The 54,142-nt window shown below is 67.0% G+C and carries 61 protein-coding genes and 1 pseudogene (2 of these 62 cut by a window edge); 43 read left to right on the top strand and 19 right to left on the bottom strand.

Features of this window, described 5'->3' with window-relative positions; genetic code table 11:
• Both sufD and ACX9OW_RS20015 read left to right on the top strand, forming a co-directional pair.
• On the top strand, nucleotides 1-818 hold the 3' portion of the coding sequence (gene sufD / locus ACX9OW_RS20020) for a Fe-S cluster assembly protein SufD (protein ID WP_065182414.1). Its footprint begins 445 nt before the window's first position; the window shows 818 of its 1,263 coding nt (coding positions 446-1,263); its start codon lies off the left edge, out of view; it ends in the stop codon at nucleotides 816-818.
• A complete protein-coding gene (locus ACX9OW_RS20015; protein ID WP_459062737.1) occupies nucleotides 815-2,071 on the top strand; it encodes a cysteine desulfurase in 1,257 nt (418 codons plus the stop codon). The genes sufD and ACX9OW_RS20015 overlap by 4 nt, the downstream gene beginning before the upstream one ends.
• Nucleotides 2,072-2,248: 177 nt before the next feature.
• Here ACX9OW_RS20015 and ACX9OW_RS20010 read toward each other — a convergent pair whose 3' ends face one another.
• Together ACX9OW_RS20010 and ACX9OW_RS20005 are read right to left on the bottom strand one after the other, a co-directional pair.
• Nucleotides 2,249-2,551, bottom strand: a complete 303-nt coding sequence (locus tag ACX9OW_RS20010; protein ID WP_459062736.1) for a hypothetical protein — start codon at nucleotides 2,549-2,551, stop codon at nucleotides 2,249-2,251.
• A 58-nt stretch (nucleotides 2,552-2,609) separates the two neighbouring features.
• Nucleotides 2,610-2,894, bottom strand: coding sequence for a hypothetical protein (locus tag ACX9OW_RS20005; RefSeq protein ID WP_459062735.1), 285 nt, complete (start codon nucleotides 2,892-2,894; stop codon nucleotides 2,610-2,612).
• Between the two features lie 287 nt (nucleotides 2,895-3,181).
• Between ACX9OW_RS20005 and ACX9OW_RS20000 the strand changes: the two are divergent.
• Nucleotides 3,182-3,482, top strand: a pseudogene (locus tag ACX9OW_RS20000) (aminotransferase class V-fold PLP-dependent enzyme); the annotation flags it as partial.
• A gap of 261 nt (nucleotides 3,483-3,743) precedes the next feature.
• Here the strand turns inward: ACX9OW_RS20000 and ACX9OW_RS19995 are convergent.
• Nucleotides 3,744-4,079, bottom strand: a complete 336-nt coding sequence (locus ACX9OW_RS19995; RefSeq protein ID WP_459062734.1) for a hypothetical protein — start codon at nucleotides 4,077-4,079, stop codon at nucleotides 3,744-3,746.
• A gap of 1,129 nt (nucleotides 4,080-5,208) precedes the next feature.
• On the opposite strand from ACX9OW_RS19995, the gene ACX9OW_RS19990 reads away from it, so the two are divergent.
• The 12 genes from ACX9OW_RS19990 (at nucleotide 5,209) to ACX9OW_RS19935 (ending at nucleotide 17,797) form a co-directional block, all read left to right on the top strand.
• Nucleotides 5,209-5,748 carry a GNAT family N-acetyltransferase gene (locus tag ACX9OW_RS19990; protein WP_346475732.1) on the top strand — a complete coding sequence of 180 codons (540 nt, stop codon included), beginning with the start codon at nucleotides 5,209-5,211 and terminating at the stop codon, nucleotides 5,746-5,748.
• Nucleotides 5,745-6,077 (top strand): non-heme iron oxygenase ferredoxin subunit, encoded by a 333-nt coding sequence (locus ACX9OW_RS19985; RefSeq protein ID WP_053516647.1) that lies wholly within the window; start codon nucleotides 5,745-5,747, stop codon nucleotides 6,075-6,077. The genes ACX9OW_RS19990 and ACX9OW_RS19985 overlap by 4 nt, the downstream gene beginning before the upstream one ends.
• Before the next feature lie 148 nt (nucleotides 6,078-6,225).
• On the top strand, nucleotides 6,226-6,618 hold the full coding sequence (locus ACX9OW_RS19980) for a hypothetical protein (RefSeq protein ID WP_459062733.1): 393 nt from the start codon (nucleotides 6,226-6,228) through the stop codon (nucleotides 6,616-6,618).
• A gap of 142 nt (nucleotides 6,619-6,760) precedes the next feature.
• Nucleotides 6,761-9,085 carry a catecholate siderophore receptor Fiu gene (locus ACX9OW_RS19975; protein ID WP_459062732.1) on the top strand — a complete coding sequence of 775 codons (2,325 nt, stop codon included), beginning with the start codon at nucleotides 6,761-6,763 and terminating at the stop codon, nucleotides 9,083-9,085.
• Nucleotides 9,086-9,136: 51 nt separating this feature from the next.
• A complete protein-coding gene (locus ACX9OW_RS19970) occupies nucleotides 9,137-9,814 on the top strand; it encodes a Fe2+-dependent dioxygenase (RefSeq protein WP_459062731.1) in 678 nt (225 codons plus the stop codon).
• 165 nt (nucleotides 9,815-9,979) lie between these two features.
• Complete coding sequence (locus ACX9OW_RS19965) at nucleotides 9,980-10,378, top strand: hypothetical protein (RefSeq protein WP_262100186.1); 399 nt, start codon at nucleotides 9,980-9,982, stop codon at nucleotides 10,376-10,378.
• A 147-nt stretch (nucleotides 10,379-10,525) separates the two neighbouring features.
• A complete protein-coding gene (locus ACX9OW_RS19960; RefSeq protein WP_459062730.1) occupies nucleotides 10,526-12,946 on the top strand; it encodes a TonB-dependent receptor domain-containing protein in 2,421 nt (806 codons plus the stop codon).
• A 116-nt stretch (nucleotides 12,947-13,062) separates the two neighbouring features.
• A complete protein-coding gene (locus ACX9OW_RS19955) occupies nucleotides 13,063-13,701 on the top strand; it encodes a PepSY-associated TM helix domain-containing protein (protein WP_459062729.1) in 639 nt (212 codons plus the stop codon).
• Nucleotides 13,702-13,732: 31 nt separating this feature from the next.
• Complete coding sequence (locus tag ACX9OW_RS19950; RefSeq protein ID WP_065182424.1) at nucleotides 13,733-14,251, top strand: DUF2271 domain-containing protein; 519 nt, start codon at nucleotides 13,733-13,735, stop codon at nucleotides 14,249-14,251.
• A gap of 116 nt (nucleotides 14,252-14,367) precedes the next feature.
• Nucleotides 14,368-15,171, top strand: coding sequence for a DUF4198 domain-containing protein (locus ACX9OW_RS19945; RefSeq protein ID WP_459062728.1), 804 nt, complete (start codon nucleotides 14,368-14,370; stop codon nucleotides 15,169-15,171).
• A gap of 53 nt (nucleotides 15,172-15,224) precedes the next feature.
• Entirely contained in the window at nucleotides 15,225-16,196 is a 972-nt protein-coding gene (locus ACX9OW_RS19940; protein ID WP_459062727.1) for an FAD:protein FMN transferase, read from the top strand.
• Nucleotides 16,193-17,797, top strand: coding sequence for a sulfite reductase subunit alpha (locus ACX9OW_RS19935; protein ID WP_459062726.1), 1,605 nt, complete (start codon nucleotides 16,193-16,195; stop codon nucleotides 17,795-17,797). Before ACX9OW_RS19940 ends, ACX9OW_RS19935 begins: the two co-directional genes overlap by 4 nt.
• 54 nt (nucleotides 17,798-17,851) lie before the next feature.
• Here the strand turns inward: ACX9OW_RS19935 and ACX9OW_RS19930 are convergent, their stop codons facing one another.
• The 4 genes from ACX9OW_RS19930 to ACX9OW_RS19915 all read right to left on the bottom strand — a co-directional run bounded on the left by ACX9OW_RS19930 (nucleotide 17,852) and on the right by ACX9OW_RS19915 (nucleotide 20,975).
• The gene (locus ACX9OW_RS19930) at nucleotides 17,852-18,457 is read right to left on the bottom strand and encodes a HutD/Ves family protein (protein WP_253118901.1); all 606 of its coding nucleotides are present in this window, start codon (nucleotides 18,455-18,457) and stop codon (nucleotides 17,852-17,854) included.
• A 34-nt stretch (nucleotides 18,458-18,491) separates the two neighbouring features.
• A complete protein-coding gene (locus tag ACX9OW_RS19925; RefSeq protein WP_053516633.1) occupies nucleotides 18,492-19,217 on the bottom strand; it encodes a murein L,D-transpeptidase catalytic domain family protein in 726 nt (241 codons plus the stop codon).
• Nucleotides 19,218-19,233: 16 nt separating this feature from the next.
• Nucleotides 19,234-20,310 carry a L,D-transpeptidase gene (locus tag ACX9OW_RS19920; RefSeq protein WP_111185995.1) on the bottom strand — a complete coding sequence of 359 codons (1,077 nt, stop codon included), beginning with the start codon at nucleotides 20,308-20,310 and terminating at the stop codon, nucleotides 19,234-19,236.
• A gap of 338 nt (nucleotides 20,311-20,648) precedes the next feature.
• Complete coding sequence (locus tag ACX9OW_RS19915) at nucleotides 20,649-20,975, bottom strand: ComEA family DNA-binding protein (protein WP_229765793.1); 327 nt, start codon at nucleotides 20,973-20,975, stop codon at nucleotides 20,649-20,651.
• Nucleotides 20,976-21,173: 198 nt separating this feature from the next.
• On the opposite strand from ACX9OW_RS19915, the gene ACX9OW_RS19910 reads away from it, so the two are divergent.
• From ACX9OW_RS19910 to murU, 4 genes are all read left to right on the top strand, one after another.
• Nucleotides 21,174-22,667 (top strand): M20 family metallopeptidase, encoded by a 1,494-nt coding sequence (locus ACX9OW_RS19910; protein WP_053516630.1) that lies wholly within the window; start codon nucleotides 21,174-21,176, stop codon nucleotides 22,665-22,667.
• A 69-nt stretch (nucleotides 22,668-22,736) separates the two neighbouring features.
• On the top strand, nucleotides 22,737-23,006 hold the full coding sequence (locus ACX9OW_RS19905) for a GlsB/YeaQ/YmgE family stress response membrane protein (protein WP_053516629.1): 270 nt from the start codon (nucleotides 22,737-22,739) through the stop codon (nucleotides 23,004-23,006).
• A gap of 64 nt (nucleotides 23,007-23,070) precedes the next feature.
• Nucleotides 23,071-24,096 carry an aminoglycoside phosphotransferase family protein gene (locus tag ACX9OW_RS19900; RefSeq protein WP_459062725.1) on the top strand — a complete coding sequence of 342 codons (1,026 nt, stop codon included), beginning with the start codon at nucleotides 23,071-23,073 and terminating at the stop codon, nucleotides 24,094-24,096.
• Nucleotides 24,093-24,803 (top strand): N-acetylmuramate alpha-1-phosphate uridylyltransferase MurU, encoded by a 711-nt coding sequence (gene murU / locus ACX9OW_RS19895; protein ID WP_053516627.1) that lies wholly within the window; start codon nucleotides 24,093-24,095, stop codon nucleotides 24,801-24,803. The genes ACX9OW_RS19900 and murU overlap by 4 nt, the downstream gene beginning before the upstream one ends.
• A 424-nt stretch (nucleotides 24,804-25,227) precedes the next feature.
• On the opposite strand, the gene hda is transcribed toward murU, so the two are convergent.
• Genes hda through ACX9OW_RS19880 form a run of 3 tightly spaced genes read right to left on the bottom strand, consistent with a single transcriptional unit; the run spans nucleotide 25,228 to nucleotide 28,231 of the window.
• A complete protein-coding gene (hda, locus tag ACX9OW_RS19890; protein ID WP_065182429.1) occupies nucleotides 25,228-25,935 on the bottom strand; it encodes a DnaA regulatory inactivator Hda in 708 nt (235 codons plus the stop codon).
• On the bottom strand, nucleotides 25,935-27,107 hold the full coding sequence (locus tag ACX9OW_RS19885) for an AI-2E family transporter (RefSeq protein ID WP_065174539.1): 1,173 nt from the start codon (nucleotides 27,105-27,107) through the stop codon (nucleotides 25,935-25,937). The genes hda and ACX9OW_RS19885 overlap by 1 nt, the downstream gene beginning before the upstream one ends.
• Nucleotides 27,104-28,231, bottom strand: coding sequence for a DUF2066 domain-containing protein (locus tag ACX9OW_RS19880; RefSeq protein WP_227255408.1), 1,128 nt, complete (start codon nucleotides 28,229-28,231; stop codon nucleotides 27,104-27,106). The genes ACX9OW_RS19885 and ACX9OW_RS19880 overlap by 4 nt, the downstream gene beginning before the upstream one ends.
• A gap of 112 nt (nucleotides 28,232-28,343) precedes the next feature.
• Between ACX9OW_RS19880 and purM the strand changes: the two genes are divergently transcribed.
• From purM to ACX9OW_RS19855, 5 genes are all read left to right on the top strand, one after another.
• On the top strand, nucleotides 28,344-29,402 hold the full coding sequence (gene purM / locus ACX9OW_RS19875) for a phosphoribosylformylglycinamidine cyclo-ligase (RefSeq protein WP_053519430.1): 1,059 nt from the start codon (nucleotides 28,344-28,346) through the stop codon (nucleotides 29,400-29,402).
• 19 nt (nucleotides 29,403-29,421) lie between these two features.
• The gene (locus ACX9OW_RS19870; protein ID WP_053519429.1) at nucleotides 29,422-29,910 is read left to right on the top strand and encodes a hypothetical protein; all 489 of its coding nucleotides are present in this window, start codon (nucleotides 29,422-29,424) and stop codon (nucleotides 29,908-29,910) included.
• Nucleotides 29,911-29,929: 19 nt separating this feature from the next.
• Nucleotides 29,930-30,589: a phosphoribosylglycinamide formyltransferase gene (purN, locus tag ACX9OW_RS19865; protein ID WP_445393800.1), complete on the top strand. Its 660-nt coding sequence runs from the start codon at nucleotides 29,930-29,932 to the stop codon at nucleotides 30,587-30,589.
• Nucleotides 30,590-30,656: 67 nt separating this feature from the next.
• The gene (locus ACX9OW_RS19860; protein WP_065174536.1) at nucleotides 30,657-31,469 is read left to right on the top strand and encodes a DUF3108 domain-containing protein; all 813 of its coding nucleotides are present in this window, start codon (nucleotides 30,657-30,659) and stop codon (nucleotides 31,467-31,469) included.
• A 2-nt stretch (nucleotides 31,470-31,471) separates the two neighbouring features.
• On the top strand, nucleotides 31,472-32,155 hold the full coding sequence (locus tag ACX9OW_RS19855; RefSeq protein ID WP_053519426.1) for a DUF3108 domain-containing protein: 684 nt from the start codon (nucleotides 31,472-31,474) through the stop codon (nucleotides 32,153-32,155).
• An 86-nt stretch (nucleotides 32,156-32,241) separates the two neighbouring features.
• Here ACX9OW_RS19855 and ACX9OW_RS19850 read toward each other — a convergent pair whose 3' ends face one another.
• The 3 genes from ACX9OW_RS19850 to ACX9OW_RS19840 are packed head-to-tail and all read right to left on the bottom strand — an operon-like array spanning nucleotide 32,242 to nucleotide 34,074.
• On the bottom strand, nucleotides 32,242-32,553 hold the full coding sequence (locus tag ACX9OW_RS19850; protein WP_053519425.1) for a hypothetical protein: 312 nt from the start codon (nucleotides 32,551-32,553) through the stop codon (nucleotides 32,242-32,244).
• Complete coding sequence (murA, locus tag ACX9OW_RS19845) at nucleotides 32,550-33,821, bottom strand: UDP-N-acetylglucosamine 1-carboxyvinyltransferase (protein ID WP_053519424.1); 1,272 nt, start codon at nucleotides 33,819-33,821, stop codon at nucleotides 32,550-32,552. Before murA ends, ACX9OW_RS19850 begins: the two co-directional genes overlap by 4 nt.
• A 22-nt stretch (nucleotides 33,822-33,843) precedes the next feature.
• A complete protein-coding gene (locus tag ACX9OW_RS19840) occupies nucleotides 33,844-34,074 on the bottom strand; it encodes a BolA family protein (RefSeq protein WP_053519423.1) in 231 nt (76 codons plus the stop codon).
• 54 nt (nucleotides 34,075-34,128) lie between these two features.
• Here ACX9OW_RS19840 and ACX9OW_RS19835 point away from each other — a divergent pair, with 54 nt between their 5' ends.
• The 17 genes from ACX9OW_RS19835 to ACX9OW_RS19755 all read left to right on the top strand — a co-directional run bounded on the left by ACX9OW_RS19835 (nucleotide 34,129) and on the right by ACX9OW_RS19755 (nucleotide 47,875).
• Nucleotides 34,129-35,130 (top strand): KpsF/GutQ family sugar-phosphate isomerase, encoded by a 1,002-nt coding sequence (locus ACX9OW_RS19835; RefSeq protein WP_065174535.1) that lies wholly within the window; start codon nucleotides 34,129-34,131, stop codon nucleotides 35,128-35,130.
• A gap of 66 nt (nucleotides 35,131-35,196) precedes the next feature.
• Nucleotides 35,197-35,745 (top strand): KdsC family phosphatase, encoded by a 549-nt coding sequence (locus tag ACX9OW_RS19830; protein WP_459062724.1) that lies wholly within the window; start codon nucleotides 35,197-35,199, stop codon nucleotides 35,743-35,745.
• A complete protein-coding gene (gene lptC / locus ACX9OW_RS19825; RefSeq protein ID WP_053519420.1) occupies nucleotides 35,742-36,317 on the top strand; it encodes an LPS export ABC transporter periplasmic protein LptC in 576 nt (191 codons plus the stop codon). The genes ACX9OW_RS19830 and lptC overlap by 4 nt, the downstream gene beginning before the upstream one ends.
• Nucleotides 36,318-36,422: 105 nt before the next feature.
• The gene (gene lptA, locus ACX9OW_RS19820) at nucleotides 36,423-36,956 is read left to right on the top strand and encodes a lipopolysaccharide transport periplasmic protein LptA (protein WP_065174534.1); all 534 of its coding nucleotides are present in this window, start codon (nucleotides 36,423-36,425) and stop codon (nucleotides 36,954-36,956) included.
• Nucleotides 36,956-37,675, top strand: coding sequence for an LPS export ABC transporter ATP-binding protein (gene lptB / locus ACX9OW_RS19815; protein ID WP_065174533.1), 720 nt, complete (start codon nucleotides 36,956-36,958; stop codon nucleotides 37,673-37,675). Before lptA ends, lptB begins: the two co-directional genes overlap by 1 nt.
• A gap of 40 nt (nucleotides 37,676-37,715) precedes the next feature.
• Nucleotides 37,716-39,140, top strand: a complete 1,425-nt coding sequence (locus tag ACX9OW_RS19810; RefSeq protein WP_277381465.1) for an RNA polymerase factor sigma-54 — start codon at nucleotides 37,716-37,718, stop codon at nucleotides 39,138-39,140.
• 58 nt (nucleotides 39,141-39,198) lie between these two features.
• Entirely contained in the window at nucleotides 39,199-39,516 is a 318-nt protein-coding gene (gene hpf / locus ACX9OW_RS19805; RefSeq protein WP_005415556.1) for a ribosome hibernation-promoting factor, HPF/YfiA family, read from the top strand.
• A 21-nt stretch (nucleotides 39,517-39,537) separates the two neighbouring features.
• A complete protein-coding gene (locus ACX9OW_RS19800; RefSeq protein WP_053519416.1) occupies nucleotides 39,538-39,990 on the top strand; it encodes a PTS sugar transporter subunit IIA in 453 nt (150 codons plus the stop codon).
• Entirely contained in the window at nucleotides 39,987-40,937 is a 951-nt protein-coding gene (hprK, locus tag ACX9OW_RS19795) for an HPr(Ser) kinase/phosphatase (RefSeq protein ID WP_053519415.1), read from the top strand. The genes ACX9OW_RS19800 and hprK overlap by 4 nt, the downstream gene beginning before the upstream one ends.
• 27 nt (nucleotides 40,938-40,964) lie before the next feature.
• Entirely contained in the window at nucleotides 40,965-41,849 is an 885-nt protein-coding gene (gene rapZ / locus ACX9OW_RS19790; RefSeq protein WP_053519414.1) for an RNase adapter RapZ, read from the top strand.
• A gap of 136 nt (nucleotides 41,850-41,985) precedes the next feature.
• On the top strand, nucleotides 41,986-42,378 hold the full coding sequence (locus ACX9OW_RS19785; RefSeq protein ID WP_065174531.1) for a PTS sugar transporter subunit IIA: 393 nt from the start codon (nucleotides 41,986-41,988) through the stop codon (nucleotides 42,376-42,378).
• Nucleotides 42,371-42,640: an HPr family phosphocarrier protein gene (locus tag ACX9OW_RS19780; protein ID WP_053519412.1), complete on the top strand. Its 270-nt coding sequence runs from the start codon at nucleotides 42,371-42,373 to the stop codon at nucleotides 42,638-42,640. Before ACX9OW_RS19785 ends, ACX9OW_RS19780 begins: the two co-directional genes overlap by 8 nt.
• Nucleotides 42,641-42,642: 2 nt before the next feature.
• Nucleotides 42,643-44,412, top strand: coding sequence for a phosphoenolpyruvate--protein phosphotransferase (gene ptsP, locus ACX9OW_RS19775; RefSeq protein ID WP_065174530.1), 1,770 nt, complete (start codon nucleotides 42,643-42,645; stop codon nucleotides 44,410-44,412).
• Between the two features lie 295 nt (nucleotides 44,413-44,707).
• A complete protein-coding gene (gene mgtE, locus ACX9OW_RS19770; protein WP_053519410.1) occupies nucleotides 44,708-46,069 on the top strand; it encodes a magnesium transporter in 1,362 nt (453 codons plus the stop codon).
• Between the two features lie 57 nt (nucleotides 46,070-46,126).
• Nucleotides 46,127-46,393, top strand: coding sequence for a hypothetical protein (locus tag ACX9OW_RS19765; protein WP_053519409.1), 267 nt, complete (start codon nucleotides 46,127-46,129; stop codon nucleotides 46,391-46,393).
• 70 nt (nucleotides 46,394-46,463) lie between these two features.
• Nucleotides 46,464-47,282, top strand: a complete 819-nt coding sequence (locus tag ACX9OW_RS19760; protein WP_459062723.1) for a carboxylesterase family protein — start codon at nucleotides 46,464-46,466, stop codon at nucleotides 47,280-47,282.
• 101 nt (nucleotides 47,283-47,383) lie between these two features.
• Complete coding sequence (locus tag ACX9OW_RS19755; RefSeq protein ID WP_065174527.1) at nucleotides 47,384-47,875, top strand: REP-associated tyrosine transposase; 492 nt, start codon at nucleotides 47,384-47,386, stop codon at nucleotides 47,873-47,875.
• 91 nt (nucleotides 47,876-47,966) lie between these two features.
• On the opposite strand, the gene ACX9OW_RS19750 is transcribed toward ACX9OW_RS19755, so the two are convergent.
• Genes ACX9OW_RS19750 through ACX9OW_RS19740 form a run of 3 tightly spaced genes read right to left on the bottom strand, consistent with a single transcriptional unit; the run spans nucleotide 47,967 to nucleotide 49,960 of the window.
• The gene (locus tag ACX9OW_RS19750) at nucleotides 47,967-48,917 is read right to left on the bottom strand and encodes an aspartate carbamoyltransferase catalytic subunit (RefSeq protein WP_065174526.1); all 951 of its coding nucleotides are present in this window, start codon (nucleotides 48,915-48,917) and stop codon (nucleotides 47,967-47,969) included.
• Between the two features lie 16 nt (nucleotides 48,918-48,933).
• The gene (gene ruvX, locus ACX9OW_RS19745; RefSeq protein ID WP_053519401.1) at nucleotides 48,934-49,401 is read right to left on the bottom strand and encodes a Holliday junction resolvase RuvX; all 468 of its coding nucleotides are present in this window, start codon (nucleotides 49,399-49,401) and stop codon (nucleotides 48,934-48,936) included.
• The gene (locus ACX9OW_RS19740) at nucleotides 49,394-49,960 is read right to left on the bottom strand and encodes a YqgE/AlgH family protein (RefSeq protein ID WP_053519399.1); all 567 of its coding nucleotides are present in this window, start codon (nucleotides 49,958-49,960) and stop codon (nucleotides 49,394-49,396) included. The genes ruvX and ACX9OW_RS19740 overlap by 8 nt, the downstream gene beginning before the upstream one ends.
• 89 nt (nucleotides 49,961-50,049) lie before the next feature.
• On the opposite strand from ACX9OW_RS19740, the gene ACX9OW_RS19735 reads away from it, so the two are divergent.
• Nucleotides 50,050-50,595: a DNA-3-methyladenine glycosylase I gene (locus ACX9OW_RS19735; RefSeq protein ID WP_197572241.1), complete on the top strand. Its 546-nt coding sequence runs from the start codon at nucleotides 50,050-50,052 to the stop codon at nucleotides 50,593-50,595.
• A gap of 85 nt (nucleotides 50,596-50,680) precedes the next feature.
• Here the strand turns inward: ACX9OW_RS19735 and ACX9OW_RS19730 are convergent, their stop codons facing one another.
• Entirely contained in the window at nucleotides 50,681-51,388 is a 708-nt protein-coding gene (locus ACX9OW_RS19730; RefSeq protein WP_459062722.1) for a YitT family protein, read from the bottom strand.
• A gap of 158 nt (nucleotides 51,389-51,546) precedes the next feature.
• Between ACX9OW_RS19730 and ACX9OW_RS19725 the strand changes: the two genes are divergently transcribed.
• Entirely contained in the window at nucleotides 51,547-52,449 is a 903-nt protein-coding gene (locus tag ACX9OW_RS19725; RefSeq protein ID WP_459062721.1) for a LysR family transcriptional regulator, read from the top strand.
• A gap of 30 nt (nucleotides 52,450-52,479) precedes the next feature.
• On the opposite strand, the gene ACX9OW_RS19720 is transcribed toward ACX9OW_RS19725, so the two are convergent.
• Both ACX9OW_RS19720 and ACX9OW_RS19715 read right to left on the bottom strand, forming a co-directional pair.
• Entirely contained in the window at nucleotides 52,480-53,463 is a 984-nt protein-coding gene (locus ACX9OW_RS19720; protein WP_253118891.1) for an aldo/keto reductase, read from the bottom strand.
• A 157-nt stretch (nucleotides 53,464-53,620) separates the two neighbouring features.
• Nucleotides 53,621-54,142, bottom strand: partial view of a PilT/PilU family type 4a pilus ATPase gene (locus tag ACX9OW_RS19715; RefSeq protein ID WP_074900446.1) — the final stretch only. Its footprint extends 621 nt past the window's final position; the window shows 522 of its 1,143 coding nt (coding positions 622-1,143); its start codon lies beyond the right edge, outside the window; its stop codon occupies nucleotides 53,621-53,623.

The following is a 54,142-nucleotide window of genomic DNA, read 5'->3' as shown; positions in this document are numbered from 1 at the left end:
CACCGCTGCAGCTGGTGTTCGCCAGCGTCGCCGGTGACACCGATCTGGCCTGGCACCACCGCCACCTGATCGAACTGCGTGCCGGCGCCAGCCTGGGCGTGGTCGAACACCGCTTCAGCGTCGGTGACTCCGCCCACCTGGACAACACCGTGCTGCACGTCCACGTTGCGCGCGATGCCGTGCTCAAGCATGCGCGCGTACAGGCCGGCAGTGCACGCCAGACCAGCATCCTGCGCACCGACGCGGTGCTGGCCCGTGACGCGCAGTATCACCGCGTGGACCTGGAACTGGGCGCCGCGCTCAGCCGCCACGAACTGAACGTACGGCTGGAAGGCGACAACGCGCAGCTGACAGCCAATGGCGTGCTGCTCGGCAATGGCCGCCGCCACGTCGATACCCGCCTGGGCATCGACCACATCGCCCGCGATACCCGTAGCGAGCTGCTGTGGCGCGGCGTGGCCGCCAACCGCAGCCGCGTGGTGTTCCATGGTGGCATCCAGATCCGCGAAGGCGCCGACGGCACCGACGCGAACCTGTCCAACAAGAACCTGCTGCTGTCGGCCGACGCCGAGATCGACACCCAGCCGGTGCTGGTGATCGATGCCGACGAAGTGAAAGCCGCACACGGTGCGACCGTCGGCCAGCTCGATGCGAACGCGCTGTTCTACCTGCGCTCGCGTGGCCTGCCGCAGGCACAGGCGCAGGCACTGCTGAGTGCCGCGTTCTGCCATGAGCCGCTGAAGGTACTGCCGGACGCGCTGCGCGAGCAGCTGGCACGCCGCCTGGACAAGGCCCTGGCCGAGGCGGGTGTGGCATGAATCTCTCCACCCCGCGCCCGATCGAAGAACGCGCCAGCGCCCCTGACTGGGATCGCGTGCGTCTCGACTTCCCGCTGCTGATGCGTGAAGTGCATGGCAAGCCGCTGGTCTATTTCGACAACGCCAACACCGGCCAGAAACCGGTGCAGGTGATCGGCGCGGCGGATGAGTTCTATCGCCGCTACAACGCCAACGTCAGCCGCGCGGTGCATGCCCTGGGCAGTGAAGCCACCGATGCCTACGAAGGTGCGCGCAACAAACTGGCGCGCTTCCTCAACGTGCGCCCCAGCGATCTGGTGCTGTGCAGCGGCACCACCTTCGCCATCAACCTGGTGGCGTACTCGTGGGCGCTGCCGCGATTGAAGTCCGGTGATGTGATCCTGGTCTCGCGCATGGAGCACCACGCCAACATCGTGCCGTGGCAGCTGGTCGCGCAGCGTACCGGCGCCACCCTCCGCGTGGCCGAGATCACCCCGGATGGCGCGCTCGACCTGGATGCGCTGCGTGCGGCCATGACCCCCGAGGTCAAGCTGCTGGCGGTCACCCACGTATCCAATGTGCTCGGCACGGTCAACCCGGTGCGCGAGATCTGCCGTGAGGCGCGCAAGCGCGGCATCATCACCGTGGTGGACGGTTCGCAGGCCGCGCCACACCGCAAGGTCGACGTCGCCGCGATCGGCTGCGACTTCTATGCCATCACCGGCCACAAGATGTGCGGACCGACCGGCACCGGCGCCCTGTGGGCACGCCGCGAGCATCTGGACGCGATGCCGCCGTTCCTCGGCGGTGGCGAGATGATCAAGGAAGTCAGCTTCGACGGCACCGTGTTCAACGATGCCCCGCACAAGTTCGAGGCCGGCACCCCGAACATCGCCGGCTTCATCGGCCTGGGCGTGGCCGCCGACTACCTGCAGGACATCGGCCAGGAGCACGTGGAGGCGCGGGAAGCCGAGCTGCTCGCCCACTTCACCGAAGAGCTGCGCCGCGTCGAGGGCCTGCGCATCATCGGTGAAGCGCCGGAGAAGGCGGCCGTGGTCTCGTTCCTGATCGACGGCGCGCATGCACACGATCTGGCCACCCTGCTCGACCTGGAAGGCGTGGCCGTGCGTTCCGGCCAGCACTGCGCACATCCGTTGCTGCAGTACTTCGGTGTCGCAGCCACCTGCCGTGCCTCGCTGGCGTTCTACAACACGCACGAAGAGATCGAGCGGTTCATGACCGCGCTGACCAAGGTACGTAAGTTGCTCGGCTGAGGATTCACCATAGCCGGGGAAATACGGGAACGCCGCAGGGGACTGCGGCGTTTTTTATTGCTCGTGGGAAGCAAGCCAGTAGAGATGAAACCGGGAAATGCCGAGTGATGCCAGGAACGGGCAATCTCATCGTAATGCCGAACCATTCCACCATCAGCGGCCTTGAGACCTCGCCTTTCACATGCCAACGAGCATGGATACCCCGGAAGCAATCAAGAAGACGTACATCATCACGACGCCCCTCAACACCCACCGCTCACCCTGATGGAGCGCCTGTCCTTTGGAAGTGAGGGCGAGCACTGCGATACCACGCAAGCACCCAAGCCACCAGTCAACCTTGATGATTCCGGCTGCAGCAAGTACTTCTGGCCGTTCGCGCTCGATCCTCAGCAACATCCTGTGAGCCGCAAATGCGTTTATCCACATGGCACCTAGAATGATGGAAGCCCAAACGGGGTAACTCTCAACAAGGCTTTTCATCGCCCCTCACGTTGGCACTGCACTATAAAAATTCTCCAGACACACTCCACCGCTCACATCAATCCGCAACTTCCGCTATACGGCAAACCCCTCCACCCACATCCGCCTCAACCTTGACATAGAGATTGTTCGTAAAATACACATCTCCATAGCAAACCACACGGGCATTATTCACGTAGTACGTTACAACAAGCGAGGAATCAGCAGCGATCTCCGGTTTTGCAGCCCTGCTTTCACCGACAGGAATTGCTCCCAGGTCAACCACACCACCGCCGACCTCCAAGCTGATGTCATGAATCACGTCCCTTTCAACATTCTTTACAACAATCACAGGATCCGACAACCAATCACAACCTTGCAGCCCCAGTGAAATGACCACAGCAGTCAGGCATGAGCGGATTCGACCACCCCATGCGGCTGAGTGCCCAGCATCCAATTTGCATTTCGCCATTTCTTGCAGCCTCCGAACATGGAGACGAATCTGCACTTTCTCAAATAATGTACCGCCCCGCCCAGCGCTCCAAAGCCATCAGCCACGCGACGGTGCTCGATGATTCAGCCGCCACGCTTATATCCTGCTCAAGCGGGAAGCTGACACAATCGCGAGCGCTGATCAGCTCAGGCGGGGTAGAACGCCTGGGGCACTTCACCAGAGAGCTGCGCCGCCTCGCGGGCCCGCGCATTATCGGCGAAGCGCAGGGTAGGCCGCAGTGGCCTCGTTCTTGATCGGCGGCGAGCACGTTCATGAACAACTGGCGCCCCTGCACGATCGGACAGAATGAAAGTGCGCTCGGACCCGCACTACGCGCGACCGCTGCTGCAGTACTTCGGCGTCGCGGCCACCTCCCGCGCCTCGCTGGCGCTCTACAACACGCACGCCGAGACGGAGCGGTTCATGGCGGCATTGGCGAAGGTACGGAAGTTGCTGCGGTTAGCTTTCAGCAGCGCCCGAGGAAGACGAGAGCGCCGCGCGAGTCCGCGACACTTCTGCTTCTAACGACTACGCAGATCCATCCGCTGGATGACGGGCGTAAAAGTCGGCTTGCGGAGGAAAAAAACACAAGCACCAACCAATGCAATTCTGCCTAGAACGCCCACTAGGCGAGAACTTCCATGATGCATCATATGAGCAACGACAGATTTCGCCGACAAGGCCGCCAAGCGCTTGGCACCAACCCACTCGACTCATTCGCTATAAACCCAAATGAACGCCTTCCATTACACCCATCCGATCTACATCCACCGGAGCACTTGGGGATCTGGGAGCACCATCGCGATTCCATCGAAACGTGCCGGTCATCCGCAAGAATTTCTCCTCCCCACCCTCAACCGAAGGAATTTCTCGAAAGGCATCCGGACTGGATTCTGGATAGGCCACCAATGAGCTGAATGAGTCCCTTGCGTCCAGTTCATCACGCGAGGGAAAGATCAAGATCGCACCATTGACCTGATCTATCCATGCATAGAAAGAAACCACTCGCCCATCAAATTTCTCTGGCTGAGACAACAGCGCATACATCGTGGTCATGCATGTCTCAGCTCCCAACTCATTGCCACGAAATTTACAGGCGGCTGGAGCTTCCGCGGAACCTACTTCCTGCGAAGAACAAGCGCTAAGCATGAAAATCAGCGCAACAACTGCAAACCACCCGCGTCCGGAATCCATCGTTTCACCTTATAGTAATCTTCGGCCGAATGTGCGCGCCAGGGCTCGTTCCAGCATTGACCGCGCCATTCATACCCCTGAAGTCGAATCCCATGAGGGAACCGCCAGGAGTGGCCACATAGCTGTCAGCACCTGCAGATCTTGCTCTCTCCACATCACCATGGAGATAGACCGCCTGCTTGCCCGTGCGCTCGTTGCGCTAGAAACACAGTACGCCGCCGTTGTCGTAGCCGAACGAGAAGGCTTACCTCTGCGGACCGATAGGTTGCCTTGGTCGTCATAGCGCTAGTCCGGTCGCGAGTGCGCCCGCTGTGGTTTCGATCACATTGATCAGGCGATTGGTCGCTGAGGCTCAGTATCCAGTGCCCCTGAGCCAGCTGCAGGAGCACTTTTACCCTCTGAATGCGTCCATTTCTCAGCTTATCAAGATGAAAGTTATAACAAAGGCAGTGAACGAGACACCCAATGAGACTCTTATCGCAACGAGCTCTTTCCTAAGTTCCTGCAACTTTTCCAGTGGAGCCTTCCGTTCAAGACCCAGCGCCACAGCCAGATAGGTCATCTGTCCACGGAGTCCAAATGATTCCGGAGAGTCCAGGTCTTTCCACAATTTTGGATAAAGCGCTCGGAAACGAAATGTAAATCGATAGAAGACCACCAAGTAGATAATTCCGAATATGACTGCAACTGACAACATTACGTTTGAAATCACGGCAATTTTCCCGGCGTTAGCCGACCGGGCCAGACTGGCGCGGGCGGAGCGTGGCACGAGACCGCATGGGATCCTCCTTGGATCGTCCGTTCCTTGAATGCGTGCACGTACGCGACAGTCGCAACGCTGGCCGTGCCACGCTTTATTTATGAACATGGAATGAAGGCGGCGTCAAGGCTCCGTTCACGACAGTGCTTCCATCGGCGGTCGAATCCCCGGCGCGCATCGCCAATGCAGAAGGGCGTGCGGCCTGACCCACGCCCCACCTAGAATGGCGCCATGAGCACCCTGACCTTCCGCGCCGCCACGTCGGCCGATATCCCTGCCCTGATCTCGCTGGTGACCTCCGCCTACCGGGGTGACGCCAGCCGGGTCGGCTGGACCACCGAAGCCGACCTGCTGGACGGCGCCCGCATCGATGCCGAAGGCATCCAGACCGACCTCGACCGTCCCCGCTCGACCATCCTGCTGGCGGAGCGCGAGGGCCGCCTCGTGGCCTGCGCCCACGTCGCCGACGTCGACGGCAAAGGCTACTTCGGCATGTTCTCGGTCGATCCGGCCCAGCAGGGGGGCGGCGTCGGCAAGCAGCTGATGGATGCGGCCGAAGCCCACGCCGCGCGCGAATGGGGCGTGCCGGTGATGCAGATGACCGTGATCGACGTGCGCGACGAACTGATCGCCTTCTACGAGCGCCGTGGCTACCGCCGCACCGGCATCAAGAAGCCGTTCCCCTACGGCGACGAGCGCTTCGGCATTCCCAAGCGCGACGATCTGCGCTTCGAGATCCTGGAAAAGCCGCTGGCGGGAGCCACCGCATGAGCGACGCGTGGACCTTCGTCTGCGCCGGCAGCGACCTGCTGCCGGGTGAAATGAAGAGCGTGTTCGACGAGGTTACCGGTACGCCGATCGTGGTGTTCAACCTCGACGGCGAGCTGTATGCCCTGGAAGACCAGTGCACGCACGAGGAATTCGAGTTGTCCTCCGGGGAGTTCAACACCACCGAAGGCAGCGTCGAGTGCGTGCTGCACGGTGCCCGCTTCGACGTGCGTGATGGCCGTGCCCTGTGTGCCCCCGCGTACAGCCCGGTCCCCAAGTTCCCGGTCAAGCGCGAGCACGACGCCATCTGGACCCGCGACGACCGGGACTGACCGGCCCATCCGCCCCGCCCGGGAAGGCCCTGCAGGCGCCCACAGGGCCGCGAGTGGCCAGGTACAGACCTCCCGCAACACCGAAGATGCGAATCATTATCGTTGCTGTTACTCTACGTAACATCTTCGTAATGCCCATCGCCGCGCCATGGCCTCGCCCGCGCCCATCGCTACGCTCTGCCAGCTTGCCCGCACGGGCGGGCCGCTGTTGGCTGCGCTGCTGCTGGCACTGCTGCTGGGATGGTCGGCGCTGCATGAAGGGTCGCGCAGCTCGCTGGTCACCACGCCGGCGCTGCAGGCGCAGGACAGCCTGCCCGCAGCGCCTTTCGGCACGCCGCCCCGCGAGCAGGCCATGCCACGGGTGGAAGCCGAGCCCGATGACGGCCGCAGCATCAAGTCCCCCCTGCTGCGGCAGTTGTGTGGCCCGCTTCCAGTGCCGCCACTGGTGCCGGCAACCGCGCCGTCACCCTACCCGGCCCCTGCGCTGCCGTCGCGCTACCAGCATCCCCCCGGCCAGGCGCCTCCGTCCCTGCTGAGCTGACGCTCTCCCCGGCCGCGCCCGGGCGTCCGGCGCTTGCCGGACCTCCACCTCCGATCCCGCTTCGAGTCCGCTTCCGATCCTGCCTGCCGCGCCGTCATCCGGCACCGGCGGATCGTTCCTGTCCCGCTACCCACCCAGACCCATGAACCCGATCAAGAGCCGCAAGCACGCCTCCCCACTCCGCAACCTGCCGTTGGCGACCGCCAGCCTGGCCGCCGGCCTCGGCCTGGCCACGCTGCCGGCGCTGGCCCACGCCGATGCGACTGACAATGCCCGCGCGCTGGACAAGATCGACGTGCACGCCACACATGGCTACAAGGCCGACAAGGTCGCCTCGCCGAAGTTCACCCAGCGGCTGCAGGACACCCCGCAGACCATCCAGGTCATCACCAGCGACCTGTTCAACCAGCAGGGCGCCACCACCCTGACCGAAGCGCTGCGCAACAGCCCGGGCGTGGGCACCTTCTATGCCGGCGAGAACGGCAACACCACCACCGGCGATGCGCTGTTCATGCGCGGCTTCGACACCTCCAACAGCCTGTTCGTCGATGGCGTGCGTGACCTCGGCTCGATCTCGCGCGACGTGTTCAACATCGAACAGGTGGAAGTGACCAAGGGGCCAGCAGGGACCGACAATGGTCGCTCGGCGCCGACTGGCGCCATCAACCTGGTGAGCAAGCAGGCCACCCTGCAGGACGCCACGTCGGCCAGCGTTTCGCTGGGCAGTGACCAGCAGCGCCGGACGACCGGTGACTGGAACCAGTCGCTGGGCGCGACCAGCGCGCTGCGCGCCAACGCGATGTGGCAGGACAGCGACCAGCCCGGCCGCGATCACGTGCAGAACAAGCGCTGGGGCCTGGCCCCGTCGCTGGCGTTCGGCCTGGGCACGGCCACCCGCTACTACCTCAACCTGCTGTACGTGAAGCAGGACAACGTGCCCGACGGCGGCGTGCCGACCCTGGGGCTGCCGGGCTGGACGCCGCAGCCGACACTCGAAGCCCTGGCCGGGCATCCGGTGGATCCGGAGAACTTCTACGGTACCCGCGCCGACCACGACGACGTGACCGCGAAGATGGCCACGTTCCGCTTCGAACATGATTTCAACGACAGCGTGCGCCTGACCAATACCGCGCGTTGGGGCCGCACCGAGCAGGACTACCTGCTCACCGCCTTCATGGGTACCGGCGCGCTCGGCGCCAATGGTCGTCCGACCGGCAACATCGGCTACACCAACCCCGCCGACCGTTCGACCTACACGATCGCGCGCAGCCTGCCGACCTTCAAGGACCAGCGCAACACCATCCTGACCGACCAGTTGAACCTGCGGGCCGACTTCAGCACCGGCGCCATCGGCCATGCCCTGAGCGCAGGCCTGGAGTTCACCCGCGAAGAACTGGACAGCTACGGCCAGGCGGCCACCGGCGGCACCAGCTGGCCTGCCGCGAACCTGTACGACCCGGACTGGAACGTGACCGGGCTGACCTGGGCGCATAACGGCGCCGATGCCCACGGCAAGACCACCACGTCCTCGGCGTATCTGTTCGACACGCTGGCATTCGGCGACAGCTTCCTGCTGACTGCCGGGGTGCGTGCCGACCACTACAAGACCGAGTACGCCAGCGCCTCGGTCTGCGGCGGCCGGAGTGGTCCCGCCTGCGGCAGCAATCCGGCCGGCACCGTGCTGCGCAACCCCACGCTGGAGGCCTCCGACACTCTGTTGAACTGGAAGCTGGGCGCGCTGTACAAGGTGGGCGACACGGTCAGCGTGTATGCCAACTACGCGATCTCGCAGCAGCCCCCGGGCGGTGCCAACTTCCAGCTGAGCAGCTCGGCCAGCAGCGCCGACAACCCCAAGCTGGACCCGCAGAAGGCCAAGACCTTCGAGGTCGGCAGCAAGTGGGCACTCCTGGAGGATGCACTGGCCGTCAACCTGGCGTTGTTCCAGACCGACGTCGACAACGAGATCAATACCACCGTGCTCGACGAGGCCGGCAACCCGACCCAGACCGGCAGCAAGCGCGTGAAGGGCGTGGAGCTGTCCGCCGTGGGCCGCCTGACCGACAACTGGTCGGTGTCTGCCGGTTTCAGCCACCTCGACACCGAAGTGAAGGAAGGCGCCAAGGTCGCCGCCGACGGCACCACCAACCTGACGTACACGCCGGACGATACGTTCACCGGCTGGACCAGCTACACGCTGGCCCACGGCATCACCGTCGGGGGTGGCGTGCGCTACGCCGCCGGCATGCATCGTGGCACCGACGGTGCTGTCGGCACGCCGTCATTCACCAAGTCCTACGTGGTGTACGACGCCGTGGTGTCGTGGGCGGTCAACGAGAACATCTCGCTTCGCTTGAACGGCTACAACCTGTTCGACAAGGCCTACGTGGCCAGCATCAACAAGAGCGGCTACCGTTACACCCCGGGTGCCCCGCGCACCTTCCTGCTCAGCGCGGACATCCGCTTCTGATGTCCTGGCGCGGGGGAGCCCGGCTCCCCCGCGCAACGACGAGGCAACACCATGCTGCTGCACATTCCCAACGTGCTCACCGCTGATGAAGTGGCACAGGTCCGCAAGCAACTGGACACCGCGGACTGGACCGATGGCCGCGAGACCGTGGGTGCCCAGGGTGCGCAGGTGAAGCACAACGAACAGCTGCCGGACGCGTCACCGGTGAAAGCCGAGCTGGGTGCCGGCGTGCTCGCCGCACTGCGGCGCAGCCCGCTGTTCTTCGCTGCGGCACTGCCGTTGAAGATCCTGCCCCCACGCTTCAACCGCTACCGCGGCGGCGGCACCTACGGCTTCCACGTCGATGGCGCAGTGATGAACCTGGGCAACGGCGAGCAGCTGCGCTCGGACATCTCCTGCACCCTGTTCCTGTCGGCGCCGGACGAGTACGACGGCGGCGAGCTGATCATCAGCGACACCTACGGCGAGCACGAGGTGAAGCTGCCGGCCGGCGACCTGATCGTCTATCCCTCCAGCAGCCTGCACCAGGTCAATCCTGTTATCCGGGGCGCGCGCGTGGCGTCGTTCTTCTGGGTGCAGAGCATGATCCGCGACGATGTACAGCGTCGCCTGCTGTGGGAAATGGACACGTCCATCGAGCGCCTGCGACAGACCGGAGGCGACGCTGATGCGGTGCTGCAGCTGACCGGCGTGTATCACAACCTGCTGCGACGCTGGAGCGAGGTCTGAGCCACTCCAGGCCGCGCCCCTACATCTTAGCAATCATTCTCATTTGCATCCGCTAACAGCTCTCATTACAATCACGCCCCGTTGATGCTGGCCGTTGCCGGCAAACCATCTGGGGACCCCCGCTTGCTGCGCCCGCTCCGCCCTCGCCCACTCATCCATCGCAAGATGGGCACCGCCATGCGCGGCCAGCGTCCCGCGCTGGCCAGCCTGCTGGCATGGGTGGCGATGCTGGCGTTGCTGCTGGGCACCCTGCCGCTGCTGCCGCACCCGGCCACAGCGATGACCTTGCAGATGCCGCTGGAAGAACGTGGCGGCGAAGGCCCGTTGCAGGAAGAAGCCCCGGCCAAGCTGCGTCGCTGTGCCTCCGCCCCGGTAAAAGCGGCCGAGAAGGCGCCGCCGCTGCTGCTGGCCAGCCAGTGGCTGCGTACCGAACGTGAACTCGTACCCGCCACGCCGGCCATGCCCGGTGTGCGCCCGGACTGGCCGCTGGCCGCTCCGGACACGCCCTGGGCCGACGCGCCCGGGCGTCGCCAGCAACGCGGTCAGGCGCCGCCGCTCGCCTGATCCACGGCCCGACGTGACCGCCTGCGCGGTCGCGTCCACACGCCGCTGACTGCTTCTTCCCTGCCGCCCCTGACCGGGCTTTCCCTGCCTGCCGTGCGCGCTCCGCACCCGGCATCGCGCTGCCTTACATCCTTCGAGGTATCTGCCATGGCCCAGCGCCATCGTGTCCGTTCGTCCCTGTCCCGCCCCCTGCTGACCAGCGCCGTGCTGGCGGCGATGGCGGCCCCTGCTTCCGCCCATGCAGAGATCGCCGGAGCGCCGCAGACCCTGGACAAGGTGGTCGTCACCGCCTCCGGCTTCGAACAGAAGATCACCGATGCCCCGGCCAGCATCAGCGTGGTCAGCCGCGAGGAACTGAGCAAGCGCCCCTACACCAGCCTGGTCGATGCGCTGCGCGATGTGGAAGGCATCGACGTCGGCCTGGAAGCCACCGACAAGAATGGCCGCGCCACCGTCTCCATGCGTGGCCTGCCCTCGGAATACACCCTGGTACTGATCGACGGCCGCCGCCAGAGCAACGTCGGCCAGCTGTATCCCAACAACTTCGGTGGCGGACAGTTCTCCTACCTGCCGCCGCTGGATGCGATCGAGCGCATCGAAGTGGTGCGCGGCCCGATGTCCACGCTGTACGGCTCGGATGCGATGGGTGGTGTCATCAACATCATCACCCGCCGCAACCAGGACAGCTGGCACGGCGCGCTGACCCAGGGCTTCACCGTGCAGCAGGACGACCAGTTCGGCGATGCCCGCAGCACCGACGTGTACCTGAGTGGTCCGCTGCTGAAGGACCGCCTGGGCCTGTCCGTGCGCGGCAGCTACTACGATGCGAAGGCGTCCAATCCGGAATGGGATGCGCTGCCGTTGCCCGATGGCACCCTGTGGGAACGCAGCATCGGCTTCGGAGGTGGCGGCAAGTCGGTGGCCAACACCAACTGGAACACGGGCGTGCGCCTGAACGTCCACGTCAATGACGACCACGAACTGTGGCTGGACTACGACGTGTCGCGGCAGAAGTACGACAACAGCGAGGGCCAGACCGGCACGCTCGACAGCCTGGCCAGCCTGTGGCGCGTCGGCAATGCGGTCATCCCCGATCCGGATGGCGGCGGCACCATCACCCGCCGCGTGGTGCAGCCGCGCGTGGGCTACACCGCCTACCAGCGCTATGAGCGTGACCAGGTCTCGCTGACCCATCAGGGCCGCTACAGCTTCGGCACCTGGCAGACCTCGCTGACCCACAGCAAGAGCAGCAACCTCGGCCGTTCGCTGCCACTGACCCTGGACGAGCGCGCCAACCTGCAGACGCTGTGGAATGACGTCTGCCGCCGCACCGGCGCCGCCAACAACTGTGCGGCCGGTCGTGGCAATGCGCTGTCTGCCCTCGACCCGAGCGAGATGGCGCGCCTGCAGGCGTTCCTGCCACGTCCGCTGCGCACGATGGAGCTTGAGGGTTACGTGCTCGACACGATGCTCGACCTCGATTTCGGCGCGCACAAACTGACCGTTGGCGGACAGTACAACGACACCGACATGGTCGACGGCGTGTTCGGCATGGATGGCGCCGGCTACCGCAGCAACACCCGGCAGAAGCACCGCATGTGGGCCCTGTTCGCGGAGGACAACTGGGCACTGACCGATACCCTCACGGCGACCTTCGGCCTGCGCTACGACGACCACAACGTGTTCGGCAGCCATGTCAGCCCGCGCGGCTACCTGGTGTGGAATGCGAGCGATGCATGGACCTTCAAGGGCGGTGTCAGCACCGGCTACAAGACACCGCGCCCGGACCAGCTGTTCCCGGGCATCACCGGCTTCGGTGGGCAGGGCGTGCTGCCGCTGGTCGGTTCGCCGAACCTCAAGCCGGAAACCAGCACCAACTACGAGCTGGCTGCCTACTACGAAGGCCAGCGCTGGGGCTTCAACGTCACCGGCTTCTTCAACCGGTTCGACGACAAGATCGCCAGCGGCGGCACCTTCCCGAACTGCGAAGTGGCTCCGGCCGGCAGCGGCTACTGCGTGGACATCGGGCCGGGCTGGGCCTCGCTGGGCTACAGCACCTTCACCCAGAGCGTGAACATCGACAAGGCCGAAACCCGTGGCGCCGAACTGGCCGCGCACGTCGATCTGCTGGAAACCCTGCAGCTGCGGGGCAACTACACCTGGACCCGCAGCGAACAGACCAGTGGCCCGCAGAAGGGACTGCCGATCAGTGGCACCATGCCGGCCCGGCATATGGCCAACGCCAGCCTCAACTGGCAGGTCAGCGACGCGGTCAGTCTGTCGCTGATCGGCGAAGGCCGCTACGACCGCTACCGCGACACGATCCTCGATGCGGCCGGCAACAGCCACGACCGCGTCTACGAGGACTACACGATCTTCCACCTCGGCGGCAGCTGGAAGGCCAACGCATGGCTGACCGTCAACGCACGCGTCAACAACCTGCTCGACAAGGACTTCGTCTCGCAGTCGTGCCTGCTGATCAGCCAGAGCGAGTTCAGCTGCGTGGACGATTACGCAACCAAGGACCAGCGCCGCAGCTACTGGATCTCGCTGAACGCGAAGTTCTGACGCGACCCTGACCGGTGCCGGCCATGGCCGGCGCCGGGATACAGAACGATACGCAATTGCGAGCTATTCTCATCAATGATGTAATGCGCAGTCCGCATCCGCCCTGAATCCCCGTCGTGAGCCGTTCCGTTCCCTCCAACGTGCAGCAGCAACAGAGCCGCGGCTTCTGGCTGCGGACGCTGCACCAGTGGCACTGGATCAGCTCGGCGGTGTGCCTGATCGGCATGCTGCTGTTCGCGGTGACCGGGTTGACCCTCAACCATGCAGCGAAGATCGAGGCCACGCCCGAGGTGCAGAACCAGCAGCTGCAACTGTCGGCCGATCTGCTCGGCCAGCTCGGCACGCGCGAGGACGGCCACGCGCCGATCCCCCGCCCGGCCCGGCAATGGCTGGATACGCAGCTGGGCATCGCCATCGGCGGTCGCCCGGCCGAGTGGTCGGCCGAGGAGATCTACGTGTCGTTGCCGCGACCCGGCGGCGACGCCTGGCTCAGCATCGATCGCGAAACCGGCGCGGTGGAATACGAATCAACCTCCCGCGGCGTGGTGTCCTACCTCAACGACCTGCACAAGGGCCGCAACGCGGGCCCGGCGTGGGGCTGGTTCCTGGACCTGTTCGCCGTGGCCTGCCTGGTGTTCTGCATCACCGGCCTGTTCCTGCTGCACCTGCATGCACGGCAGCGGCGCATGACCTGGCCGCTGGTCGGCCTCGGCCTGATGATCCCGCTGTTGATCGCCCTGCTGCTGATCCACTGAACCATCGAATCCCCTTCATCGGAGCCGCCCCATGCGCGTCACCCTGACCATCGCCCTCAGCGGCCTGCTGGCCACCTCGCCGGCCTATGCCGCCACGCTCGACATCAACGTCGAGGTGCCCAAGCTCAATGTCGCCGAGTATCACCGTCCCTACGTAGCGGTGTGGCTGGAAGGTGCCGACCAGAAGGTGGCCGCCAACCTGTCGGTCTGGTACCAGCAGACCAGCAACAGCGAAGGCCATGGCACCAAGTGGCTGCCCGACCTGCGCCAGTGGTGGCGCAAGAGCGGCCGCACCCTGCAGGTGCCGGTGGACGGCGTGACCGGCCCGACCCGCCCGGCCGGCAAGCACGCGCTGTCGTTCAACGACAAGCAGCCGGCGCTGAAGCAGCTGGCCCCGGGCAACTACACCCTGGTGGTGGAAGCGGTGCGCGAAGTCGGTGGCCGCGAACTGCTGAAGATCCCCTTCACCTGGCCGGCCACCGCCGCACAGAACGGCAAGGCGCAGGGCGCCACCGAACTGGGCCAGGTCACCCTCGCCATCAAACCGTAACCGCCTGAGCCGGGGGCAGAGCCCTTTCCGTTGGAAAGGGGTCCGACCCCGGGGTCGGATCCCCTCCACAGGAAGGGCTCTGACCCCACCCATCCAACGTCCCTGGAGTCTTCCGCATGAAGCGCACGCTCGTCCTCGCCGCCGCTCTGGCCGCTGCCCTTCCCTTTTCCGCACTCGCCCACAAGGCCTGGCTGCTGCCTTCGCAGACCGTGATCGCCGGCAATGCGCCGTGGATCACTGTTGATGGTGCGGTCTCCAACGACCTGTTCTACTTCAACCACGTGCCGCTGCGCCTGGAATCGCTGGTGATCACCGCGCCGGACGGCAGCACCGTGCAGCCGCAGAACGCCTCGACCGGCAAGTACCGCAGCGTGTTCGATCTGGAGCTGAAGCAGCAGGGCACTTACCGCATCGCTTCGGTCAATGACGGCCTGTTCGCCACCTACGAACAGAACGGCGAGCGCAAGCGCTGGCGCGGTACCGCCGCCACCTTCGGCGAACTGCCCAAGGACGCGAAGAAGCTGGAAGTGAGCCAGTCGGTCGGCCGCGTGGAGACGTTCGTGACCAATGGCGCGCCGAACGATACCGCACTGAAGCCGACCAACCGCGGCATCGAGCTGGTTGCGGTCGGTCACCCGAACGACCTGTTCGCCGGCGAGGAAGCCACCGTCCGCGTGCTGGTCGATGGCAAGCCGACGGCCGGGCTGGCCTTCGAGATCGTGCGCGGCGCCACCCGCTACCGCAACGCGCAGGACGAACTGAAGGTGACCAGCGACGCCAAGGGCGAAATCAAGGTGACCTGGCCGGAAGCCGGCATGTACTGGCTGGAAACCGGCACTGAAGACAACAAGACCTCGGTGAAGCAGGCCGCCAAGCGTCGCCTGAGCTACGTGGCCACGCTGGAAGTGCTGCCGCAGTAATGGGGGACCGCGATGCCGGGCACGCCCCGGCATCGCAGCCGCCACGCCCCGTCATGACCGATTCCCTGCTCGACATCGCCCGCCTCGGCGGCACCACCATGGGCACCACCTGGAGCGTGTCGCTGGTCGCGCCGCGCCAGCGCGACCTGCACCCGCTGCACGCCGGCATCCAGGCGCGCCTGGATGATGTGGTCGCGCAGATGAGTACGTGGGACGCCGGCTCGGACCTCAGCCGCTACAACAGCGCCGATGCAGGCCAGTGGTGCACCCTGCCTGCCGAAACCCGTCACGTCCTGTCCTGCGCGCAGTCCATCGCTGCCGCCAGCGACGGTGCGTTCGATCCCACCATCGGCCCGCTGGTGGCACTGTGGGGTTTCGGTGCACATGCCGGCGAAAGGCGCCAGCCCGATGCCGCCGCCGTGCAGGCCACGCGCGAGCGCTGCGGTTGGCAGCGGTTGCAATGGCGCGGCGATGCGCTGCTGCAACCCGGCGGACTGGAACTGGATCTCTCTGCGATCGCCAAGGGGTTCGGCGTCGATCACGTGGCCGCGTGGCTGCGCGATCAGGGCATCGCTGCTGCACTGATCGAGGTCGGTGGCGAACTGGCCGGCTACGGCCGCAAGCCCGATGGCCAACGGTGGCGCGTGCTGGTGGAATCTGCGCCGGAAGAAGACGCGCAGGCCAAAACACCACCGCGGGTGCTGGCGCTGGACGGCAAGGCGGTCGCTACCTCCGGCGATCGCTGGCATCACTATCAGGCCGATGGCGAGGCCTACAGCCACAGCCTCGACCCGCGCACCGGCAGGCCGGTACGCCAGGTTGCAGCGGCGGTGACGGTGGTCGCCGACGACGCGATGCATGCTGATGCCTGGGCCACCGCACTCACCGTACTCGGCCGCGAGCACGGCATGGCGCTGGCCGAACGCGAAGGACTGGCCGCACGCTACCTGCATCGCGCAGCGGATGGCCCGCACGAGTTTCTCAGCAGCGCCTTCCAGCGCCTGCTCGACGAGCGGGACGCATGAGCGCACGGCCGTCGCGCGCGCTGCTCGGCAACGCGCTTGTACTGATCCTGCTGGCGCTGATCGGCTGGGCGCTGCTGCGACTGCATCTCGGCGAAGCCTGGTGGCAGGGCGCACCGCCGGCGCGGCAATCGCAGATCGCCATCATCGCCACCGCGCTCTATGCGCTGGTCTGCACCGCACTGTGGTGGCGTGGGCGACCGCGCGACGATGCTGCCTCTGGCGACGTCGCGCCGATCCTGCTGGTCTGGTCCAGCCAGACCGGCTTCGCCCGCGAACTGGCCGAACGCAGTGCCGAGGCATTGCGTGGTGCCGGCGTGCCGGTGCGTGTGCGCGGTCTGCATGAGGTCGACGCCACGTTGCTGGCCGGCAGCCAGCGTGCACTGTTCATCGCCAGTACCACCGGCGAAGGCGACCCGCCCGATCATGCAGTGCCCTTCCTGCGCCATGTGATGGCCCTGCCGTCATCGCTGCAGCATCTTTCGTACGGCGTTCTCGCCCTGGGTGATCGCAGCTACGGTCACTTCTGCGCATTCGGTCACCAGCTCGACGACTGGCTGCGCCAGCACGGCGCACATGCCCTGTTCGACGCCATCGAGGTCGACAACGCCGATCCCGCTGCACTGCGGCACTGGCAGCAACTGCTCGGACAACTTGCCGGTGGCGCCAGCGAACTGCCCGACTGGAGCCCGGCCGAATATCAGCCGTGGACGCTGCTGCAACGCCGGCACCTCAATCCCGGCAGCCAGGGCGGACCGGTGTACTGGCTGCGCCTGCAGGCGCCTGCCATCGACGGCGTGCGCTGGCAGGCCGGCGACATTGCCGAGATCGGCCCGCAGCACGCGCGGCACAGCGCGCGGGCCTGGCTGGAATCACAGGGTTTCGATCCGCAGACGGTGCTCGAGGACGGCCAGACGCTGCTGGCCCGTGTCGAACGCTCGCACCTGCCCTCACTGGTGCCACCGGGTGATCTGCCCGCCCTGCTGGCGGCCCTGCAGCCGCTGCCGCATCGTGAGTACTCCATCGCTTCGGTGATGGAGGATGGTGCGGTGGAACTGCTGGTGCGCCGGCAGGTGCGTGCCGATGGCACGCCCGGCATCGGCAGTGCCTGGCTGTGCGACCACGCCGTCATCGGCGAGCCGGTACAACTGCGCCTGCGCCGCAACGACAACTTCCACGGTGCCGCCGTTGCGGCGCCGCTGCTGCTGATCGGCAATGGCACGGGCATCGCCGGCCTGCGTGCACACCTGCATGAGCGCGCGGCCGTCGGCGCGCACCGCACCTGGCTGCTGTTCGGCGAGCGCTCGGCCGCGCACGACTTCCATTTCGGTGACGAACTGCAGGCGATGCTGGCGGCCGGCACGCTGCAGCGTCTGGATACGGTGTTCAGCCGTGACGGCGGCAGCCACCGCTACGTGCAGGACCGCCTGCTGGCGGAGGCGGCAACGCTGCGGCAATGGGTCGATGAAGGTGCCACGATCCTGGTCTGCGGCAGCCTGCAGGGCATGGCGCCGGCCGTGGATGCGGTCATCGAGCAGGGGCTGGGTACCGACGGCAAGGAGGCCCTGCTGGTGGCCGGCCGTTACCGCCGTGATGTGTATTAGCCCAGGCAGCGCCCAGCGCATGCGCGGATGATGCCCATCGGCGCATGCGAATCATCAGTCCGCGGCGCTCACCCGTATCGCCAGCAGCTCGCCACTGCCCTGCAGCGCATGCCGCTGGCGCTCGCCGGCCGCCAGCCATGCAGTGTCGCCTGCCTGCATCGGCGGCAAGCCACTGTCCTCGGCAAAGCCGGCCTCACCCGCCAGCAGGTGCAGCGCCCAGGCCACGCCTGGCTCGCAGAAGAAGAACATCGACCCCACCAGCGGCCGGTGCAGCAGCTCGGCGTGCAACTGCCCGCGCTTCCACATCAGGTTGAAATCATGGGTGGTGCCATCGACCAGTTCGCCGTGCAGTGCCTCCTCGCCGGCAAAGCGCACGCGACCATGCGGCGGCAGCACCTCCGCCACCCGGCCATCGGCGAAGCGCAGGCGCACACCGTTGCCCTGCAGCAGTACCAGTTCGCGCTCCACGCCCGGAAATGCGGAGAACGCGGCATCCTGCTCGATCTCCGCCACGGACAGGCGCAGGGCCCAGTCGTCCCCGTGCGCCGGCAGCCGCAGGATTTCGCGGGTCCAGCCCAGGCCATTGCGCCAGCGTTCGCGGCGGTAATCCAGGCGGGCAATCACCTGGCTCGGAGTCTTCAGCAGCGCATCGATATCCATGCCTGCATTGCACCACGCCACGTGCAATCGCGCATCAGCGCGTGGCGACCGTACCCTGCGCGCCGCACTGGCCACCCAGCAGCTGCGAATGCTTCAGCCAGTCCTGGTCGGGGTAATAGGCGAACACCATCGTGCCACCACGCAACGCGTCGATCAGCGGCCTGGCCACCGACAGCCGCACCGCCGGACACCCCAGGCTGCGGCCCAGCCGACCCTGCAGCTGGGCGGTCGCCGGATTCACGTAGGGGGCGCCATGGATGACGATCGCACGCTCGCGCGCGCGGTCGTTGAAGCCCGGTTCCAGCCCGGCCAGCCGCAATGAGTAGCCGTTGCCGCCCATGTAGGTTTCCTGCGCGGTGAACACACCGAGGCTGGACATGTAACTGCCGTCGCGATTGGAAAAATGCTCGGTCCGGTTCTCACCACTGTTGCGGCCGTGCGCCACCCATTCCTCGAACAACAGCCGCTGGTGCGCCAGGTCGAACACCCACAGGCGCGGCTCGGTGGAGGGCCGCGAATAGTCGATCACGCTCAGGCGTTCGCCGCTGATGCCCAGCTCCGGTCGCAACAGGGCGCAGCGCATGGCCTGCGCCGCCAGCTGCAGCACATGGCGATCGGCCTTCGGCGCGGTGCGTGCCAGCAGGGCGGCCAGATCCTCGGCACGGGTCGCGATGGCGGGCGTCTGCGCCAACGCGGGTGCGCTGGCCGAGGTTGCCAGCAGGCCAAGCGTGGCCAGCCGGCACAGGCGGGATGCGGTCATGGACGGGACACAGGACTCAGTTGCCTGTGAGAGTGGACCCTGCCGGCTCGGATTCCAAGACCGGCTGCAGGCCGGATTCAGCCGGGCTTGGGCGCACGGCGGGCAGCGAGGTCACCAGCAGCGTCGTGCCCGGCACCAGCACCTGGTACAGCTGGCGGGCGAAATCGGCCGGCAGCGCCAGTGGCAGCGACGGCGTGGCCAACAGGTCCGGGGTCGCCTGCGCACGGTCCTGGCCCAGCAACGGATAGGCCGTCCATTGATGCAGGCGCTGCTTCGCATCGAGCGGGCTGGGAACATCGCTGTAGCCCTGCCCCATCACGAACAGCGTGGTGCCCTGGAAGGCTGGCAGCGCATCGGCTTTCAGCGGCGATTCGCCGATCATCACGCCGTCGCGCAGGACGTACAGCCGCTGGTCGTGCAGGCTGACCAGGATGCCGACCTGCCCGGCCGGCGCCGCGCTGTCGTTCCACCAGGCCGCCGCCACACTGCCGTCGCCGGTTTCGGGCAGGGCCTCGCCGCGCGCGTTGACCGGCGCCAGTACGGCGGGATAGGCCAGCGTCATCGGCGCGCTCTTGGCATCGGCCACCACCACCGTATCGCCGCGCCGGGTCTCGCTGAACAGCTTCTGCGCGAACGCCTGGGGCAGCCGTACGCAGCCATGCGAGGCCGGATGCCCCGGCAGGCTGCCGCCATGCAGGGCGATGCCGTCCCAGGTCAGCCGCTGCATGTACGGCATCGGTGCGCTGTTATAGAGGTTGGAGCGGTGGTCCTTGTCTTTCTGCAGGATCGTGAACACCCCGGTCGGCGTCTCGTGTCCCGCCTTGCCCGAACTGATCGTGGTCAGCCCGATGGCGATCCCGTTGCGATACACGTAGGCGCGCTGCTCGTCCAGACTGACGACCAGCACGATCGGGCCGGCCGGGGAAATCTCCGGATGCCAGAGGAATTCGCCCGGCTTGAGATCAGTAGGCCCGCGTTCGGCGGCCACCGGCCCGGACGGGTCGGTCGAGTGCGAAGACGGCGGCCCGGCCTGCACGGTCAGCGGCAGTGCCAGGACAAGGGAGAGCATCAGGGACGGACGGTGCAGACGCATCCAGCGGAGGTTCCATTCCATGCGAAGCGGTCACCGTACACCATCGCGCCGTAGCGAACGCGCCAAAAGAGAATGCCCGGCGACACAACCCTGTGTCGTACCGGGCAATCGTCACGTCCTTGTCGGCCTGCTGCCTCCCCCGCGCGTCCTGCGAGGTGGGGGTGGCGTTGCATCCTGCACGCGGCCGCGTCTGTCCTGCTTGTATCTCAGCCCCTTCCACAGGTCTGTGATGCCACCATCCTGGTGATTGGTGCCGCCTCCTGCGACGGTCGGTGAACACAGCCTCCCTGGCGGTGCCCGGTGGACCGGCCTCCTGCGGGTCCCGACGATTCCTGTTGTCAACGCCTTGGTACGGTCCGCACCGGTACCGATCCGGGTACCGGATCCGCGGGCAACAGCCTGTCGCCTACGGTGATCCGCTGTCGATTCCGTTCGACGATCACTGTCCCTATCCCCTTCACCTGCGTCAGATCCTCGACGCGCTTGAAGGGCCCGTGTCTGCGCCGGTGCTCGACGATCGCCGCAGCCTTCCTGGCTCCGACCATCGTCAATCCCTGCTGCAGCGCCTGGACATCGGCCCGGTTGATGTCGATCGGTTCGGCGGCATGCGCCCCTGCGATCCCCATTGCCAGTACCAGTGCCCTCAACACGACTAACCAAGGCACGACGTATAACTCCTTGTGGTTCTGGCCGCCCCGACCGGCAATCCCGTCGGTAGGAACAGTGTCCGTCACCACATACACACAGACTATCGGTTTCGTGGATTTCTAAAAGCCAGCCAAATACCCGACGTGATGTAGGAAAAACCCTACCCCCGGCGCAGGCGTAGAATGGCTGGATCAGCCATGCAACCGGAGTTTCAGATGGACAGCGCCAAGCTCGGCCAATTCGTGAATGACAAGTGGGACAGCGAAATCGTCCCGCAGTTGGTCGACTACATCCGCATTCCCAACAAGTCGCCGATGTTCGACGCCAATTGGGTGCAGAACGGCTACATGGAACAGGCGGTCACCCTGATGGAGACCTGGGCCAAGGCACAGGAGCTGCCGGGCCTGAAGGTCGAAGTGGTCCGCCTGGAAGGCCGTACCCCGCTGATTCTTCTGGAAATTCCCGCCACCGGCAGTGAAACCGGCGACGACACCATCCTGCTCTACGGGCACCTGGACAAGCAGCCGGAAATGACCGGCTGGGACGACGACCTGGGCCCGTGGACCCCGGTCCTGCGTGGCGACAAGCTCTATGGCCGCGGCGGCGCCGACGATGGCTACGCGATCTTCGGTTCGCTGGCCGCCGTGCTGGCCCTGCAGGCCCAGGGCCTGCCGCACGCGCGCTGCGTGGTCCTGATCGAAGCCTGTGAAGAGTCCGGCAGTTACGACCTGCCCGCCTACGTGGACCATCTGGCCGACCGCATCGGCAAGCCGTCGCTGGTGGTCTGCCTGGATTCGGGCTGCGCCAACTACGACCAGCTGTGGTGCACCACGTCGCTGCGCGGTCTCACCGGGGGCAACTTCACCGTCAAGGTGCTCAACGAAGGCGTGCATTCCGGCGATGCCTCCGGCGTGGTGCCGTCCAGCTTCCGCCTGCTACGCCAGCTGCTGTCGCGCATCGAGGACCAGGACACCGGCCGCATCCTGATCGACGGCATGAACGTGGAAATCCCGGCCGAGCGCCAGGAACAGGCCAAGCGTGCCGCCGAAGTGGTCGATACGGCCATCTTCGAGAAGTTCCCGCTGGTCGATGGCCTGCGCCCGATGAACGAAGACCTCACCGAGCTGGTGCTCAACCGCACCTGGCGCCCGGCGTTGTCGGTCACCGGAATCGGCGGCATGCCGCCGCTGGAATCGGCCGGCAACGTGCTGCGCCCGCAGACCTCGGTGAAGCTGTCGCTGCGCCTGCCGCCCACCGCCGATGGCAAGACCTGCGGCGAGCTGCTGAAAGAAGCGCTGCTGCGCGATCCGCCGAACGGTGCGCAGGTCACCCTGGATCTGGAAAAGGCCTCCACCGGCTGGAATGCCCCGGCCATGGCGCCGTGGCTGACCAAGGCCATCGACGAAGCCAGCCAGACCTTCTTCGGCAAGCCGGCGATGTATATGGGCGAAGGCGGCTCGATTCCGTTCATGGGCATGCTGGGCGAGAAGTTCCCCGGTGCCCAGTTCATGATCACCGGCGTGCTTGGCCCGCACTCGAACGCGCACGGCCCGAACGAGTTCCTGCACATTCCGATGGGCAAGAAGGTCACCGCCTGCGTGTCCAAGGTGATCAGCGAGCACTACGCCGCCAGCCTGCGTGGCGAGACCAGTGGTTCGCCGGTGGCCGCCGACAGCGGCACGCGCCATGGCGACCACGGCTGCTGCTGATCCGGCACACCGTGACGGACGCAGCCCGGCCTTGCTAGGCTGCGTTCTTCTCAAGCGGAACGCACACGCATGAATGGTCTGTTCGGCAGCAGCAGCTGGCTGTACATCCTGCTGGTCGGCTTCTTCGTCGGCCTGCTCGGGCGCTTCTTCATGCCGGGCAACAACCGCATGGGCTGCCTGCTGACCATCGTGCTGGGCATCCTCGGTGCCCTGCTGGCCGGCTGGTTTGGTCAGTACATGGGCTGGTACGCCCCAGGCGAACCGGCTGGATTCCTCGGTGCCGTGGTCGGCGCGGTGGCCGTGCTGGCGATCCTGCGCCTGTTCAGCGGTCGCCGCTGAAACGGCCCCACCTTTCCCTCCTGTCCCCGACGTCGGCGCGCCCCGCGCGCCCGGATATGCCCGCATGACCGAACCCGCCTCCGATCCCCAGCGCAGCGCGCAGCGACTGCAGTGGGCCCGTATCCAGCTTGGCGATGCACAGGCCGTGGTTGAACGTGCCTCGGTCGATGCGGGCATGCGCAGCTACTGGCGCGTCACCGGTACACGCGGCAGCCACATCGTGATGGATGCTCCGCCGGGACTGGAAGACCCCCGCCCCTGGCTGCGCATGCGCGGCCTGCTGCACGACCATGGCCTGCGTGTGCCGGCCCTGCTTGCGCAGGATCTGGACGCCGGCTTCCTGCTGCTGGAGGATCTCGGCGGTCCGACCCTGGCGAGAATCCTCGACGAGCGCAACGCCGATGAATGGTTCGGCCGCGCCATCGATCAGCTGCTGCGCCTGCAGGCGATCCCGGTGCCGGCCGACTTCGGCCAGTTCGGCGAAGCCTTGCTGCAGCGCGATGCCGGCCTGTTCGACGAATGGTTCCTGCAGCGCCATCTCAACCTGCAGCTGGACTGCGGCGAGGTCGAGGGCCTGCAGCTGGTCCATCGCCGGTTGATGGACAACGCACTGGGCCAGGCGCAGCTGATGACCCACCGCGACTACATGCCCCGCAATCTGATGCCCGTTGCCGACGGTCCGGCCGTGCTGGATTTCCAGGACCTGGTGCGGGGCCCGATCGCCTACGATGCCGTGAGCCTGTTCAAGGACGCGTTCCTGAGCTGGCCGCTGCAGCGCGTGGACGAGTGGCTCGCGCAGTACCACGCGCGCGCGCACGCTGCGGGCCTGCCGGTGCCCGACCGTGCGACCTTCCTGCGTGACGCGGACTGGATGGGCATCCAGCGCCACGTGAAGATCCTGGGCCTGTTCTGCCGCCTGCGTTACCGCGACAACAAGGGTCATTACCTGGACGATGCGCCGCGCTTCATCACCTATCTGGACGAAGTACTGCCGCGCTACCGCGAGCTGGCCCCCCTGCGGCAGCTGCTGGACACACGCATCAAGCCGGCGCTGGCCGAGCTCGGCACACCGATGCGCGTGGCCCGATGAAGGCGCTGATCTTCGCCGCCGGCCTGGGCGAACGCATGCGCCCGCTGACCCTGCACACACCCAAGCCGCTGCTCGCAGTGGCCGGCAAGCCGCTGATCGTCTGGCACCTGGAGCGCCTGGCCGCCTGCGGCGTGCGCGATATCGTGGTCAATACCGCGTGGCTGGCGGAACAATTCCCGGCGATGCTCGGCGATGGCAGCCGATGGGGTGTGCGCCTGCACTTCATGCATGAAGGCGATACCCCGCTGGAGACCGGCGGAGGCATTCTCAATGCTCTGCCGGCACTGGGTGAGGATCCGTTCCTGGTGGTCAACGGCGACATCTGGACCGATTTCGATTTCGCCACACTACCGCGCGAGCCGCGGGGCCAGGCGCATCTGGTGCTGGTCGACAACCCCACGCAGCATCCGCACGGTGATTACCGGCTGGACACGCAGGGCCTGCTGCACCATGACCGCGAAGGACCGTGCCTGACCTATGCCGGCATCGGCGTGTACCGCCCTTCAATCGTGGCCGACTGGCGCACGGTGATTGGTGATGCGCCGGGCAGCGAGCGGCTGCCGCCGAAGTTCTCGGTGGTGCCACTGCAGAAGCACTTCATGGCGCAGGGGTTGATGACGGGGCAGCACCATCGCGGGCGCTGGACCGACGTCGGCACGGTGGATCGCCTGCGTGCGCTGGATGTTGAGTTGGCGGCGAACGGCTGAGCCCCTCGTGGTTGGTCGCTCCAATCAAAGCCGTGCCTGGCCGGGCGGGGTGGATTCGCGGGGGACGCCGTGAACCCATCCATGGGGGCTTGGCCGCGAACCCACCCCGCCCGGCCTCTGGCAGTTTCCGTACGCGTCCAGCCACGGAAGAAAGAAAGAAAAGCAGAAGCAGGTCGCTTCGCTCACGAAGCGAAAGCGCATCCACGCGTAGCGTGGATCTACCGTGTCGACCAAGGTCGACACCCACCAACAACAGTGCAGTACGCAGTCCCGGCAGATTGCGGGAACCTGCTTGCGCCGTCCCCCGCAACCTGAGCCCCCCCGCCTCCCCTGAGGAAGCCAGCGTTTGACGTTGACGTTGCTCCGGCTTCGGCACTGGCTTCGGCGGGTGCAGGGCGGCAGCCCTGCAAAACAAACCCCAACCTCAGTAGCGAGGGCGGCCTTCTTCCAGCACCTGGCGCAGGAACGGCACGGTGATCCGACGCTTGGCCGCCAGCGATTCGCGGTCGAGCCAGTCCAGCAACGTGATCAGCCCGCCCAGCTCGCGCCCGGTGTGCGACAGCAGCCACTCGATCGCGGCCTCGTCGATGGCCAGCCCCCGTCGCAGCGCGCGCTCGCGCAGCACCGCCGCGCGTCCTTCCTCGTCCAGCGGCTGCAACAGCACCCGCACGCACTGGCCCAGCCGCGAGCGCAGGTCCGGCAGCACCAGTCCGAGTTCGGCCGGCGCCTTCTGCGCCGTGTAGAGCACGGTCACGCCGGCAGCGCGCGCACGGTTATGGAAATCGAACAGGGCAATCTCGTCCTCGCGGTTGCCGGCAATCTCGTCCAGTCCGTCCAGCGCGACCAGCTCGCGCGCCTCCAGCCCCTCCAGCGCTGCACGCACACGGCCGGCCGCACTGGCCAGCGGCACATAGGTCGGCAGCCGCCCGGCCTGCTCGGCGCTGGAACACATCGCCAGCGCCTGATGCGTCTTGCCCGTGCCTGCCGCGCCTTCCAGGTAGACCCAGTCGTGGCTGGCACCGACCGCGATCGCGCGCAGCTGCGCCAGCGCACCATCCGGTGCGCCGATGAAGGTCTCCAGGCGCTGGTCCCGCGGGTAGTGCAGGGCCAGCGGCAATTGCGGCACACCCATCACTTCAGGTCGGGGCCCTTGTCGTTCGTGTCGAGGATGATGTGGGGCGGCTCGACCACACCGTCAAGCACGATCGCCGATTTCTCACCCGCGTAAAGATCGCTCTGCCGATAGCGCTGGTGCGCATAGCGCAGCAGCACGTTGGACACGGCAGCCACCGGCAGCGCCAGCAGCATGCCGAGGAAGCCGAACAGCTGGCCGCCTGCCATCACCGCGAAGATCACCGCCACCGGATGCAGGCCGATCTTGTCGCCGACGATGCGCGGCGTCAGTACATAACTCTCCAGCAACTGGCCGACCGTGAACACCACGCCGACCAGTATCAGCAGTTTCAGGTCGAAGCCCTGCGCCTGCACCAGCGCGGCGATGATCGCCATCAGGATGCCGGTGGTCGCGCCCAGGTACGGAATGAAGCTGATCAGGCCCGCGATCATGCCGATCAGCAGCCCCAGCTTCAGCCCCACCAGCGACAGGCCGCCGGCATAGATCACGCCTAGTGCCAGCATCACCAGGAACTGGCCGCGGATGAAGGCCCCCAGCACCTCGTTGGATTCGCGCGCCAGCGCCGTGATGGTGCCGATGTGGTTGCGCGGAATGACCGAGGCGACCCGCTCCACCAGCTTGTCCCAGTCGCGCAGGAAGTAGAACGCCAGGATCGGCAGCAGCAGGATGTTGACCACCCAGGTCACCATCGTGAAGCCCGAGCGCGAGACATATCCCATGAAGGTCTTGGCGAAGCCGCCCGCCTGCTGCCAATGGCTGCGCACCCATTCGATCAGGCGATCCGGGTCCAGCCACTGCATCACCTCCAGGCCGGTCTTCTGCTCGAACCACGGAATGCCGGTCTGCATCAGCCAGGCCTGCGCCTGGGGCACGGCCGCCACCAGGGTGGTGATCTGCTTTTCGATCATCGGCACCAGCACCAGCAGCGCGGCGACGATCACCAGCACCATGGCCACGAACACCAGCACCACGCCGGTCATGCGCGAGCGCCCGGTGGCCTCGATGCGGTCCACCAGCGGATCACCCAGCCAGGCCAGCGCCAGCGCCAGCACGAACGGCGTCAGGATCGGCGCCAGCAGCCACACGATCCAGCCGATCAGGCCGGCAAGCAGGATGTATTTGACCCGGCGCAGGAACTGCGCGATTTCAGCTTCCGGCGTCAGGGTCATCGCAGTCGGTACTCGTTGCTGACCGGCGCCTGCACCGGCACGCCGGTGGTGTCATCGATCGGTGTCGGAAGGGCAGGCAGCGGGGCGTTTGGAACCAGCACGCCGCTGTCACCCAGCATGCGGTTGAAGCCGGCCAGGCCGGTGGTCATTTCCACGGTCAGCTCCAGCCGGCCCGCGCTGGCGTGCAGCGGAGTGACATTGCGCACCACCGGCACGTCGCGCAGGCCTGCGGCCAGTCGCAGGTAGTCATCGGCACTGTTGATGCCGGTGACCACCACCCGGTAGCTGCCCGCCTGGCCGGTGGCCACACCGGCCTTGGCATAACGCTTGACCAGCGCATCGGCCGCGCCATCGGCGCCCGCGGCCATCGCGCGCATGGCGTTGGCATCCTTGCTGGTCCATCTGTTCAGTTCACGGCCATCGTCGACGAACACCCAGTCCGCCTGCCAGCCGCCATTGGCACGGTAGAGCTTGCCGATCAGCTGCATCGGCGGCGAGTAGCGCGAAGAGGCGCGGGCCACGGCGGCGCTGTCCTGGCGCCAGATGGCACCGGCCAGCGCCTGTTCGGCAGCGCCCCCACTGGGCAGGCCCAGCTTGTAGCCGCGCTCGATGGCGCGGTTCAGCAGCGGGCGCGCGGCATTGGCCTGCTGCACGCTGACCAGGCGCGGGCCGCTGCCGTCATCGACGGCCAGCCACAGCACCGGCTTCGGTCGGGGCTGCGGCCACAGCGGCAGGCCCAGCGCGGCGACCAGCGAATCGACGTCATCCTCGCGGAAACGGGCCACCAGCAGGGTCCGGAAACTGGGCGCACCGCTGGCGCTGACGCTCTGGTCCTGCTTGTAGTCGTAGCTGGCCACGTAATCCTTGGCATTGCGCAGGGCCTGCACCACGCCGGGCCGGGACATCACGCTGCGGTCGCCCGACAGCTTGCCCAGCACTACGCTCAGGGCGCGTGCCAGCCCGCCATTGCGGTCGGCCTCGGCCTGGCTGTTGACCGGCACTTCGGCCTCGTAGGCCCCACTGGCGGTGGCGACATCCCCCTCGGTGCGCAGGCCGCTCTGGGCCATCGTGGCCACCGGCAGGCTCAACGCAAGAAGCAGGGTGAGAATCAGGCTGCGGCGCATCAGGACATCCATTGGCTCGACGTATCCGGGGGGAATTGTTGCCCGAATACGGCCTGTGCGCCAATGCGGCCTGTTAAAATCGCCCGTTCAACCCCTGCCAGCGCCGACGCCCGTGACCAACACCCCGTCTTCCGCCCCCTCCCCCCTCACCTACCGTGACGCGGGCGTCGACATCGACGCCGGCAACGAGCTGGTCGAGCGGATCAAGCCCCTGGTCAAGCGCAGCTTCCGTCCGGAAGTGATGGGCGGCCTGGGCGGTTTCGGCGCCCTGTTCGACCTGTCCAACAAGTACCGCGAACCGGTGCTGGTGTCGGGTACCGACGGTGTCGGCACCAAGCTGAAGCTGGCCCACCAGCTGAACCGCCACGATACGATCGGCATCGATCTGGTCGCGATGTGCGTGAACGACGTGCTGGTGCAGGGCGCCGAGCCGCTGTTCTTCCTGGACTACTTCGCCACCGGCAAGCTGGACGTGGATACCGCCGCGGCGGTCGTGGGCGGCATCGCCAACGGCTGCACCGAGGCCGGCTGCGCACTGATCGGCGGCGAGACCGCTGAAATGCCCGACATGTATGCCCCGGGCGAGTACGATCTGGCCGGCTTCACCGTGGCCGCGGTGGAAAAGAGCGAACTGAAGGATGGCGCCAGCGTGGCGGCCGGCGATGTGCTGATCGGCATCGCCTCGTCCGGCCCGCACTCCAACGGCTACTCGCTGGTCCGCCGCATCTACGACCGCGCCGGGCGTCCGGCCGATCTTGAGCTGGAAGGCGGCGTGAAGCTGGTCGACGCGCTGATGGCACCGACCCGGTTGTACGTCAAGCCGATCCTGTCGCTGCTGAAGTCGCACGGCGATGCCATCCATGGCATGGCCCACATCACCGGTGGCGGACTGACCGAGAACATCATCCGGGTGGTCCCGGACGGCCTCGGCCTGGACATCCAGGCGGCCTCGTGGACGCTGCCGCCGGTGTTCCAGTGGCTTCAGAAGGAAGGCGCGGTCGCCGACAGCGAAATGTGGCGCACCTTCAACTGCGGCATCGGCTTCGTGCTGATCGTCGCGCCGGACCAGGTCGAGGCGGTGTCCGCCGCGGTCACCGCCCAGGGCCTGGATCACTGGACCATCGGCCAGGTCGTCACCACCGAAGGCGCCGAGCGCGTCCGCATCGCCTGACCCCTGCAGAGGAGCCCGCATGGACGCAATGCCCCCATCCCCTTCGAACCCGGTGCCGCCGCCGCTGCTGACGGCACCCGTATTCGGCCCGCAGGACGCCAGCCATCTGCGGGCGCTGTCCATCGGCCACTACGTGGTTGGTGCGCTCATCGCACTGTTCTCGCTGATCTTCATCATCCACATCGTGCTGGGCGTGAGCGCCCTGACCGGGGCATTGCCGCTGAGCTCGGAGGGGCAGCCCTCATCGCCCGCCGAGCAGCGGATGTTCGGCTGGATGTTCACCATCATCGGCAGCGTGATCGTGGTGGGCGGCGTCACCCTGGGGGCCTTCGTCGCCTACGCCGGGCGCTGCCTGGCGCAGCGCCGCCGTTACGTGCTGTGCCTGGTGGTCGCGGGCCTGTCCTGCCTGTTCACCCCGGTGGGCACGGTGCTGGGGGTGTTCACCCTGATCGCCCTGCTCCGCCCCCAGGTGAAAGCCGTGTTCGACACTCCGTCGGCAAGCGTTTGAGCCGCCTGGGTTGCCGGTAATGAACGCACCCCGCCGCATCGCCGTGCTCGCCTCCGGGCGCGGCAGCAACCTGCAGGCCATCCTGGATGCCATCGCATCGGGCCGCCTGCCGGCCGACGTAGTGGGCGTGTTCTCCGACCGCCCCGATGCCGCGGCCCTGCAGCGGGTCGATCCTTCCCGGCGCTGGGCGCATGCACCGAAGGAATTCAGCGATCGTGCCGCCTACGAGCTGGCCCTGGGCGACGCGGTTGCCGCCTCCGCCCCGGACTGGATCGTCTGCGCCGGCTACATGCGCATTCTCGGCGCTGGCTTCGTGCAGCGCTTCAACGGTCGCCTGGTCAACATCCACCCGTCGCTGCTGCCGCTGTACAAGGGCCTGCATACGCACGCCCGGGCGCTGGAAGCCGGCGATGCCGAGCATGGCGCAAGCGTGCATCTGGTAGTGCCGGAGCTGGACGCGGGTACGGTGCTGGCGCAGGCGCGCGTGCCGGTGCTGGCAGGCGACGATGCACAGACCCTTGCCGAGCGCGTGCTGGCGGTGGAACACCCGCTGCTGATCGCCAGCCTGCAGCTGCTGTGCGATGGCCGGCTGGCTGAACGGGAAGGACAGGCGATCCTCGACGGTCACCCCCTGTTTAGGCCGCTGGCCCTAGATTCCGCCGGAAACCTGAACCGATAACGTTCTGCACACGCCCCGCTGACTGCGGGGCTGGCATCCTGCCCCACTCCTGCGGCCCCTGTCCCCCATGAAGACCACGACGCTGCTGTGCACGCCCCTGCTGTTGTCGCTTGCCGTGTTGCCTGGCGTGGGCTGGGGCCAGGCACAGCCCTCTGCCGACCCGGCAGCTCCGTCGCAGGCCCCGGCCGCACCGGCCGTGCCCATGCTGCCCGCGCTGGCCTGGGAACCGCCGCCGCTGCAACCGTTCACCGCTACCTACCAGGCCTTCTACAAGGGCAAGGAAGCCGGCGATGCCACCATGCAGGTCACCCATACCGGCGGCAACCAGTGGCGGGTGGACATGCAGGTGGTGGGCCGCCGCGGCTTTGCCAGTGTGCTCGGCCTGAACATCGAGCAGAGCACGGTGTTCGAGGAGCGCGGCGGCGTCTATGCGCCGCTGAGCCAGAGCACGGTGCGCAAGGGCCTGTTCCTGGGCAAGAAGGCCGTCGGCACCTATAACTGGCAGGCCGGCACCGCGCAGTGGACCGGCGATGTGAAAAAGGATCGCGCGCAGCCCATTCCGCTGCAGGCCGGCGATCAGAGCGCCCTGCTGATCAACCTGGCGATCATGCGTGATGCCCGCCCGGGCGTGGCCATGCACTACCGCTACGTCGACATGGGCAAGGTGCGCCAGCACGACTACCAGGCCGCGCCGCAGACCGAGAACGTCGAGGTCGGCGACCTGTCCTACAACGCGCTGCGGGTATACCGCAGCAACGGCGGCAACAACGAAACCATTCTCTGGATCGCCAACGGTGTCCCCACCCCGGTGCGCATCCTGCAACGCGAAGATGGCGAAGACCGCGTCGATCTCCGCCTGATCGAATACCAAGGAGTCTGAGCATGAACACCCTGTCCCGCCCCCTGACGTGGATCGCCGCTGCCACCCTGTCGATGGCCAGCCTGCCGGCGATGGCCCTGGAGCCGTTCAAGGCCGACTATCTGGCCAGCTACATGGGCATGCAGGCCAACGGCACCATGACGCTGGCCAGTGAAGGCAGCAACAAGTGGCGCTACAGCCTGCAGGTGAAAAACCAGCTGGCCGACCTGAGCCAGAGCACCGTGTTCGAGGAAGTGCGCGGCCAGCTGCGTCCGCTCAGCAGCCAGGACCGCTCGGCGCTGCTGGTGAAGAAGCGCAACGTGCAGGCCAACTACAACTGGACCAGCAACCAGGCCACCTGGACCGGCGACATCAAGCCGGACCGCGCCGGACCGATCGCCCTGAAGGCCGGCGACATGGATGCGCTGCTGATCAATCTGGCCATCGCCCGCGACCTGGCAGCCGGCAAGCCGTTGACCTACCGCATGGTCGACGAGGGCCGGATCAAGAACATGACCTACCGTGTGATCGGCAAGGAATCGATCACCGTGGGCGGCAAGAGCTACGAGGCGACCAAGGTGTCGCGTGCCGATGGCAACAAGGAGCTGATCGCCTGGATCGTGCCGGAGTTTCCGGTGCCGGCGCGCATGCTGCAGCGGGAAAGCGGCCGCGACGCGCTGGACCTGACCATCCGATCGATGAACTGAGTGCCGGGGGTCGGATCCCATCCCCTCGGGGATGGGCTCTGACCCCGGCCCCGCACAAGGAAAACGCCCGCTTGCGCGGGCGTTTTTCATTTCTTCTCTTCGGCCGGTTTGAACTCGGTGCGGCAGTCCACCCGGATCTGCTCACCGCTTCCGCGCCAGACGAACGTGCGGCAATGGCGGTTGCCTTCCTGGCTGTCGTTCACCGACACGGCATAGAACGACTGGATGATCTCGTCACGCGATACCGTGCCGTCACCGTTCCAGTCCATGTCCTTCTGCTCGATGCCGCGGGTGATGGCGATATCGGCGTACCAGGCATATCCCAGCCACGCCAGCACGATCAGCACCAGCGCCAGCAGCGCCTTGCGACGCGGGCTGAATTTTCCGCGAAGGATCATGGCACGCGCCGGATGGTGGCACCGAGCGAAGACAGCTTCTCTTCGATGTTCTCGTAGCCGCGATCGAGGTGGTAGATGCGATCGATGGTGGTATCGCCGCTGGCCATCAGGCCGGCCAGGATCAGCGATGCCGATGCACGCAGGTCGGTGGCCATGACCGGCGCGCCGCTCAGGTGCTCGCTGCCACGCACGATCGCGGTATGGCCTTCGACCTGGATGTCCGCGCCCAGGCGCAGCAGCTCGTTGACGTGCATGAAACGGTTCTCGAAGATCGTTTCGTTGATCACGCCGACGCCGTCGGCCACGCAGTTGAGCGCCATGAACTGCGCCTGCATGTCGGTCGGGAATGCCGGATACGGCGCGGTGGTCAGGTTCACCGCCTTCGGCCGCTTGCCCTGCATGTCCAGGGTGATGCTGTCCTCGGTGGTCTCGATCCGGGCACCCGCCTCGACCAGCTTGGACAGCACCGCGTCCATGGTGTTCGGACGTGCACGGTTGACCGTGACCTTGCCGCCGGTCATCGCGGCGGCCACCAGGAAGGTGCCGGTCTCGATGCGGTCGGGCAGCACTTCATGACGGCCACCGGAGAGGCGCTCCACGCCTTCGATCACCAGGCGGGCGGTGCCGAGGCCTTCGATCTTCGCACCCAGAGCGATCAGGCAATGGGCCAGATCGGTCACCTCCGGCTCCATCGCGCAGTTGTCGAGGATGGTGGTGCCTTCGGCCAGCACCGCGCCCATCAGCACGTTCTCGGTCCCGGTCACGCTCACCATGTCGAAGGTGAAGTGGCCACCCTTCAAGCGCTTGGCCGAAGCCTTGATGAATCCGTTCTCGACCACGATGTCGGCACCAAGCGCCTGCAGGCCCTTGATGTGCTGGTCGACCGGACGCGAGCCGATGGCACAGCCACCGGGCAGCGACACTTCGGCCGCACCGAAACGGGCCAGCAGCGGACCCAGCACCAGGATCGACGCACGCATGGTCTTGACCAGTTCGTACGGCGCCACATGCTGGTTCACCGCACGCGGGTCGACCACGATCGCGCTGCCGCGCGACAGCGTGCCCTGGTCGATGGTGACCTTGGCGCCCAGTTCGCCCAGCAGCTTCACCGTGGTGACCACATCGTGCAGGTGGGGCACGTTGGTGATCTCCACCGGCTCATCGGCCAGCAGGGTCGCGCAGAGGATGGGGAGGACGGCGTTCTTGGCGCCGGAGATGCTCACTTCACCGTGCAGCGCAGCGCCGCCGGTCACAACGATCTTGGCCATGGGGTTCGGGATCTTCTGCGGTTCAGCCGGCTTCGGCCGGGGTCACGGTTTTCAGCGCCAGCGCGTGGATCGCGCCGCCCATCAGGTCGCCCAGCGTGGCATAGACCATGCGGTGGCGGGCCAGCGGCATCTTGCCGGCAAAGGCGTCGCAGACCACGGTCGCTTCGAAATGCACGCCATCGTCGCCCCGCACATCGGCGCGGGCGCCAGGCAGGCCGGTTTCGATCAGGTTGCGGATGGTGTCGGCGTCCAACGGGCTTTCCTAATAAAATGAACCCTCATTCTACTTCCGCTGCGTGGCGTCCGCATGGCCGAGTCCCTCCCGCCCCCCCGTTCCGTCGAGCCGGCCGCCCTGGTGGCCAGCGGCCGCCGCGTGTTCGAGATCGAGCAGCAGGCACTGCAGGCGGTCGCCGAGCGCCTGGGCGAGCCGTTCCAGAAGGCCTGCCAGGTGATCCTGGGCAGCCGCGGGCGGGTGGTCGCCACCGGCATGGGCAAGTCAGGCCATGTGGCGCGCAAGATCGCCGCAACCCTGGCGTCCACCGGTACCCCGGCGTTCTACGTGCACCCGGGCGAGGCCGGCCATGGCGACCTGGGCATGATCACCGAAGCCGACGTGGTGCTGGCCCTGTCCTATTCGGGCGAATCGGACGAAGTGCTGATGCTGCTGCCCGTGCTCAAGCGCCAGGGCAACGTGCTGATCTCCATGACCGGCCGCCCGCAGTCCAGCCTGGCGACCGCCGCCGACGTCCACCTGGACGTCAGCGTGCCGGCCGAGGCCTGCCCGCTGGCGCTGGCTCCGACCTCGAGCACCACCGCCTCGCTGGCGATGGGCGACGCGCTGGCGGTGGCCCTGCTGGATGCGCGCGGCTTCACCGCTGACGATTTCGCCCGCTCGCATCCGGCCGGCAGCCTTGGCCGTCGCCTGCTGCTGCATATCACCGACGTCATGCATACCGGTGCCGATCTGCCCAAGGTCGATGCCGGCGCCAGCCTCAGCGAGGCCCTGGTGGAGATGAGCCGCAAGCGCCTGGGCATGACCGCCGTGGTCGATGCCGAGGGCGTGCTGATCGGCCTGTTCACTGACGGTGACCTGCGCCGGGCACTGGACAGTGCGCTGGACGTGCGCACGGCAAAGATCGCCGATGTGATGACGCGCAACCCCCGCACCATCGGAGCCGACCAGTTGGCGGTGGAGGCCGCCCGCCAGATGGAAACCCAGCAGATCAACGGCCTGATCGTGGTCGATGACCAGGGCCGCGCCGTCGGCGCCCTGAACATTCATGACCTGTTGCGGGCCCGGGTGGTTTAACCGACAGTCCGTAGACCCCATTCAGTCTGTAACCCCACACCTGCCCTGATCGAGTTCAACGTCCTGATGCCCTGGTCCCCCCTGTCCGCCTTCCCCGCCCACCTGCATGCCGCTGCGGCGCGGATCCGCATGGCCTGCTTCGACGTGGACGGCACCCTCACCGACGGTCGGCTGTACTACGACCAGGACGGCAACGAGAGCAAGGCGTATTTCGTGCAGGATGGCCTGGGCCTGAAACTGCTGCAGCAGCACGGCATCCACCCCGTGCTGATCACCGCGCGCAACAGCCAGTCCGCGCTCAGGCGCGGTGCCGATCTCGGCATTGATACCCACATCGCCGTGGGCGACAAGCTGGCCAGCGTGCAGGCTCTGTGTGCCCAGCGCGGCATCGGCCTGGAACAGGTCGCCTTCCTTGGCGATGACCTGCCGGATCTGGCGCCCCTGGGTGCGGTCGGCCTGGCCGTGGCGCCGGCCAATGCCCATCCGTGGATCGCCGAACGCGTGCACTGGCAGACCCGTTCCGAAGGCGGGCGCGGCGCGGCGCGTGAGCTGTGCGACGTTCTGCTGGCCGCGCAGGGTCATGTCGCGTCGGTCCTGGCGAGGTATGGCGCATGAACGCACCGACCGTGAACTGGCGCACCGTGCTCGGCATCGGCCTGCTGCTGGCGGCCCTGCTCAGCAGCTGGGCCGCGCTGCGCAACCGCGACAAGGGCCCGGCCCAGAGCGGCCAGGAAGTCGGCGTGGATTACATCCTGCACGACTTCCAGATCGTCGCCCTGGACGAGCAGGGCAAGGAATCGACCACCCTGCGCGCGCCGCGGCTGGAGCGGCAGCGCGGCGACCAGACCATCAACATCGCCACGCCACTGTTCGAGATGCCCGACAAGGACGGCAGGCACTGGACACTGCGCGCGGAGACCGGCTGGCTGAGCGCCAAGGGTGACGAACTGAAGCTGCGCGGCAAGGTGGCGGGTGACAGTCCGGCTGCCCCCGGCGTCGTGCCGACCACCTTCCGCACCGACCACCTGGACGTGTTCCCCAAGGAGAGCCGGGCCCGGACCGACGCCCTGGTGACCATGACCCGCCCCGGCATGGAGCAGTCCGGCGTCGGGTTCGAGGTGGATTCGAAGAACAACACGTATCATTTCCTCAGCCAGTCCAAGGGTCGCTACACGCCCAGACGCTGATTCCGCCGCCCGGCCCGCGACGTCCCTGGACAGGCGCGGCGCCGGCAGCCCCCACCCGCTGCTGCCCTCCTGACCGGGCAGCCACCACCGGCAGAACGGACCCCGATGAAGATCCCCTTTGCAGCCATGCTCGCACTCAGTCTTCTTGTCCCCGCCCTCGCGCAGGCGAAGTCGACCGACCGCAACGAGCCCATGAACATCGATGCCGGTGCACAGAACGGCATGCTCACCGGCGACGGCAAAACCGTGCTGTCGCAGGGCGTGATCATCACCCAGGGCACGCTGGACCTGCGCTCGTCCGAAGCGGAGATCTATCTCAAGGACGGCGAGCCGGTGCGTGTGGTGTTCACCGGCAAGCAGGCGAAGTTGAAGCAGCAGCTCGATGACGGCACCTGGATGGATGCGCTCGCCGACCGCATCGACTACGACATCAAGACCGAGATCATCACCCTCACCGGCAACTACAAGGTCACCAGCGCGCGCGGCACCAACGCCGGCCAGCGCATGGTCTACAACACCCGTACCGGCGAGATGAACTCCGGCGGCGACGGCAGCCGCGTGCGCACCGTTATCCCGCCCAAGAACAAGACGCCTGCCGCCACCACCACGCCGGCGCAGCCGGCCGGGAGCCGGAAGTAATGCTCGTCGCCAAGGGCCTGCGCAAGCGCTATAAGCAACGTGAGGTCGTCAAGGACTTCGGGCTCACCCTCGAAGCGGGCGAAGTGGTCGGCCTGCTCGGCCCCAACGGTGCCGGCAAGACCACCTGCTTCTACATGATCGTCGGCCTGGTTGCCGCCGATGCCGGCAGCATCGTGCTCGATGGCAAGGACATCACCGGCGATCCGATGTACACCCGTGCCAAGCAGGGCGTGGGCTACCTGCCGCAGGAGCCTTCGGTGTTCCGCAAGCTGACCGTGGCCGACAACATCCGCCTGGTGCTGGAACTGCGCGAGGATCTGGACTCGGCGGGCCGCGAGCGCGAGTTGAGCAGCCTGCTGGACGAACTGCAGCTGGGCCATGTGTCCGAACAGCTTGGCGCCAGCCTGTCCGGCGGCGAGCGCCGCCGCTGCGAAATCGCCCGCGCGCTGGCGGCGCAACCCCGGCTGATCCTGCTCGACGAACCGTTTGCCGGTGTCGATCCGATCTCGGTCGGCGAGATCCAGCGCATCGTCACCCACCTCAAGCAGCGCGGCATCGGTGTGCTGATCACCGACCACAACGTGCGCGAGACCTTGGGAATCTGCGACCGCGCGTATATCCTCGCCGAGGGCACCGTACTGGCCCAGGGTTCGCCGGAATCGATCCTGGACAATGCCGACGTACGTCGCGTCTACCTTGGGGACTCGTTCAAGCTGTGACCGCAGCTGCCGGGTTCCATTCCCCCTCTTCGGCACAGGCATGAAGACTCGGCTGCAGACATCGTTGGGACAGCAGCTGGTGCTCACGCCCCAGCTGCAGCAGGCGATCAAGCTGCTGCAGATGTCCAGCACCGAGCTGGAACTGGAGATCGCCCAGGCGGTGGAGAGCAATCCGCTGCTGGACTGGGCCGAGGGTAACGAGAGCGATGCCGCTGCCGGCGACGATGGCAACGGCGATGACGCCCCGCCCGAACGCACCGACGCCGGCCAGGAGGACGACTGGGCATCGGCCGAACCGGACTGGAGCACCGCCGGCAGCGGCGGCAGCTTCGACGACGATGACGACAGCGGCAGCGCCGCCGAACGCGTGGCCGAAACCGAGACCCTGGCCGACCACCTGCTGTGGCAGCTGCACCTGTCGCATCTGTCCGCACGCGACCGCAGCATCGGGGCTGCCCTGATCGACGCCCTGGACGACGATGGCTACCTGCGCGAACCGCTGTCCACCATCGCCGAGACCCTGCTGCCGGCGATCCACGCCGGCGGGGACGAGATCCTCACCGTACTGCACCAGATCCAGCGCTTCGATCCGGTCGGAGTAGCGGCACGCAGCTTGGGCGAATGCCTGCAGCTGCAACTGGACGTACTGGCGGCCGACACACCCGGCCTTGCCCTGGCACGCCAGGTCGCTGCCGGGCCGCTGGAGCGGCTGCCGCGCAGCGGCGTGGTTGGGCTGGCGCACGAACTCCGGCAGCCCCTGGCCGATGTCGAGACCGCCGTGGCCCTGCTGCGGTCGCTGGACCCGCGCCCGGGCACCCAGATCGCGCCGCTGTCGCAGGACACCTACGTGGTGCCGGACGTAGTCGTCTGGCGGCAGAACGGCGTGTGGCGCGCCGCGCTGGCCGGCCATGCCGGGCCGAAGGTGGTCATCCACCGCGGTTACGAACAGATGATCCGCCGCTGCGGTGAGGCCGACGCCGGCTACCTGCGCGCCCAGCTGCAGGAGGCGCGCTGGCTGCTGAAAGGTCTGCAGCAGCGTGGCGAGACCCTGCTGCGGGTGGTGCGCTGCCTGATCCTGCAGCAGTCCGGCTTCCTGGAGTTCGGCGAACAGGCACTGCGCCCGCTCACCCTGCGTGAGATCGCCGCCGAACTGGGCCTGCACGAATCCACCATTTCGCGGGCGATCGCCCGCAAGCATGTCCGGACCCCACGCGGCACCCTGCCGCTGCGCGCCTTCTTCGCGTCGGGCATCGATACCGAAGGCGGCGGTGAGGCATCCAGCACCGCCATCCAGGCGATGATCCGGCGCCTGATCGATGACGAAAACCCGCGCAAGCCCCTTTCTGACGCCAAGCTGGCTGACCTGCTCAAATCGTCGGGAATTCCAGTGGCGCGACGCACCGTGGCGAAGTATCGTGAAGCCATGAACATTTCCGCCTCGCACGAAAGGGTCAGAATCGCTTGACGCACCGCCGCGCCCGGCGGAGAGGTTCATTGGCACATCCGAACACAGGAGAAACCCGATGCGCATCGAAACGTTTGGCAAAGACGTCGAAGTCACCCCGGCCCTGCAGTCCTATGTAGAGGAGAAGCTGGCCCGGATCGGAAAGCACTTCGACCAGCACTGCGAAGCGCGGGTGACCCTCAAGCTGCAGAAGACCGAACACCACGTCGACGCCAGCCTCAACATTCCCGGCCAGACCCTGCACGCCGAGGCCGGCGGCCAGACCATGTATGCCGCGATCGACCTGCTGGCGGACAAGCTTGACCGCCTGGTGATCAAGCACAAGGAGAAAAAACAGCAGCACGCACCGCTGCCGGTGGGTGACAATGGCGGCTGATCGCCACCGTTCCCCGCAGACATGCCCCTGACTGACCTCCTGGCGGCCGTGCAGACCCAGCTCTGCACGGCCACCGACCGCGACAGCGTCCTCAAGGCCGCGGCCGGGTTGCTGGCCTGCCGCCAGGCCAATGCCGAACAGATCTATCTGAACCTGTGCCAGCGTGAGGCGCTGGGCAGCACCGCGATCGGTTGCGGCATCGCCATTCCGCATGGCCGCGCGCCGACCCTGGACCGCCCACGCGGCGCCCTGCTGCGACTGGAGACCCCCGTCGACTTCGGGGGCGACGAGCCGGTCGACCTGGTGTTCGCGATGGCCGTTCCGGCCCACTACACCCATCAGCACCTGATGCTGCTGTCCGAACTGGCCGAACTGTTCTCCGCCCCCGCCATCCGCGAGGCGCTGCGCGCCGCCGGCGACGCGCGGGCACTGCGTCAGGCCCTGGATCTCACGCCCCCGGCGAGTGCCGCATGAATACCAGCATCACCGCACGCGAACTGTTCGAACAGCAGCGCGAACGCCTGGGCCTGCGCTGGGTGGCGGGAAAATCCGGCGAGAAGCGCGAGCTCGAGGCCGGCAACACCGTCTCCCGCCGGCCCTCGCTGGCGGGCTACCTCAATGCGATCTACCCCAACAAGGTGCAGATCCTGGGCACCGAGGAACTGTCCTGGCTGGACGCGCTGGAACCGCGCCAGCGCTGGGAGACGATCGAAAAGCTCATGCAGTCGCACCCGCTGGCGCTGGTGATTACCCGCAACCAGCCCTGTCCGGAAGACCTGCGCGCGGCCGCCGACGAGTCGGGCACGCCGCTGTGGGTATCTCCCAAGCGCGGCCACGAACTGCTCAATCATCTGTCCTACCACCTGGCACGCACGCTGGCGCCGCGCGTGATCCTGCACGGCGTGTTCATGGAGATCTACTCCATCGGCGTGCTGATCACCGGCGAAGCCGGGTCGGGCAAGAGCGAGCTGGCGCTGGAACTGCTCAGCCGTGGCCACCGCCTGGTGGCCGATGATGCACCTGAATTCACCCAGATCGCGCCGGACGTGCTCGACGGCACCTGCCCGGAACTGCTGCAGGACCTGCTGGAAGTACGCGGCCTGGGCGTGCTGAACGTGCGCGAGATGTTCGGCGACACGGCTGTAAAGAAGAACAAGTACCTTCGGCTGATCGTCCACCTGACCAAGCCGATGACCGAGCCCACTCCGCATGGCTACGAACGCCTGACCGGCGATTCCGGTACCCGCCATGTGCTGGACCTGGACGTGCCGCTGATCACGCTGCCGGTGATGCCCGGCCGCAACCTGGCCGTGCTGACCGAGGCGGCCACCCGCCTGCATATCCTGCGGACCAAGGGCATCGATCCGGCCGCGATGTTCATCGCGCGCCACAGCAACCTGCTGGAACGGCGAACACCCTGATTTCCCTGGCCTTCGAAGAGTCTGTCCATGAGCACCGCTGCCCCCACCGCCCCGACCCTGATCATCGTCAGCGGCCTGTCCGGCTCGGGTAAATCCGTCGCCCTGAAGACGTTCGAGGACCAGGACTACTACTGCTCGGACAACCTGCCGATCCAGCTGCTGCCGGACTTCGTGCGCAGCCTGCTGGCCCACCATGACGGCGCCGCGCCGCGCCGGCTGGCGGTCGGCATCGACGTGCGCGGCCAGGCCGACCTGAGCCAGCTGGCCAACTGGCGGCAACTGGCCACCGATGCTGGCGTGGAAACCAAGGTGCTGTTCTTTGAAGCCAGCGACGAGGCGGTGCTCAAGCGCTATGCCGACACCCGTCGCCGCCATCCACTCAGCCAGCTCGGTCTGTCATTGCCGGAAGCGATCGCCCGCGAGCGCGAACTGATCGCACCGCTGCGCCAGGAGGCCGACGCCATCATCGACACCAGCGCGCTCAACGTGCACCAGCTGCGCCGCCGCATCATCACCGAATTCACGCTGGACCACGCAACCCGCCTGTCGCTGCTGTTCGAATCGTTCGCCTACAAACGTGGCGTGCCTGCCGAAGCGGATTTCGTCTTCGATGCGCGGGTGCTGCCCAATCCGCACTGGGATCCCGAGCTGCGTGCGCTCAGTGGCCGCGAGCCGGGCGTGCGCGACTACCTGGAAGCCCAGCCGGACGTGCAGTGCTACCTCGCACAGCTGATGGGTTTTCTCGACACCTGGCTGCCGAAGCTGGGCGACGGCACACGCAGCTACGTGACCGTGGCCTTCGGCTGCACCGGCGGCAAGCACCGCTCGGTCTATCTGGCCGAACGGATGGCCCGGCATGCCCGCGAAATGGGCTGGGAAGACGTGGCCACCTATCACCGCGAGCAGGATTGAGAGGCCCGGCCGGGGTGCGCCCGACCGCCCCGCGGAGAGGCGGCATGGGCCGGCAGGCGGGGGACGCTGAATACGGGACACAGTGCCCCTCATCTGCGGCTATCGCCAATTCACCTTGACCTGTTAACGTGCAGTAATGACCTGTGGCATTCTCCTCGTAACACATCCCGGGGTCGGCGCCGCCCTGCTTGACGTGGCGACCCGGCTCCTGCGGCAGCTGCCGTTGAAGACCGAAGCTTTCGAAGTACCGTTCGACGCAGACCTGGATGCTCTGCTCCCCCTCGCCTCGGCCGCGCTGCGGCGGGTAGATGGTGGAGAAGGCGTGCTGATCCTGACCGACCTGTACGGCGCCAGCCCCGCCAACCTTGCCGGGCAGCTGGCCCGGCTGGGGACCCCGGTTCGCCGGGTGTCGGCGCTGAGCCTGCCGATGTTGCTGCGGGTGATGAATTATCCGGAACAGGCACTGGATCAACTGCCCGCCACCGCTGCGGCGGGTACCCGTAATGGAGCGATAGTCGACGATGCTTGAACGAGAACTCACCGTCAGCAACCGCCTGGGCCTGCATGCCCGGGCCACCGCCAAGCTGGTGCAGACCCTGGCACCGTTCCGGTGCAACGTGACCATGGCTGCCAAGGGCCGCGAGATCAACGCCAAGAGCATCATGGGCGTGATGCTGCTCGCTGCCGGCCAGGGCACCCCGGTCACCGTGCGCATCAGTGGCGAAGACGAAGCCGCCGCGATGGACGCGGTGGTCGACCTGTTCGAACGCCGCTTCGACGAGGACAGCTGATCGTGCCGCGCGCCCGCGCCGGCCAGCTCCCTTCCGGCCAACGGCCGGTCCAGCTGCTGGCTGGTCATGGCGCTGCGCGGGGTTCGGCGATGGGGCGTGCACGCGTGCGCCTGCCGCATGCGCTGGACGTTGCCGAACAGCGCGTGGCACCGCAGCAGATCGAAACCGAGCTGACGCGCCTGCATCACGCCGTGGATGCCGCGCGCGCGGAGATGCATGAGCTTCGGCAGCGCCTGCACGGCGCACTGAACCAGGAAGTAGGCGAGTTCCTCGATCTGCACGCGCTGCTGCTGGACGACCCGGAGCTGCTGTTCGGCCTGGATGAGCTGATCCGCAGCGGCCCGTACAGCGCCGGATACGCCCTGCGCCTGCAGCGCGACCGCCTGGCCAAGGTCTTCGATGGCATGGACGATGCCTACCTGAAGAGCCGCATGGACGATCTGGATCATGTGATCGGCCGCATTCACGCCTTCCTGCAGCCGGAGCGTGCGCCGGTGATGAAGGGGCTGGCCGGCGAGATCCTGGTCTGCGACAACATCGCGCCGTCCGAGCTGGCACAGCTGCAGGCACAGGGCGTCGTGGGCATCGTCACCGCCGCCGGCAGCGCGCTGTCGCACAGCGCCATCCTCGCCCGCAGTCTGCACCTGCCACTGATCGTCAACGTTCCGCAGCTGCTCAGCCGCGTTGCCGATGGCGACGTGCTGATCGTCGATGGCGCCGACGGCAGCATCACCGTCAACCCGCAGGCCGACAACCTGCGTGACTATCGCGCACGACTGAAGGAACACGCCCGCGAGCAGCGGGAGCTCGGACGCCTGCGCAGCAAACCCAGCCGTACCCGCGACCAGGTCGACATCGCCCTGCTGGCCAACGCCGAATCGCTGGAGGACGTAACCCAGGCCCACGCCCTCGGCGCGCAGGGACTGGGTCTGTACCGCACGGAATTCCTGTTCCTGCAGCGCAACGAGCTGCCGGACGAGGAAGAACAGTTCCGGACCTACCGCGACGCCGCGCTGGGCATGAGCGGGCGGCCGGTGACCATCCGCACCCTCGATCTGGGTGCGGACAAAGCGGATCGTACCGGCCTGACCCTGAGCAACGAAGAGAACCCGGCGCTTGGCCTGCGGGGCGTGCGCCTGTCGCTGGCACGGCCGAAAGTGGCCGACACCCAGCTGCGGGCGATTCTGCGTGCCTCGGCCTATGGCAAGCTGCGGGTGCTGGTGCCGATGATCAGCACGCGAGAAGAGCTGCTGGCCGTGCGCCGGCGCATGCTCAAGCTGTCCGAACAACTGCGCGCGGAAGGGCACATGGTGGCCGACCACGTGCCGCTGGGGGCGATGATCGAAGTACCCGCCGCTGCTCTGGCGCTGGAGAGCTTCATCGACCTGGTCGACTTCCTGTCGATCGGCACCAATGACCTGGTGCAGTACCTGCTCGCGGCCGACCGCAACAACGAGGCGCTGGGCGAACTCTACTCGCCGCTGCACCCGGCGGTGCTGCGCCTGCTGCAGATGGTGATCGAGACCGGCGCACGCCATCGTGTGCCGGTGGCGGTGTGCGGCGAGATCGCGGGGGACGCACGCATGGCGCCGCTGCTGCTGGCACTGGGCCTGACCGAGTTCAGCCTGCATCCGGGCACGCTGCTGGAAGTCCGCCGCGCGATCCGCGAGGCCGACCTGGCATCCCTGCGCGCCCGCGCTCCGAAGCTGCTGGCCGCGCGGGACCGTCGCGGCATCGAGCGCTGGCTGGCACTGGTGGCCGATACGCCCTGACGGCCGCGCTGCGCGCTCGCCGGGCATGCCCCGGCGCTACCACCCCACGCATCCCGCTCGCCGGGCATCGCCCGGCGCACCACCGCATGCATCCCGCTCGCCGGGCATGGCCCGGCGCACCACCGCGTGTGCCTCCCGGTAGCGCCGGGCCATGCCCGGCGGAATGCATGGACCCCGCTGGCCGCAGACACCGGGGTATGCGTTGAAACATCCCCTTGCGATAATGACGCGCTGAACACCCTTGTTGCCGCATCCTTGCCAGGATCGCGGCTTTTCTTATCCCGCGGGAGCTGCGATGGCTGAAGCTGTACGCCACGACAAGACTGCGCGCCAACTGCGGATGCTGTCCGATGCACTGGACAGTGGCCGGCTGGGACCGGTGCGTCGCCTGGTCAATACTCTGGCCCCCGCCGAGATCGGCAACCTGCTCGAATCGCTGCCGCCGGGAAAGCGCGAAGTCGTGTGGGGCCTGGTCGATCCGGAAGATGACGGCGAGGTGCTGGTCCACGTCGGCGACGACGTGCGCGAGAGCCTGCTCGCGGACATGGACCCGGACGAGATCATCGCCGCGGTCGAAGACCTGGACATCGACGACCTGGCCGATCTGGTCGAGGACCTGCCGGACACGGTCATCGACGAAGTCCTCAAGTCGATGGACCGCGAGAACCGCGAGCGCCTCGAGCAGGTCCTGTCCTACCCCGAGGACAGCGCTGGCCGCCTGATGAACCCGGACGTGGTGACCGTGCGCGCCGACGTCAACGTCGACGTGGTGCTGCGCTACCTGCGCCTGCGCGGCGAACTGCCGGACCATACCGACCACCTGTTCGTGGTCAGCCGCCGCCATCAGTATCTTGGCCGTGTCTCGCTTGCAGCGCTGGTCACCCATGAAGACACCACGCCGATCAACCGGTTGATCGACGACGAACAGCCGGCGATCGATGTCGGCGAGAGCGACCAGGAGGTCGCCCGCCAGTTCTCCGACCATGACTGGATTTCCGCGCCGGTGGTGGACGACAACAACATTCTGGTCGGCCGCATCACCATCGATGACGTGGTCGACATCATCCGTGGCCAGGCCGAGCACCAGGCGCTGGGCGCCGCCGGCCTGGACGAGGACGAGGATCTGTTCAGCCCGGTGTGGCGCGCGATGCGCCGTCGCCTGATGTGGCTGTCGGTGAACCTGTGTACCGCCTTCCTCGCCTCCAGCGTGGTCGGTCACTTCGAAGGCACGATCGACAAGCTGGTGGCGCTGGCGGTGCTCATGCCCATCGTCGCCGGCCTCGGCGGCAACGCAGGCACGCAGGTGCTGGCGTTGATGGTGCGCGGCCTGGCGCTGGGCCAGGTGGGCGCATCCAATGCACGCACCCTGCTGTGGAAGGAAGTGCGGGTGGCACTGCTCAACGGCCTGTTGCTGGGTTCCGTGCTGGGCCTGATCGTGCTGGCCTGGTTCCATTCGCCGGGGTTGTCGGCGGTGATCGCCATCGCGCTGACCTTCAACCTGCTGTTCGCCGCGCTGGCCGGTGTGCTGGTGCCGCTGACCCTGAAACGTTTCGGCTTCGATCCGGCCTTGGCCAGCGGTATTTTCCTGACCGCCGTGACCGATTCGATGGGCTTCTTCACCTTCCTCGGCCTGGCCACCCTGGTGCTGCTGCACTGACCGACCTGCGCCCTGCCCCCGGTCGGGGCGCGGGGCCCATTCCCACTGGAACACCCCATGGCAACCACGATCGAAAACTACTTCCAGCCGGGTTGGCGCGACCAGCTGCATACCTGTGCCGCGTGCGAATGGAAGGGCAGTTCGCGGGCAATGGTGATGGAGCTGGACGAGGACGCCACCGAGTACGACTGCCCGGTGTGCGAGAACCCGCTGCTGGTGGTGCTGCACCCGGATCTGGCACAGGTACGGGCCGCCGCCGCCGAAGGCAACGCTGAAGCGCAGGAGCAGCTGGACATCGTCGCCAGCGCCCCCCGGCCCGAGTGACGCGCTGCACGATGCTGGCCAGGCGCGACTGGACTACCATGAAAACGATTCCAGATCAGGAAACGCGCTCATGGTTCGTCTGCTTGCACGCTGGTTGCCGCTGCTGCTGGTCCTGATGGTAGGAGGCTGCGCCAGCACCGCCGAACGGACGCACGGACGCTTCGAGGCGCGTGCGGTGAAGGTGGATGGCCGGACGGCCTATTACCAGGTGTTCATTCCGGCGGGCCTGCAGCCGCGTGGTTCGGCGCAGCAGGGTGCCGCGCCGGTCGATGTGCCCGTCATCCTGTTCCTGCACGGCTCTGGCGAGCGCGGCGGCGATGGCGTGAAGCAGACCCACGCCGGGCTCGGCCCGTACCTGCGCGACCACCGCGACTTCCCGGCGCTGGTGGTGTTCCCACAGGTTCCCGGGCACGAGGAATGGAGCGGCCGCAACAACCGGGTGGCCCTGGCCGCACTCGACGCCACCCTCGCCGAGTTCGGTGCCGACCCGGCCCGGCAGTACCTGACCGGCATGTCGATGGGCGGCTACGGCAGCTGGAACATCGCACTGGATGACCCGCGCCGTTTCGCGGCGATCGTGCCGGTCTGCGGCGCGGTGCTGGCCCCCCGCGCGGTGCGGCCGACCCTGTTCGTGGAGCAGGTCGCCAACGAAGCCGATCCGTATGCCGCGATTGCACAGCGCCTGCGGCACACGCCGATCTGGATCTTCCATGGTGCGCTTGACGATGTGGTGCCACCAGACGACGACCGCCGCCTGCACGCCGCGTTCCAGGCCACCGGCGCCGCCGACGTACGCTACACCGAGTATCCGCAAGGTAACCACAACGCCTGGGATGCCACCTACGCCGACCCGGCAATGTGGGCGTGGTTGTTCGCGCAGAAGCGATGAGCCATAGCTTCGGTAGTTGCCAACCTTGGTTGGCACTGGCCTACCTGAAACCAACCCATTCCCCGATGTTCACTGGAAGCAGGCCCGTCCATGCTTGCTCCATGCAGAACACACGTCTCCTGCTCGGTCGTCGCTCCAGCATCGGCCTCAGCTATATCCTCACCACCGTCGTCCATGACCGCGCGCCGCTCTTCACCAACGCCGCAGCGGCCGCCTTGGCAGTCCGCGAATTCCAGCGACTGGATCAGGAAGGCTTCACCCGCTCGATTGCGTACGTGGTCATGCCCGACCACATCCACTGGCTGGTCGAACTACGTGCGGGAACGCTGGAAACCGTCATGAAGCGTTTCAAGTCGCGCACCGCCCAGCAGGTAAACCGGTTGCTGGGGCGAGTCGGGCGCTTCTGGCAGGCCTGCTATCACGATCATGCGATCCGCTCTGACGAATCGTTGCACCGGCATGCGATGTATCTGATGGGAAATCCGATCAGGGCCGGGCTGACGACGCGGCTTGGGCAATATCCCCATGCATGGTGCGAATGGGAGCTTGGCGCTTCGTGTGATCCGCTCGACAACTTGGGCGCGGATGGATAGTGCCAACCAAGGTTGGCATCTACCAGAGCGGTGCGCGGACAAGCCGCGCGGTAAGTGTGTCAACCAAGGCTGACACCTGCCAAAGCGGGGTTCAGCCCAGCAGGGTTTCCAACACGGCCATGCGCACGGCGACGCCGTTGGCGACCTGGCGCAGCACCCACGACTGTGGGCCATCGGCCACATCGTCGGTCACTTCCACGCCGCGGTTGATCGGGCCGGGGTGCAGCACCGCGGCGTCCTTGCCGGCGCGGGCCAGGCGTTCGCGGGTCAGGCCGTACTGGTCGTGATACTGCTCCAGCGACGGCACCAGCCCTTCTTCCATGCGCTCGCGCTGCAGGCGCAGCATCATCAGTGCGTCGACCCCTTCCAGCATCGCGTCGAAATCCTCGCCCACCACGCAGCCCTTCAGGGTTTCGTCGTCCGGCAGCAGCGACTGCGGGCCACACACGCGGATCTCGCCCACGCCCAGCGTGCGCAGTGCGTGCAGGTCGGTGCGGGCGACGCGCGAGTGCTTCACGTCGCCGACGATCAACACCTTCAGCTTCGAGAAATCCGGGCCCTTGGCCTGGCGCAGGGTCAGCATGTCCAGCAGGCCCTGGGTGGGGTGCGAACTGCGTCCATCGCCGGCGTTGACGAGGGCGGTGCCCTCGCCCGCCGCTTCGGCCAGTGCCGCCACGGCACCATCATCGGGATGGCGCACCACGAAACCGCGCACGCCCATCGCTTCCAGGTTGCGCAGCGTGTCGCAGGCGGTTTCGCCCTTGCGCGTGGACGAGGTCGACGCATCGAAGTTCAGCACGTCGGCGCCCAGGCGCTGCGCGGCCAGCTGGAACGAGCTGCGCGTGCGGGTGGACGGTTCGAAGAACAGCGTGCACACCGCGGAACCGGCCAGCACGTGCCGCTTGTTGCCGACGCGGCCGACCGCCGCGTCGCGGATCTGCCCCGCGCGGTCGAGCAGCTGCAGCAGGGTGTCGCGGGGCAGGCCCTCAAGAGTCAGCAGGTGGCGCAGGCGGCCGGAGGCATCGAGTTGCTGGGCGGTCATGGCGGGAATCGTGCAGTCAGGGAATGGGAGTGGCGTCGTCCGGCGAGGACAGCCAGCGGTCGATGATCACCGCCGCAGCCACCGCATCGAGCGCGGCCGCATCACGGCGGCGCTTGCGCCCTTCGGCGCGCTCGACGGCGAAGCGGCGGGCGGCTTCCACCGAGCTTGAGCGCTCGTCGATCATCACCACCGGCAGCTTGAATCGTTCCCGCAGCTGGCGGGCGAAGCCCTGCGCGCGCTTGCGGTTGGGTTGGTCCTGGCCGTCGAGCGTCAGCGGATCGCCGACCACCAGGCCATCGGGCTTCCATTCCTTGATGAGGCGTTCGATCGCCGCCCAGTCCGGGCCGTTGCCGTGCACGTCGACCACGGCCACGGCACGCGCGTGCGCGGCGAAGGCACTGCCGATGGCCACACCGATCCGTCGCGCGCCGACATCGAAGCCGAGCACGGTGCCATCGCGACGGAGGGCGGCCGGCTCAGACATGGCCGCTGTAATCGGTGAGCCGGAACAGATCCACGCCGATGCGCGAGGCCGCGCCCTGCCAGCGCTGCTCCAGCGGCAGCTGGAACACCAGTTCGGCGTCGGCCGGCACGGTCAGCCAGCTGTTCTCGGAAAGCTCGCTTTCCAGCTGCCCGGCGCCCCATCCGGCGCAGCCAAGGGTCACCACGGCATTGGCCGGGCCTTCGCCGCGGGCCATTGCTTCGAGGATGTCGCGCGACGTGGTCAGGTACAGGCCTTCGCCCACCGTCAGGCTGGAATCCCAGGGCCGCGCATCGTCGTGGATGACGAACCCGCGCTCGGGATGTACCGGCCCGCCGTTGAGCACCATGCGCGCCTGCAGGTCGCCATCGCTGGTGGCGATGTCCATCTGCGACAGCACCTCGCCCAGCGTGTACTCGGACGGCTGGTTGACCAGCACGCCCATCGCCCCGTTCTCGTCGTGCTGGCAGATCAGCGCGACGCTGCGGGCAAAGGTCGCGTCGAGCAGCGACGGCAGCGCGACGAGCAGGTGATCGGCAAGGGAAGTGGGAGTTGCGGGCATGCCGCCATTCTAGCCGCTGGCCGCCCCCGATGCCTGCACCTGCCGGTCACGGCGCGCATAATGACCACCCCGTACCGCAGGAGTTCGCCTTGTCCGGATATTGCCTGATCGCCCCCGGCCACCCGGTGCACGACTACTACCACGCGCACGAGTACGGCTTCCCGCAGCGCGACGAACGCGAGCTGTTCGAGCGGCTGGTGCTGGAGATCAACCAGGCCGGCCTGAGCTGGGAGACCATCCTGAAGAAGCGGGAAGGATTCCGCGCGGCCTACGATGCCTTCGACGTGGACCGGGTCGCGGCCTATGCCGAGCAGGACATCGAGCGCCTGCTCTCGGACCCGGGCATCATCCGCAATCGCCTGAAGGTGCTTGCCGCGATCCACAACGCACAGGTGATCCAGCAGCTGCGTGCGGACCACGGCAGCTTCGCCGCCTGGCTGGACGCGCATCACCCACGCAGCAAGGCTGACTGGGTGAAGCTGTTCAAGAAGACCTTCCGCTTCACCGGCGGCGAGATCACCGGCGAATTCCTGATGAGCCTGGGCTACCTGCCGGGTGCGCACGCCGCAGACTGCCCGGTGCATGCGCGGCTGCTGAAGCTGTCACCGCCCTGGCTGCAGACCGTCGCCCGCTGAACCGGACCCGCCGGGCATGGCCCGGGGCTACCACGTACCGGTTCCGGTAGCGCCGGGCCATGCCCGGCGAACGCGGAAGGCGCGCTTACACGCCCATGTAACGGCCGGGCCGGTGGTTGAACATCAGCACCAGGCTGAGCACCACCGCGCCGATCGCCGAATACATCACCTTGGACGGCGAAAGCACGAAGAACGCGGCGATCATCAGACAGGCATCGTAGGACATCTGCACCTTGCCGGCGCTCCAGCCACGGGTGCGCTGCAGGTAGACCGCCAGGATGCCGATGCCGCCCAGGCTGGCACGGTGGCGGATGAAGAACAGGATGCCCAGCCCCGACAGCGCGCCGCCGACGATCGCCGAGTACAGCGGATGGATGTGCGAGAAATCGATCCAGCGCGGCAGCAGATCGGTCAGTACGCCGCAGGCGGTAACCGCGGCAAAGGTCTTCAGGGTGAACTCCCAGCCCATGCGCCGCAGCGCCACCCAGTAGAAGGGCAGATTGACCACCACGAACACCAGCCCGAAGTTCCAGCCCATGGAGTAGTGCAGCAGGAAGGCCATGCCGGCCATGCCGCCGATCATCAGCCCGCCCTTGGCAAAGATGGCCAGGCCCAGCGAGGCCACCATCGTCGCCAGCACCATGCCCTGCACGTCCTCGGCCACCGAGTGGCGCAGCGCTTTCTCGTCGGCGGTGGTACCGGCGCTGTCCGGCGGCGGAGTCAACGGACCGGCGGTGACCAGGTGGCCGTCAGCGTCGTCGCACGGCGCGGGGCCATGGGAAGGATGGGACATGCGGGTGGGGGGACAGCGGGGGGAGGCGGTATTAGACACGATCCGCATGACAGTTGCAGATGAAATCGTTCAGCTGGATCCGCCGCCCTGCCTGAGGGCTCCCCGGAAAGCATCAGCCTGCGCGGCAGCGGGCAGCGGCGGCGCCGTATCATTCCCGCATGCCGCGCGAAAACCTCAACGACCTGCAGGCCTTTGTCCACGTCGCCCGCGAGGGCAGCTTCACCCGCGCGGCCGCCCAGCTGGGTGTCTCCCAGTCCGCGCTCAGCCACGCCATGCGGGGCCTCGAAGAGCGGCTCGGGGTGCGTCTGCTGACCCGGACCACCCGCAGCGTCTCCACCACGGAGGCTGGCGCCCGCCTGCTCGCCACGCTGGCACCACGCCTGGCCGAGATCGAGCACGAACTGGCCGCGTTGGCCGAGTACCGCGACCGCCCCGCCGGGACCATCCGCATCAACGCCACCGGCCACGCCGCTGAGTATCTGGCGTGGCCGCGGCTGGGCCCCCTGCTGCAGCGCTTCCCCGACCTGAAGATCGAATTGACCACCGACTATGGCCTGGCCGACATCGTCGCCGAGCGCTATGACATCGGCATCCGCCTCGGCGAGCGCCTGGCACGCGACATGATCGCCGTGCCCATCAGCCCGCCGCTGCGGATGCGCGTGGTCGGTGCCCCGGGTTACTTCCGTCAGCACGCCGCCCCCGCGCATCCGCACGACCTGGCCAGCCACAACTGCATCACCCTGCGCCTGCCCACCCATGGCGGACTGATGCCATGGGACTTCGGCCAGGATGGCCACGAACTGAGCGTGCGCGTGAGCGGGCAGTGGACCTTCAACACGATGGGCATGACCCGCAGCGCAGCACTGGCCGGCAGCGGGCTGGCCTGGCTGCCGGAAGACCAGGTCCTGCCGATGCTGGACGATGGCCGCCTGCAATCGGTGCTGGACGACTGGTGCCCGCCGTTCGATGGCTACTACGCGTACTACCCCTCGCGCCACCACGTGACCCTGGCGATGCGCACGGTGCTCGATGCCCTGCGCGGGCCGATGATGGACCGATGAGTGCGGGCCCAAGGCCCGCACCCACCACGATCAGCCCTTGACCTGCGCCGCACGCTGGGCGTTGTAGCGCTCGCCGACGATCGACACTTCATCCAGCGCCTGCGCGATGCGCTGCCGTTCTTCGCTCGACAGCTGCAGGTCCACCGCTCCCAGGTTCTCTTCCAGGCGATGCACCTTGGTGGTACCCGGAATCGGCACGATCCAGTCTGCCTGCGCCAGCAGCCAGGCCAATGCCACCTGTGCCGGGGTGGCACCGCGGGCGGCGGCAATGGCGCCGATCCGGTCCACCAGCGCCTGGTTCGCCCGGCGCGCTTCGACTTCAAACCGCGGCACGGTGTTGCGGAAGTCGTCGGCCTCGAACGTGGTATCTGCATTGATCGTACCGGTCAGGAAGCCCCGGCCCAGCGGACTGAACGGTACGAAGCCGATGCCCAGCTCCTGCAGGGTCGGCAGCAGTTCGCGCTCCGGCTCGCGCCACCACAGCGAGTACTCGCTCTGCACCGCAGCCACCGGCTGCACGGCATGTGCGCGGCGCACGGTGGCGGCACTCGCTTCGGAGAGCCCGAAGTGGCCGACCTTGCCTTCGGCAATCAGGTCGCGCACGGTACCGGCGACGTCCTCGATCGGCACGTTGGGATCGACACGGTGCTGGTAGAACAGATCGATGTGGTCGGTACGCAGGCGCTTGAGGCTGGCTTCGGCCACGGCACGGATGTTCTCCGGGCGGCTGTCCAGCCCGGTATCGGCCTGGGCATTGCGGAAACCGAACTTGGTGGCGATCACCAGCCGGTCCCGATGCGGCGCCAGCGCCCTGCCCAGCAGTGCCTCGTTGGTGTACGGGCCATACACCTCGGCCGTGTCGAAGAAGGTGACCCCGCGCTCCACGGCTGCGTGCAGCAGCGCGACGCCCTGCTCCAGTTCCACGGGCTTGCCGTAGCTGTGGCTCAGGCCCATGCAGCCCAGGCCGAGGGCGGAAACCTTCAGGCCGCTGCGGCCGAGTTCACGTGTCTGCATTGTCATGCTCCAGAGGGGGAGCGCTGACGATACGCCTGCGGCCTCATCGGATTGAACCGGCTGCGCCGCAGTCGGTCATGACTGGATTTCATGAATCCGGCCGTCCCGGTGATCTTCCGCGGCGCCGGGCGACGCCCGGCTGCCGTCCTCTGCTGCTTCAGCGGATCTCGGAGATTTCCACGCCGTCCAGGCCCTGCGACAGGGTGCGCGCGTCACCGCCCTGGCTCAGCTTGATGCGCAGCCGCACTTCGTTCTGCGAATCGGCATACCGCAGCGCATCCTCGTAGCTGATCTCACCGGCCTGGTACAACTCGAACAGGCTCTGGTCGAAGGTCTTCATGCCCAACTGGACCGATTCCTTCATCACTTCCTTCAGCTTGTGGATCTCGCCGTCGCGGATGTAGTCCTGCACCAGCGGCGTGCCCAGCAGGATCTCCATCGCAACCTTGCGCGAGCGGCCATCCGGGGACGGCACCAGCTGCTGGGCGACCACGCCCTTGAGGTTCAGCGACAGGTCCATCAGCAGCTGGTTGCGACGGTCTTCCGGGAAGAAGTTGATGATGCGGTCCATCGCCTGGTTGGCGTTGTTGGCATGCAGAGTCGCCAGCACCAGGTGGCCGGTCTCGGCGAAGGCGATGGCGTGGTCCATGCCTTCGCGGGTACGCACCTCACCAATCAT

It is taken from the genome of Stenotrophomonas genospecies 5 (genome assembly GCF_054473825.1).
Note: the sequence above shows the minus strand (reverse complement) of the source record. Positions and strands in the feature narration are given on the sequence as shown.

Coding starts and splice junctions, on each gene's coding strand:
- ACX9OW_RS20015 (WP_459062737.1), top strand. CDS start 815: ATGAATCTCTCCACCCCGCGCCCGATCGAAGAACGCGCCAGCGCCCCT.
- ACX9OW_RS20010 (WP_459062736.1), bottom strand. CDS start 2,551: ATGAAAAGCCTTGTTGAGAGTTACCCCGTTTGGGCTTCCATCATTCTA.
- ACX9OW_RS19995 (WP_459062734.1), bottom strand. CDS start 4,079: ATGACCACGATGTATGCGCTGTTGTCTCAGCCAGAGAAATTTGATGGG.
- ACX9OW_RS19990 (WP_346475732.1), top strand. CDS start 5,209: ATGAGCACCCTGACCTTCCGCGCCGCCACGTCGGCCGATATCCCTGCC.
- ACX9OW_RS19985 (WP_053516647.1), top strand. CDS start 5,745: ATGAGCGACGCGTGGACCTTCGTCTGCGCCGGCAGCGACCTGCTGCCG.
- ACX9OW_RS19980 (WP_459062733.1), top strand. CDS start 6,226: ATGGCCTCGCCCGCGCCCATCGCTACGCTCTGCCAGCTTGCCCGCACG.
- ACX9OW_RS19975 (WP_459062732.1), top strand. CDS start 6,761: ATGAACCCGATCAAGAGCCGCAAGCACGCCTCCCCACTCCGCAACCTG.
- ACX9OW_RS19970 (WP_459062731.1), top strand. CDS start 9,137: ATGCTGCTGCACATTCCCAACGTGCTCACCGCTGATGAAGTGGCACAG.
- ACX9OW_RS19965 (WP_262100186.1), top strand. CDS start 9,980: ATGGGCACCGCCATGCGCGGCCAGCGTCCCGCGCTGGCCAGCCTGCTG.
- ACX9OW_RS19960 (WP_459062730.1), top strand. CDS start 10,526: ATGGCCCAGCGCCATCGTGTCCGTTCGTCCCTGTCCCGCCCCCTGCTG.
- ACX9OW_RS19950 (WP_065182424.1), top strand. CDS start 13,733: ATGCGCGTCACCCTGACCATCGCCCTCAGCGGCCTGCTGGCCACCTCG.
- ACX9OW_RS19945 (WP_459062728.1), top strand. CDS start 14,368: ATGAAGCGCACGCTCGTCCTCGCCGCCGCTCTGGCCGCTGCCCTTCCC.
- ACX9OW_RS19940 (WP_459062727.1), top strand. CDS start 15,225: ATGACCGATTCCCTGCTCGACATCGCCCGCCTCGGCGGCACCACCATG.
- ACX9OW_RS19935 (WP_459062726.1), top strand. CDS start 16,193: ATGAGCGCACGGCCGTCGCGCGCGCTGCTCGGCAACGCGCTTGTACTG.
- ACX9OW_RS19930 (WP_253118901.1), bottom strand. CDS start 18,457: ATGGATATCGATGCGCTGCTGAAGACTCCGAGCCAGGTGATTGCCCGC.
- ACX9OW_RS19925 (WP_053516633.1), bottom strand. CDS start 19,217: ATGACCGCATCCCGCCTGTGCCGGCTGGCCACGCTTGGCCTGCTGGCA.
- ACX9OW_RS19920 (WP_111185995.1), bottom strand. CDS start 20,310: ATGCGTCTGCACCGTCCGTCCCTGATGCTCTCCCTTGTCCTGGCACTG.
- ACX9OW_RS19910 (WP_053516630.1), top strand. CDS start 21,174: ATGGACAGCGCCAAGCTCGGCCAATTCGTGAATGACAAGTGGGACAGC.
- ACX9OW_RS19905 (WP_053516629.1), top strand. CDS start 22,737: ATGAATGGTCTGTTCGGCAGCAGCAGCTGGCTGTACATCCTGCTGGTC.
- ACX9OW_RS19900 (WP_459062725.1), top strand. CDS start 23,071: ATGACCGAACCCGCCTCCGATCCCCAGCGCAGCGCGCAGCGACTGCAG.
- murU (WP_053516627.1), top strand. CDS start 24,093: ATGAAGGCGCTGATCTTCGCCGCCGGCCTGGGCGAACGCATGCGCCCG.
- hda (WP_065182429.1), bottom strand. CDS start 25,935: ATGGGTGTGCCGCAATTGCCGCTGGCCCTGCACTACCCGCGGGACCAG.
- ACX9OW_RS19885 (WP_065174539.1), bottom strand. CDS start 27,107: ATGACCCTGACGCCGGAAGCTGAAATCGCGCAGTTCCTGCGCCGGGTC.
- ACX9OW_RS19880 (WP_227255408.1), bottom strand. CDS start 28,231: ATGCGCCGCAGCCTGATTCTCACCCTGCTTCTTGCGTTGAGCCTGCCG.
- ACX9OW_RS19870 (WP_053519429.1), top strand. CDS start 29,422: ATGGACGCAATGCCCCCATCCCCTTCGAACCCGGTGCCGCCGCCGCTG.
- purN (WP_445393800.1), top strand. CDS start 29,930: ATGAACGCACCCCGCCGCATCGCCGTGCTCGCCTCCGGGCGCGGCAGC.
- ACX9OW_RS19860 (WP_065174536.1), top strand. CDS start 30,657: ATGAAGACCACGACGCTGCTGTGCACGCCCCTGCTGTTGTCGCTTGCC.
- ACX9OW_RS19855 (WP_053519426.1), top strand. CDS start 31,472: ATGAACACCCTGTCCCGCCCCCTGACGTGGATCGCCGCTGCCACCCTG.
- ACX9OW_RS19850 (WP_053519425.1), bottom strand. CDS start 32,553: ATGATCCTTCGCGGAAAATTCAGCCCGCGTCGCAAGGCGCTGCTGGCG.
- murA (WP_053519424.1), bottom strand. CDS start 33,821: ATGGCCAAGATCGTTGTGACCGGCGGCGCTGCGCTGCACGGTGAAGTG.
- ACX9OW_RS19835 (WP_065174535.1), top strand. CDS start 34,129: ATGGCCGAGTCCCTCCCGCCCCCCCGTTCCGTCGAGCCGGCCGCCCTG.
- ACX9OW_RS19830 (WP_459062724.1), top strand. CDS start 35,197: ATGCCCTGGTCCCCCCTGTCCGCCTTCCCCGCCCACCTGCATGCCGCT.
- lptC (WP_053519420.1), top strand. CDS start 35,742: ATGAACGCACCGACCGTGAACTGGCGCACCGTGCTCGGCATCGGCCTG.
- lptA (WP_065174534.1), top strand. CDS start 36,423: ATGAAGATCCCCTTTGCAGCCATGCTCGCACTCAGTCTTCTTGTCCCC.
- lptB (WP_065174533.1), top strand. CDS start 36,956: ATGCTCGTCGCCAAGGGCCTGCGCAAGCGCTATAAGCAACGTGAGGTC.
- ACX9OW_RS19810 (WP_277381465.1), top strand. CDS start 37,716: ATGAAGACTCGGCTGCAGACATCGTTGGGACAGCAGCTGGTGCTCACG.
- hpf (WP_005415556.1), top strand. CDS start 39,199: ATGCGCATCGAAACGTTTGGCAAAGACGTCGAAGTCACCCCGGCCCTG.
- ACX9OW_RS19800 (WP_053519416.1), top strand. CDS start 39,538: ATGCCCCTGACTGACCTCCTGGCGGCCGTGCAGACCCAGCTCTGCACG.
- hprK (WP_053519415.1), top strand. CDS start 39,987: ATGAATACCAGCATCACCGCACGCGAACTGTTCGAACAGCAGCGCGAA.
- rapZ (WP_053519414.1), top strand. CDS start 40,965: ATGAGCACCGCTGCCCCCACCGCCCCGACCCTGATCATCGTCAGCGGC.
- ACX9OW_RS19785 (WP_065174531.1), top strand. CDS start 41,986: ATGACCTGTGGCATTCTCCTCGTAACACATCCCGGGGTCGGCGCCGCC.
- ACX9OW_RS19780 (WP_053519412.1), top strand. CDS start 42,371: ATGCTTGAACGAGAACTCACCGTCAGCAACCGCCTGGGCCTGCATGCC.
- mgtE (WP_053519410.1), top strand. CDS start 44,708: ATGGCTGAAGCTGTACGCCACGACAAGACTGCGCGCCAACTGCGGATG.
- ACX9OW_RS19765 (WP_053519409.1), top strand. CDS start 46,127: ATGGCAACCACGATCGAAAACTACTTCCAGCCGGGTTGGCGCGACCAG.
- ACX9OW_RS19760 (WP_459062723.1), top strand. CDS start 46,464: ATGGTTCGTCTGCTTGCACGCTGGTTGCCGCTGCTGCTGGTCCTGATG.
- ACX9OW_RS19755 (WP_065174527.1), top strand. CDS start 47,384: ATGCAGAACACACGTCTCCTGCTCGGTCGTCGCTCCAGCATCGGCCTC.
- ACX9OW_RS19750 (WP_065174526.1), bottom strand. CDS start 48,917: ATGACCGCCCAGCAACTCGATGCCTCCGGCCGCCTGCGCCACCTGCTG.
- ruvX (WP_053519401.1), bottom strand. CDS start 49,401: ATGTCTGAGCCGGCCGCCCTCCGTCGCGATGGCACCGTGCTCGGCTTC.
- ACX9OW_RS19740 (WP_053519399.1), bottom strand. CDS start 49,960: ATGCCCGCAACTCCCACTTCCCTTGCCGATCACCTGCTCGTCGCGCTG.
- ACX9OW_RS19730 (WP_459062722.1), bottom strand. CDS start 51,388: ATGTCCCATCCTTCCCATGGCCCCGCGCCGTGCGACGACGCTGACGGC.
- ACX9OW_RS19725 (WP_459062721.1), top strand. CDS start 51,547: ATGCCGCGCGAAAACCTCAACGACCTGCAGGCCTTTGTCCACGTCGCC.
- ACX9OW_RS19720 (WP_253118891.1), bottom strand. CDS start 53,463: ATGCAGACACGTGAACTCGGCCGCAGCGGCCTGAAGGTTTCCGCCCTC.